This window comes from Telluria sp. PB2R4, assembly GCF_059685695.1.
This window is the reverse complement of the sequence record NZ_JCASIC010000011.1, coordinates 57030-113925: the sequence shown is the minus strand read 5'-3', so window position 1 is coordinate 113925 and position 56896 is coordinate 57030. Positions and strand designations below refer to the sequence as shown.

Sequence of the window (56896 nt, the reverse complement as noted above, 5' to 3'; positions counted from 1 at the left end):
TCTCGATGTCTTCACGCTTGATGAGCTGGACAGGCAGCGCCGTCTCGTTGTCGATGCGCCTGATCGACGACCCTGTGATCTCGACCCGCTGGACCTTCTGCTGGCCCTGCGGCTGGTCCTGCGGCTGGCCCTGCGCGGACTGCGCCAGGGCGCAATTGGGCGCCAGGTTCAGCGCGGCGATCACGGCCAGTGCCATCACCTTCGGCTGTGGCAGCCGGCTTGCTTGCTCATTCATGCGTGTGCTCCTTGATGTTAACTACGATTTTTGTCGGCGCTTGGTGGTACTGCTTGGGGAAACCGAATCGGCGCCGACCAGGTAGGCGGCGATGGCCTCGGTCAGGCGCGCGGCCTTGGCCACATTGGCCTTGTTCGACACCATCAGGGCCATCACCAGCGCCTCGATCACCGCCAGGGCGGCGCTCGAACTCTGGTGGCCCTGCTGAAGGCGCCGATCCGCGGCTTCGTCGAGGCGGCGCAGATCATCGGCTTCGTACTGATCGTGGGCGGCGCCTTTGCCGTGCTGCAGATGACCGAGGCGATCGACAGCATGATCCACGCGATCGCCCGCGCCCATGCGCATTCGCCCTTCGTGCGCGCGGCGATCATCCCGCTGTTCGTGACCCTGTTCTCGTTGGGCGGCGCCACCTTCGGCATGAGCGAAGAGGCGATCCCCTTCGTGCTGATCTTCGTGCCGCTGGCGCTGGCGCTGGGATACGACTCGGTGGTCGGGGTGTCGATTCCCTTCGTGGGTTCGCAGGTGGGCTTCGCGGCCGCCTTTTTGAATCCGTTCAACGTCGGCATCGCCCAGGGCATCGCCGGGGTGCCGGTGTTTTCCGGCGTCGGCTATCGCCTGGTGGTATGGCTTGCCTGTACCGCCGTCACCGTGGCCTTCCTGATGTGGTACGCGGCCCGGGTCAAGCGCAACCCTGCCCTGAGCCCGACCTACCAGATCGACCTGGCCCGGCACGCCGAGCGCGACGCCAAGGTGGAGGCGGCAGCCTTTACGCGCCGCCACGGCGTGATCCTCGGGCTGTTCGCACTGACCCTGGGCACGATGGTGATCGGGGTGGTGCTCTACGGCTGGTTCATCGACGAGATCGCGGCGCTGTTCTTCGCGATGGCGGTGGCGGTCGGCATCGCCGGCCGGCTGTCTCCCGACAGGTTCGTGGCGGCCTTCATCGGGGGCGCGCGCGACATGGTCTCGACCGCGCTGGTGATCGCGATTGCCCGCGCCACGGTGGTCATCGCGCGCGACGGACAGATCATCGACACCATGCTGCATGCCTTGACGCCGCTGGTGCAGTCGGAACACGCGGCCTTCGCGGCCCAGAAGATGTTCCTCATCCAGTCGGTCATCAACTTCTTCATCCATTCGGGCAGCGGCCAGGCCGCGCTGACCATGCCGATCATGGCGCCGCTGGCCGACCTGGTGGGCGTCAGCCGCCAGACCGCCATCCTCGCCTTCCAGCTCGGCGAACTGTCCACGCCGATCATTCCGACCTCGGGCATCACGGTGGGCGTGCTGGCCCTGGCCCGCATCCCGTGGATCGTGTGGGCAAAATGGATGCTGCCGCTGCAGCTGGCCTACCTGGTGCTGGCGCTGCTGCTGCTGGTGCCGCCGACGCTGATGGGGTGGCACTGACGCGCTGGCGAACGCAAAGACAGGAACAGGCCCTCGAACCAGCCGGTTCTGGACGGCTCCGGGAGGCGAGGACGGGAGTCGCACCTGTCCTCGGGCGGTTTTTTTCAGGCCGTCACTCACGATCGCTTCAAGGCGCGAGCCATTCTCCCTCAGCTTGCTGGAGTGGGCCAGGTCAGGCCGGGTAGTGCACATTTCGCTCTCGACTTGGCATATGTGATATGGTGTTGCCGCGAGTTCTGAACGACCTGGTTGCCGGCATCGATTTCGGAGCACGTCAAGAACAACTGAATGCGCTATCGAACGGATGATCGATCCTATGTCGCCTGAAAAACACCATGTGCATGTGGCCGGGTCCGCGCTGACCCATTCCTGTCATGCATGCGCTTTTTTCCACAGCAAGGAAGAGGCATACCGCGTCCTGCTGCCCTTCGTCATGGAAGGTTTCGAGCAGGGAGATCGGGCCTTTCACATCGTCGGCCCGCACCAGCGCGACGCCCACCTGGAGCGCCTGGCGCAGGAAGGCATCGATACCGTCGCGGCCCAGGAAACCGGGCAACTCGAAGTCCGGACCTGGGACGAGACCTACCTGAAGGACGGGCATTTCGACCAATACCGCATGATCGACACCCTGCTGGCAATGCTCGCACCCGGCAAGGCGCCGCCGGGGCGGATTTCGCGCAACATCGCCAACATGGCATGGGCCACCGAAGACCGTCCCGGCGTGCATGACGTCGTCGAGTACGAAGCACGCCTCGGCCAGGCCCTGCCCGAGCGGCACGATCCGGTGATCTGCACCTACGACCTGTCCCGGTTCGACGCCGGCGTCGTCATCGACATCATCCGCACGCACCCGATGGTCATCATCGGCGGTATCCTTCAGGAAAACCCGTTCTACGTCCTGCCTGAACAGATGCTCGAGGAAATCGAGGCGCGCAAGGTCCAGGACGGCGGCCGGCACGCCTGCGCGTAAGCCGGGACCCAAGATGGGAGCGGCAGACAAGCACGGGGCGGACACGCAAGGCCTTCAGCAGACCCTGCGCGACCTGGTCGCCTTTTCGAGTCTGCCCGCAGTCTGGGTTGGCCTGCCGCCCGAGGCGCTCATTGCAGGTTTAGCCAGGGTTCTGTCGACAACACTCGACCTGGAGCTGGTCTACGTCCGCTTTGCCGGACTGGGCGCTACCCCGATCGAAGCCCTGTACGGCACACAGGGAGACGCCGGCGAGCCGCTCCTGGAAGCAGCGCGGGAGGCGCTGAAGGGCGCAAGGGCCGGCGCCACGACCATCGAGACGCCCTCGCACTCGCATCCCCTGCCCGCTTGCGTCATTCCCCTGGGTATCGGTGGCAGCATCGGCAGCATCGTCGTCGCCAGCGCCCGGGCCAGCTTCCCATTGGAGAACGAATTCCTGCTGTTGCGGGTTGGCGCCAACCAGGCAGCCGTCGTACTGCAGCGCCATCTGGGCGACCAGGCGCTTGCACGCGCCAATGCGCGTTTCCTCGACCTGGCCAATGCGGCGCCCGCCATGTTATGGGTGACCGATCCAGATGGCAGCTGCTCGTTTCTCTCGCGCGGATGGTATGACTTCACCGGGCAAGCCAGGGATGCGGGCCTGGGTTTCGGCTGGCTCGAGGCTGTCCATCCGGAGGACCAGCCGGGCGCGGCACAGGCATTCCGGGAGGCGAATGCGAACAGGAACGAATTCAGCCTCGAGCACAGGCTGCGCCATGCCGACGGCAGCTACCGCTGGGTGATCGATGCGGGCCGCCCGCGATTCGGGCTGCAAGGCGAGTTCCTGGGTTTCGTCGGCAATGTCCTCGATATCGACGACCGCAAGCGCGCGGAGGAAGCGCTGCATGAGACGCGCACACTGCTGTCCACGGTCGTCGACGCACTGCCGGTCGGGGTCGCGGTTGTCGACCGTGCGGGCAAGGTTGTCCTGTCGAACATGGAGATGCGGCGCTACCTGCCCACCAACATCCTGCCGTCGATGGACGACGCCCGACGCCAGCGCTGGTCGGCCCTCCAACCCGATGGCCGCCCCCTCGCGCCCGACGACTTCGCAGGCGCGCGCGCCTTGCGCGGCGAGCGGGTCGTGCCCGGCATCGAAGCGCTCTACACGGACGACGATGGCCACGAGATCTGGACCCAGGTCGCTGCAGTTCCCCTGGCCGGCAGCGATGGCGCGCCCAACGGCCAGGTCACGGTGGTGATGAATGTCGATACGTTCAAGCGCACCGAGGAAGCGCTGCGCGTGGCCGAGGAAGAGCATCGCCGCCTGTTCGGCGAACTGACGAAGTCGAACCGGAACCTGAACGAATTCCTGGCGGTGCTCGCCCACGAACTGCGCAACCCGCTCGCGCCGATCATGACCGGCATGGAAGTCCTGCGGATGCGCACGGCGAGTCCGGAAACCATGGCCCAGGTGCGCGGCATTATCGAGCGCCAGGTCAGGCAACTCTCGCACCTGGTGGACGATTTGCTGGACCTTGCCCGCGTCACCAACGGGAAGGTCGAGATCAGGCGCGAAGCGGCCGAGCTGAATACAATTGTGTCGGGCGCAGTGGAGACGAGCCAGCCCCTGATCGAGCAAGGCCACCATCGCTTCAGCATGCGCCTGCACGACGCGGCCTTGCCGGTGCACGTCGATCCGGTACGGATCGCCCAGGTGATCAACAACCTGCTGACGAACGCATCCAAATACACGCCGCGCGGCGGGCACATCGAACTGATCGTCGAGCGAGACCGGAACGAGGCGGTGATCTCGGTCGTCGACGACGGCATCGGAATCCCGCCGGACGCACTCGAATCGGTCTTCGACATGTTCAGCCAGGTCGGCCGCAACATGCACCACGCCCAGGGCGGCCTGGGAATCGGCCTGTCCCTGGTGCGCCAGCTCGTGGACCTGCATGGCGGCACGGTGGCGGCCCGCAGCGAGGGCGTCGACCGCGGCAGCACCTTCGTGGTCAGGCTTCCACTCGTCCTGGCAGCGGCGCCCGCAGGTGTCGACGCCGCCATCCCCGACAACGCAGCCCTCGAACGCAGCAGCTTGCGCATCCTCGTGACCGACGACAATACCGATGCCGCGACGACCCTTGCGGCGCTGCTCGAGATGCATGACCATGAGGTCCACGTCGCCCACGACGGGCCATCGGCGCTGGCCATCGCGCGGCAGGTCCTGCCGCAGTTGGTGTTCCTCGACATTGGCATGCCTGGCATGTCCGGCTACGACGTAGCGCGCCAGATGAGGAGGACTGCCGGCCTGGAAGCCTGCGCGATCGTCGCGGTGACCGGCTGGGGGACCGCGGACGACCGCCAGCGCTCGAAAGAAGCGGGTTTCGACGCGCATTTCACCAAACCGCTCGCGCCGGCCGACCTGGCCAGGTACATCGATTCGCTGCTGCCGCCCGCATGATGTGCAAGCGATGGTCCATTCGGGTTGGGGGCTGGAGCACGACGAAACAGCAGACGGCCTGGTCGCGTTCAGATTGCGCCAACGAGTCCGACTGAGCAAGACTAAGCTTAATCGCCGTACCGGCGCGAACGGCGCGGACTTCATCCCTGATGATTGGAGGCGAGGACAGGAATCGAACCTGTCTTGGCGGCGTTGCAGGCCGCTGCATAACCTCTTTGCTACCTCGCCAAGACCCATCTTAGGCCAAGGGCTGCGTTCGGTTATGCGCTTTCTCAACAATGAATTCGTTACGCCCTGTATTAACTGCCTTCCGCGGCGACACCTGTTTCTTCCCGCTTCCCTTGCCTATGGTGAAGAACCTGGACACCGAGCTCGGCGGTGCACCAGCCATCGGGTACCTCACGGTCACCACATGGTCGACTGGCCGAACTGAGCTCCGTTCACTTTTGAATCAAGTTCACACACGGAGCACATCATGCAGTCGAATCAGACAGTTCTACACACCGGCAAAACCTGCATCAGCGCCCTGCACATCGCCGGCAAGGAAATCGGTGTCACGCTGCCGCAAGGCACGGTGGTCGACGCCGAGGTCGACCTGGCGCGTCGCATCGCAAGCTTTGACATCCGGAAACCGAACGTGGCGATCAAGACCGGTTCGATCAACGGTGAGCGGTACACCGTACGCACGACCGTCATGACGGCCGCATGGGTCTCGGCACCCAGCAGGGCAAGCAGATGATTGCTGAAATGCGTAGCAAGGAAGACCACCGCTAGCACTGCCGCCACGCCGTGTGCGGTGCGCACGTTGACGCCGCGTTGCGGGGCAAGCGGGAGCGCGCCCTGGCGCGATGCGGTGGCGATACGCAGTGTCATGGCGCCCCACAAAGCCAGCATCATGGCCATATCCCAATCCGGGTACCCGAGCAGCAAGCCAAGGATGCCGGCCAGCGTGAATATCGGCGGCACCGCCACCGCCAGCAGGGCCGCAGGGCTGGGCCGTTCTTCCCGGCCGAGCAGGATCGCCAGCGCCAACGCCACGAGCGGAACGGAAATCGCCAGCAACAGACACACGATGGCGAGAAGCCATGCCGAAAGTCCGCGGCCCTCCCCTACCGCACGAGCGCCCAGGTGACAGGCCCACAGCAGATAAGGGTAGATAGCTGCCGCGACCAGTGCAGCGAACCATATCGGCCTGGCCGCCACGTCGAGGGCGAGGTCCGCCCGTACTTGGGACATGGACTTTCTCCTTGCTGCGGTGTCAGGGAACGATCACGTAGTCGGGATTGGCAACCGCGAACACGGCGTCGCGGTCGGGCGCCGGCGGATAGATCCATTGCGTGTTGATCGCGCGCTTGAGCTGCTTGCCTTCATCCCGTGTCAACTTGACCTGTCGGTCCCAACCCTCGGTGTACAGGGCTCCCCACGGCCCCAGATCCAGGCATGTGACGTACTTCGGCTGGCTGTACGGGTGCGGCGCCAACCCCACCAGCTCGGCGGCCGCATTATGACCTGCCACCCGGCCCAGGCTGAGTGCGTGCTGGCAGGACATCGACGCCACGTTGCCCTGGTCGTCGGCGGCGGCATGGGCCACATCGCCGCTGACGAAAATGCCCGGCACGCCACTGGCACGCAGGAAGGGATCAGCCGGAATACGGCCAAAGCGGTCATGTTCGGCGCCGATCTGGTTAGCCAGCGGATTGGCGCGCATTCCGGCGGTCCAGATGACGGTCGAGGCATCGAAGCGGCGCCCGTCGGCGGTCAGTACGCCGTCGGCGTCGATCGCCGCCACGCCAGTCGACGTGATGGTCACGACACCACATTCGGCCAAAGCCTGCTCGATCACCGGGCGCGGCCCCGGGCCCAAATCCGGGCCCACCACCGGCGCCATTTCGAGCAACAGGACGCGTACATTCGCATCCTTGCCCAGAATGGCGCGCAGGCGGTCCGGCATATCGGCCGCTGTCTCGATCCCGGTGAAACCGCCGCCAGCGACAACGACGGTGTTGCGCGCCGGGCTATCTGGCCGCTTGGCCAGGCCCTGCAGATGGCGCTCCAGTCGCTCGGCTTCGTGCAATTGATCGACATTGAAGCCGTAAGTCGATAGTCCCGGCAGCGGCGGCTGGACCACCTGACTCCCGGCGGCCAGCACGAAGCGGTCATAGGCCAGCGTGTGACGGGTGCCGTCGTTGCCTAGTACGTCTACCTGACGCTGGCCTGGATGGACGTGTTCGACTTTGCCAGCCAGGTGGCGCACGCCAACCGCATCGAACAGTGGCCCAAGTTCAGGCGCCATGCCGTCCAGCGCAGGTTCGTACAAGCGCGGACGCATGTGCAGCTGAGCTACCGGCGACACCACGGTGATGTCCACACTGCCGGCCTTGCCCGCCAGGGAAACCGCGCGCGCTGCTGACAGTGCAGCCCATAATCCGGCAAATCCGCTACCGGCAATCACGATATTCTGTTTCATGTCTGAGTCCTCGGGAAGGGGTGGAAGTGAAGACATTGTCCGTGTAGACTGGTCTACTGTATTGATCCGGTTTTCACGGATTTGCTTGGTCCAGTCGAAGGAGAAGAGGATGCAGGATGCACGCGGCACGCGAGGGGCGCGCTGGTCGCTGCCGCTTGGACAGCCAGGACAGGACGAGCGCCTGCAGGGCTGGCTATACCGTTCATTGCGACAGGCGATCCTCGATGGGCGCTTGCCTCCCAATGCCCTGCTGCCTGGCAGCCGCACGTTGGCACTGGAACATGGCATCGCGCGTGGCACCGTCCAGGCGGTCTATGCCCAACTGCTCTCCGAGGGCTACGTCATCACCGGCCAGGGCAGTGCCACCCGCGTGAGCAACACGCTGCCCGACGCAAGCCTGCTGGCTGGTCCGGCGCGGGCATCGAGGTATGCACTGGCGCCTGCAGCGCCGGAAGCGGCTGCGCCATCCGGTTCCTGGGCTGCACGGATCGCAAGCCTCTCGCCTCCGTTTCCTTTACGGCCCAATCCAGGCTTGCCTCCACCCTTTCACCCACACCGCTGTGATGTCAGCGCCTTCCCGGTCGACCTATGGCGCCGACTGCACGCACGCCACTTGAGAACGTCGCGCCTGGCCGCGCTGTCAGAAACCGACGCGGCTGGCTTGCCCGCACTACGTGCGGCAATCTCCCGCTACCTCGACATCGCACGCGGCGTGCCCGTTTCACCCGACCAGATCCTGATACTGAACAGCGTACAGCAGGCGATCGACCTGAGCCTGCGGGTATTGGTCGGTCATGGAGAAACGGTGTGGATGGAAGATCCCGGTTATCCGGGGGCGCGCCAGATCATGCGCGCAGCCGGCGCCCACGTGGTAGATGTACCGGTCGATGCTGAAGGATTACGCGTCGCGGATGGGGTCGCGGCAGCGCCCGCGGCACGATTGGCCTATGTAACGCCGGCACGCCATGCGCCCCTCGGGATGCCGATGTCGCTGGCGCGCCGCACGGCGTTGTTGCGCTGGGCACGCGAGAGCGGCGCTTATATCCTGGAAGATGACTACGACAGCGAATACCGGTTCAGCGCGAAGCCGATTCCTGCGCTACGCAGCCATGCCGGTGGCGACACCCATGTACTACTGGCCGGGACCTTCAGCAAGCTGCTCTATCCTGGCATCCGGCTAGCCTACATGGTACTGCCGGCCCACCTGATCGAGCCATTCGTTCGCACTGCCTCGCTTACCGGCCGCAACGCCAATGGCCTGACCCAGGCGGTACTGGCAGACTTCATGGACGACGGACACTTCGATCACCACGTACGTCGCATGCGGCGCATCTATGCCAGTCGCGCCGACGCCTTTCTGGACTCCGCGCGACGACACTGGGATGGTTTACTGGACGTTGCCCCGCCAAGTGCCGGACTGGATACGCCAGCCCGCCTCCTCGCGCATACCGAGGAGGAGGCGCGCGCGCGTCTTGCCGCGGCAGGAATAACCGCCTTCCCGCTACGCCACTACAGTAGCGGCGCTACAGTGCCGGCAATGGGAGAAGGCTTGGTGATGGGATATGCGGCATTCGATGCCGACACCATCGATGGCACTGCCCGCCTGATGGCCCAGGCCTTGCGTGCCTGACAGCGCTAACCGAAGGCCACTTTCGCCACCGTGCCAGGCGTCAACCACTGCCGTAGCGGCTGAGTTACCTATCGCGAGCGCTCGCTGCCACGCTGTCGGTAAAGGCGTCTCCTGTCTTGCTTGCCTTCTTCCTTCATTATCCGAGCTCACCACGCACGGCACACCGCCTGGTCGGCTACTTCGAAGAGCAGGCGTACATGGCACGTGAAGGACGCTTACTCTCGGAAGAGTTCAAGCCGAAGACCTTGTCCCGTTTTTCACTTCGAGAAGCTACAGTTATTCTGTGGTCTCCGTCATGAGATTTTGCGTCAAGATGGTCCCCTTATTTGCAGTCAACTCGTCGAAATAGTCCCGCACCGCGTCATGAGCTTCCAGCCGTGCCTGCACCGCCCGCTCCGCGCCAAGCGCCGTCCCTTCGACGGAAAACATGTGGACTTCCCGTAATCCGATCATTGACAGGATTGCACGCAGGTAGGGTTCGAAGAAGTCCGGATTGCGCGCCTTCGGGCCGGTACGCCATCCTCCGCTGCTCACTGCCACGAACACTGGTCGATCAGCCAGCATGCCAATCTTCCCTTGTGGCGTAGGGCGTACCGTACGGTGTATCCTGACCACATGGTCGATCCAGGCCTTGAGCGTTGAGGGCACGGTGAGGTTATGTACCGGCGTGCCGATCACGACGACGTCTGCGTTCTCCAGTTCCTCGATCAGCAAAGTAGACCGTGCCAGGGATCCCTCCTCCACGGCCGCTGAGTTCAATACAGGCCCGCTGGATAGTGCAATGGCGTAGCTGCCGTCGACCTGTGGCAGGTTTTCTGCCCACAAAAGGCGCTCGGTCACACTCGATTCCGGATACTGTCTACGCAGTCGCTCCACGACGTATTCTGATAGAAGGTGACTGTCGCCTTCCTGGCCGCGCGGACTTGCGCTGATGTGCAAAATATTCATTCTGTCTTTCCTCTCTGATCAATACGCGCGACGCCTCTTGCTCGATTACGGGATCAACAGCGCTTGGCCGATCGCAGTCTGCGCGATCCTGAAGCCCCCGGTTGTCGATGTAGGGATTCTCCATTCAAAGTACCCGCATGTATTGATCCGCTTTCATGCGATTTGGCTGGTCCACTTTGAAGCCCCGCATGAACTACCGCAGCGCCGCCCACGCATGGGTGGTCGAAGATGACGACGACAGTGAATTGCCGGCTGATCGAACTGACATCAGGGCGCCATTCCTGATCTGGCAGCAGCATGGCGGGCAGGCGTTGTTCCGAACAGCCGCTTGAAGGCGCTGACGAATGCGCTATCCGATTCATAACCAGCCGAGACGGCTGCGGCGCTGATCGATACCCCTTGCTTGCGCAGTGCATGGCCGGCACGGTACAGCCTCCAGCGTGTCAAATACTGCAGCGGCGCCATTCCGACAGTGCTGCGAAAGGCCTCGGCAAATGCCGAGCGCGACATGTGGGCCTCCGCGGCCAGTTGCGCTAGCGTCCAATTGCGGGACGGATCAGCATGCATGGCTGCCAGCACTCGCGCGAGACGCCTGTCAGCCAACGCAGCCATCCATCCAGACTTGCCCCCGAGTTCCAGGATCGAGGCACGCAAGAGTTCGATAAAAACGATCTCGACCATCCTGTCAGCAATTGCAGACCCGGCTGTCGTTGCGTTGCCCAACTCCAGACTGATCCGCTGCAGCAGCCACTGCACGGAGATGGCCGCTGCGGAAGCTGCCCGAAATACGGTCAACTCCGGCAAGGCCGAAGTTAAAAAAGTAGCAAGAACGGGGTCAAGGCTCATCCTGCCGGCAACGATATGCACCTCGTCTAGCGTGCCTATCCGTGCAATGCCCTTGTCGTTATCGGCGAATACCTGACTGGCGGGAACTGGTGGCAGACCCAAGTCGCTCGCGACCGTGAACGCGCGTCCGCCTACCAAGAGGAAGCAGTCCCCTTGGCTGAGTTTCTGCGGCACGCCGCCCTCGACCTGCAAGCACGCTGCTCCGCGAACCAGCACGTTGAATTTCAGGCCTTCGTAGGGCGCCACCCGGACCGACCATGGAGCGCTGGCCACCAGGCCCGCCGAGCGTTCGCACCGAGCGTTCAGCACCGCCAACACGTCGCTTAATGAATCAGGATTTTCGCGATATACATCAGGACGGGTGACCATGGATTGTCGAACTTGTCTGGAGCATAGTGATGACTGTCTTACTTCGGAGTTTATTATATGGCAAGCATGCAAGCCCCCATTACTTCTCGTTTTAACGCATCAAGTACAACAACAGACATCATCGACAGGATCGACCTGTCGAATAAAACTGCAATCGTGACCGGTGGCTATTCCGGACTGGGGCTTGAAACGGTGCGCGCGCTCGCAGGCGCTGGGGCTAGCGTCATCGTTCCGGCACGCGATGTGACGCGTGCCCGAACTGCACTTGAGGGGATTCCGGGTGCGCTGGTAGATCGGGTCGACCTGGCCAGTCCGCAGTCCATCGATGCATTCGCAAATCGCTTCGTCGACAGCGGCCGATCGCTCGCCATCCTCGTCAATTCTGCGGGCATCATGGCAACGCCGCTCATGCGTGACGCACAGGGCCACGAAGCTCAGTTTTCCGTCAATCACCTTGGACACTTCCGGCTGACTGTCCAATTGTGGCCCGCCTTGCGCCAGGCAACGAGCGCACGCGTCGTGTCGGTATCCTCGCGCGGACACCAGATCGCCGGTATAGATTTCGACGATATCGATTTCCGCTCGCGAGAGTACGACAAGTGGATCGCCTACGGCCAATCAAAGACTGCCAATGTCCTGTTTGCCCTCGCACTTGACACACGTGGCGAAGGAGAAAATATCCGGGCCTTTTCGGTTCATCCGGGTACGATTCTTGGGGCGCTGGCTCGTCATCTGACCGCGGAAGAAATCGCTGTCTTCGGGGTGCTAGACGACAAAGGCGAGCCCATCGTTGCGCCTGAGCGCGACCTCAAGAACGCCCAGCAAGGTGCTGCAAGCATCGTCTGGTGTGCCTGTAGCCCGGAGAGTGAAGGCATGGGAGGCGTCTATTGTGAAGATTGCAACATCGCACCGGTTGCGACGACAGGCCTGCAAGGCGTGCGGCCATGGGCAATCGACCAGGCATCCGCAGAGCGGTTGTGGCAGCTGAGCGAGGCGCTCACAGGGGTGGAGCTGCGGCCTTGAGTCCGGCCTGCGTATGGCACGGCGAAACCTGCGGCTGTGCCATATGCAGGTCATCCGCACTATTCCAGAATGGTGGGCAGTGGCGATCCGCGACCGAGATAATCGTTTCGATTTACTTCGCTTTTTGATAGCGCACGAGCTAGCACGCCGTACACCAGCCTTGACGGGTGGCGCGACAGGGATGCTTTACCTCGGTTCAATACGGATCGGCGCCGGATTCATATCGACAGCTGATGGCCTCAATCGTCGATCACCTTTGTGCGCAAAGATCGCTACTGGCAGGGTTGAGCATGGCTGAAATGGATTAGCTCGATCAACTGCTCGGGAGGCTGAGCGTGTCGGTCGGACTGTAACCGTCGAATCGGATATTCCCATACGTTCGGGCAGCAGACTGGCGTCCTGATCTGAACGAGCGTTGCGACGGCCTGCAAGGCCGCTTTGGGGAGCAGATCGGTACAGCCAAATTTGACTTAATACAGACGAGAGATAAAACAAAACAGGCCTCTATCTAGGCCCATTTTGCTTGATATTTGGAGGCGAGGACGGGAGTCGAACCCGTCTAGACGGCTTTGCAGGCCGCTGCATAACCGCTTTGCTACCTCGCCAGAGGTAATCTTAGGAAAGTCGACCCGGCCGGTTATGTGCCGTATCAACCGAGAAGTCATGTCTTCTCTGAATGTGGAGCGGGAGAAGAGTCTCGAACTCTCGACCTCAACCTTGGCAAGGTTGCGCTCTACCAACTGAGCTACTCCCGCATTGGAGTACAACGTGTAAAACCTTTGGAGCGGGAGAAGAGTCTCGAACTCTCGACCTCAACCTTGGCAAGGTTGCGCTCTACCAACTGAGCTACTCCCGCATTGGAGTCTTACTTAAGCCTGTCGCACCAGTTCATTACCAAACAAACTGGAGCGGGAGAAGAGTCTCGAACTCTCGACCTCAACCTTGGCAAGGTTGCGCTCTACCAACTGAGCTACTCCCGCGTACAGAACAACGATTATCGCAGAACTTTGACATTTTTTCAAGATTTCCGAATCGTGCTCTGCTTCGTCAATCTCAAAACTTTGGAGCGGGAGAAGAGTCTCGAACTCTCGACCTCAACCTTGGCAAGGTTGCGCTCTACCAACTGAGCTACTCCCGCTTTGTCTTTCATCCTGCTGCGTTGTTGTCGCAACAGGCAGGCATTATAGAGATTCTATTCCACACGTCAAGGATGACACCGAACATTTATTACAACTCAGCTGCCGACCTCGGCTTTCTCCTTGATCAGCGGCCAGGCCCGGCGCAGGTAGTAGAACATCGACCAGACCGTCAGCACCCCGGCCAGCCACAGGAAGTACTCGCCCCAGTAATGGGTGTCGATACCGAAGAGCACGTCGTGGAACAGCAGCATCGGGATCGCCGTCATCTGGGCGGCGGTCTTGATCTTGCCGAGCGAGCTGACCGCCACCGACTTGGTGGCGCCGAGCTGGGCCATCCACTCGCGCAGGGCCGAGATGGTGATTTCGCGACCGATGATGATGAAGGCGATGATGGCGTTCACCCGGTCCAGCTGCACCAGCACCAGTAGCGCGCCAGCCACCATCAGCTTGTCGGCGACTGGATCGAGGAAGGCGCCGAAGGCCGAGGTCTGGTTCCAGCGCCGCGCCAGGAAGCCGTCGAACCAGTCGGTGATGGCGGCGACGATGAACACCGCCGTTGCGGCGAAGTTGCGGTCGGCCAGCGGAAGCCAGTGGGGCGGAAGATAGAAGACGCCTACAACCAGGGGAATCAGCGCTACGCGTAACCAGGTCAGGAGAATCGGGATGTTGAAAGGCATAGGGAAAACGCTGATTACAGGAATGAAAGTTTGCGGCGTAAGTCTACATGGGTATTGCGAAATGGACTAGGTAACTCGTCTGTATGCGGCGGTCCGAAAAGACAGGCCGGCGCAGGCCCCGGCTCGATCCCGTCGCGCGGTCCGATCGGCTCTCAGTGCAGCTGCCGATAGATCTCTTCCGCCAGCGTGCTGGAAATACCCTCGACCGACATCAGGTCTTCCACGCTGGCATCGATCACCCCGCGCAAGCCGCCGAAGCGGGCCAGCAGGCGCTGGCGGCGCTTGGCGCCGATGCCCTCGATCTCTTCCAGGCGCGAGGCCTGGCGCGCCTTGGCGCGCTTGGCGCGCATGCCGGTAATCGCGAAGCGGTGGGCCTCGTCGCGGATCATGGCGACCAGCATCAGCGCCGCCGATTCCTTGCCCAGCTCCTGCGGCGCGCGGCCGTCGGCGAAGATCAGGGTCTCCAGGCCGACGCGGCGCCCCTCCCCCTTGGCCACGCCGACGATCATCGAGATGGACAGGCCGAGCTCCTCGAACACCTGGCGCGCCATCTCGACTTGCCCCTTGCCGCCGTCGACCAGCACGATGTCGGGCATGATGCCGTCGCCGTTGGCCACCTTTTCGTAACGGCGCTGCAGCACCTGGCGCATGGCGGCGTAATCGTCGCCCGGCGTGATGCCGTTGATGTTGAAGCGGCGGTATTCGCCGTTCTGCATCTGGTGGTGGTGGAACACCACGCACGAGGCCTGGGTCGCCTCGCCCGCCGTGTGGCTGATGTCGAAGCATTCGATGCGCAGCTCGTCGAGCGCATCAAGCTCCAGCGCCAGCGCCTCGGCCAGCGCGCGGGTGCGGGCCTGCTGCGAGCCCTGCTCCGACAGCAGGCGCGCCAGCGCGATCTCGGCGCCCTTGCAAGCCATTTCGAGCCACTGGCGGCGCTGGCCCTGCGGCTGGAAGATCAGGTTGATGCGGTGGCCGCACTGCTCGGCCAGCGCCATGATCAGCTCCGGCTGGTCGAATTCGAGGTTCAGGATCAGCGTGCCCGGGATGAACTGGCCCGAGTAATGCTGGGCCAGGAAGGCGCACAGCACCTCGACTTCGATCGGGCATTCCCCGAGCGACTCGCCGACGTGGGTCGGGAAGTAGGCGCGGTCGCCCAGGTGGCGCCCGCCGCGCACCATCGCCAGGTTGACGCAGGCGCGGCCGCCCTGCACCACCACGGCGATCACGTCGACGTCGGCGTCGCCCACGGTCTCCATGCTCTGCGCGTGCAGCACTTTCGACAAGGCCTGGATCTGGTTGCGGATGCTGGCGGCCTGCTCGAACTTCAGCTCCATCGCGTACGACTGCATCTTCTGTTCCAGGTCCTGCAGCACCTCGTTCTGGCGTCCGCGCAGGAAGCGCGCGGCATTGCCGACGTCGCGCTTGTAGTCTTCGGGCGTGATCAGGTCGACGCAGGGCGCGCTGCAGCGGCCGATCTGGTGCAGCAGGCAGGGACGGGTGCGGTTGGCGTAGACGCTGTCCTCGCAGGTGCGCAGGTTGAAGACCCGCTGCAGCAGCTGGATCGATTCCTTGGCCGCCCAGGCGCTCGGGAAAGGGCCGAAATACTGGTTTTTCTTGTCCAGCGCGCCGCGGTAGTAGCCCATGCGCGGCGCCTCGCCGCTCGAAATCTTGATGTAAGGGTAGCTTTTGTCATCGCGGAACAGGATGTTGTAGCGCGGCTTGAGCGACTTGATCAGGTTGTTTTCCAGGATCAGCGCTTCGGCCTCGCTGCTGGTCACCGTGGTTTCCAGGTTGGCGATCTGGCCCACCATCATCGCGATGCGCGGGCTCGACAGGGTCTTCTGGAAGTAGCTCGACACCCGGTTCTTCAGATTGCGGGCCTTGCCCACGTAGAGCACATTGCCGTTGGCATCCAGGTAGCGGTACACGCCGGGCAAGGCAGGCAGCTTCGCCACCGTTGCCAGCACCTGCTCTCTCGCTGCGCCGCTGGGCTTGACCGGCTCGCGCGCATCGCCCTGGATGGTGGCTTTCAGCTCTTCCTTCATGGCTTGCCAGCCGTCCGGGCGCGGGCGCGGGTCCGCCGCTGCGCCGGCCTTGGGCTTGGCGGTGCGGGTGCGCGCCGGCTTGTCGGCGACCGGCGCCGGGGCCGGCATGGCCGCGCCGCCGGCAGCGGCGTACGCGATGGGTGCTTCCGCCACTTCGGGGACTTGCTTGTCTTCGGGTTTTGCTTGGGACATCACTCTGCCAATGTGTCGCCCAGCGCCTGGGTCACGATGACGAAGGCGACCCCGTAGTCGGCTTCGTCGCTGATCGTCACCTGGGCGCTGAGCCGGTAATCGTGCATGAATTGTTCGAGGGCGCCGCTGCAGACGATGACCGGCTTGCCGCCCGGTCCGTTCAGGACCTGGGCCGAACGCCAAGTCATGGGCATGCGCATGCCCAGCCCGATCGCCTTCGAGAACGCTTCCTTGGCCGAGAACCGGGTGGCCAGGAAGCGCAGGCCACGCACCGCATTCTTGCTGCTCCTCGCATGGTATTTTTCCAGCTCCTGCGGGCCGAGGATCTTCTCGGCGAAGCGCGGGCCGCTCCGTCGAAGCGCAGCCTCGACACGCGAGATCTGGACGATGTCAGTGCCGATGCCGTAGATCATGTCTGCTCCCTGTTTTTCAAGTGCGGTAGGTCGTTCCCAGGCGCGCAGCCACCATGATCGCCTTCATCTCGCGCACCGCGTTCTCCCAGCCCACGAACAGGGCATGGGCGACGATCGCGTGGCCGATGTTCAGCTCGTGGATGTCGGCAATCGCCGCGATCGGCTGCACATTGGTGTAGTGCAGGCCGTGGCCGGCGTTTACGCGCAGGCCGCGCGCGGCGCCCGCACGCACGCCCAGCTTGATGCGCTCGATCTCGGCGTGCAGCTCCTCGCCCTCGGCTTCGGCATAGCGCCCGGTGTGCAGTTCGATCACGGTGGCGCCCACCGCGCTGGCCGCCTCGATCTGGCGCTCGTCCGCGTCGATGAACAGCGAGACGCGGATGCCCTCGCCTTTCAACTGCCGCACCGCCGCTTCCACCTCGTTGTAGTGGCGGATCACGTCGAGGCCGCCCTCGGTGGTGACTTCCTCGCGCCGTTCCGGCACCAGGCACACGTCCTGCGGCTTGACCTGGCAAGCGAAGTCGATCATCTCGCGCGTGACCGCCGCTTCCAGGTTCATGCGCGTTGCCAGGAGCGGGCGCAGCGCCAGCACGTCGGCATCCTTGATATGGCGGCGGTCTTCGCGCAGGTGCAGGGTGATCAGGTCGGCGCCGGCCTGCTCGGCGAGCAGCGCACCGCGGATCGGGTCCGGATAGCTGGTGCCGCGGGCGTTGCGCACGGTGGCGATGTGGTCGATGTTGACGCCCAGGTCGATGACCGAGCCAATGGGTTGCAGAAAGCTCATCTGTATTCTCTTTAAAGCTGCATCAGGTCGATCAAAATCTGGCGCGTATTGAGCGGCGCGCCGCCCAGGTGGTGCGCCAGCAGGAAACGCATCAGCTGCTTGCTCTGCGCCTGCGTGACCGGGTCGCTGTAATCCTCGCGCTCCATGTCGAGCAGGGTCTTGCCGCTGACGACGGGCCAGGCATCGGACGGCAGCGCTTCGCGCGCGCCCTTTTCCGGGTCCACCACGTAATCGCGCTCCGGTTCGACGGGGGCGCGGGTGGTGGTGGAGCGCCCCAGGTCGGCGGCGACACCTGTTTCCTTCAGTAAGGCCCGTTCGAACTTGCGCAAGACGATCGGCGGCGGCTCGCCATGGGCCAGCTGGTTCAGCGTCGAGACGTAATGGTCGAAGAGAAGCGGATGCTTGTCGTCGCGGGCAATGAGTTTCACCAGCAGTTCGTTCAGGTAGAAGCCGCACAGCAGCGCGGTTCGCTCGAGCGGCAGCATGCCACCGACCCATTCGGCATCGATCAGGGTGCGCAGCTCGAGCTTGCCGCTGAACGAGACCGACAGCGGCTGGAAGGTCTGCAGCACGCCGCGCAGCTTCGACAGCGGGCGCTTGGCCCCCTTCGCCACCACGCCCACGCGGCCGAAGTCGCGCGTGAACATGTCCACGATCAGGCTGGTTTCTTTGTACGGGTAGCTGTGCAGGACGAAGCCAGGCTGGCCGTTCACCCGCGTCTCGCGCACCGGGGGACGGCTACGCTTGGCCGCCGCCGGAGTAGCGCCAGTGGGCGCGGTCTCCGGAGTGTCGATGAGGTCGTCTTGTTTTGCGAGATCGGGCATGCGGTGGGACGGCCTCCGCTCGTTTACTCGTAACCGTAGGCGCGCAGGCCCGCTTCGTTGTCGGCCCAGCCGGACTTGACCTTGACCCAGATCTCCAGGTACACGGGGCCGTCGAACAGCTTTTCCATGTCCAGGCGCGACTGGGTCGAGATCTCTTTCAGGCGGGCGCCCTTGTTACCGATGATCATCGACTTGTGCGTGTCGCGCTCGACCAGGATCGCGCAGAAGATGCGGCGCAGATTGCCCTCCTGGAGGAACTGCTCGATGACCACGGTGCTGGTGTAGGGCAGCTCGTCGCCCAGCAGGCGAAACACTTTTTCGCGCACGATCTCGGCGGCCAGGAACTTCTCGCTGCGGTCGGTGATGTCGTCCGGTCCGAAGATCGGCGCGTTCTCGGGCAGGTGGCGCTTGATCTCGTTTTCCAGCGCGTCGACCTGGAAGCGCATCTTGGCCGAGACCGGCACGATGGCGGTGAAGTCGCGCAGCGCCGCGACCTTCTGGGCGAAGGGCATCAGCACCGCCTTGTCCTTGATGCGGTCCGATTTGTTGATGACGAGCACCACCGGTACGTTCTTCGGCAACAGTTCGAGCACCTGCTGGTCGGCCGGACCGAACGTACCGGCCTCGACCAGGAACAGGATCACGTCCGAGGACGTCAGCGTGTTCGACACGGTCTTGTTCAGCGTCTTGTTGAGCGCATTCGCGTGGCGGGTCTGGAAGCCGGGCGTGTCGACGTAGATGAACTGGGCGTCGTCGCGGGTCTGGATGCCGGTGATGCGGTGGCGCGTGGTCTGGGCCTTGCGCGAGGTGATCGACACCTTGGCGCCGATCAGCACGTTCATCAGGGTCGATTTGCCGACGTTCGGACGGCCGACGATGGCAATATAGCCGCAGCGGAAATTGTCGCTGCCGGCGCTGCCGCTGTCGGTGCTGCTGTTATCGGTGCTGCTGTCGGCGTTGTTGCTATTCATACTGATTTGGTTCCTGTTTGTTCTGCCGGGACATCACTCTGGATGGTGGCAATGCCCAGCTTGAGCTGGGCGGCGCGCGGCTTGGACTTGCGGGCGGCGGGTGCTTTCGCCAGCACTCCCTGGGCCGCTTCCAGCGCCAGCCTGGCGGCGGCCTGTTCGCCGGCGCGGCGGCTGCCACCGCGTCCGAATACCTGCACGTTCAGTTTCGGCACCAGGCACTCGACTTCGAATTCCTGGCTGTGGGCGGCGCCATGCGTGGCCACCACGTTATAGGTCGGCAGCGAGATTTTCTTGCTTTGCAGGAACTCTTGCAACAAGGTCTTGGCGTCCTTGCCCAGTGTACGCGGATCGACCGACTCCAGCACGGGAATGATGAAAGCGCGGATCACGTCGCGGGCGGCGTCGAAGCCGCTGTCGAGGTAGACCGCGCCCAGCAGGGCTTCCAGGGTGTCGGCCAGGATCGAAGGACGGCGGAAGCCACCCGACTTCAGCTCGCCCTCGCCCAGGCGCAGGAATTGCGACAGTTCCAGCTTCTGGGCGATCTCGAACAGCGACTGCTGCTTGACCAGGTTGGCGCGCAGGCGCGACAGGTCGCCCTCGTCGAGCTTGCTGAAGCGTTCGTACAGGATCGAGGCCACTACGCAATTCAGGATCGAGTCGCCGAGGAATTCCAGGCGTTCGTTATGCAGCGCGCTATGGCTACGATGGGTCAGGGCTTGCTGGAGCAGGCCGGTGTCCCGGAACGTGTAGGCCAAGCGTGTTTGCAATAACTGTAGATTCATTGTGCTGTCGTGGTTGCAGCCGGCGCCCACGCGCCGGCTGGCGATTCCCTGTTTCTAAGCCGTATTATTGGGCCGCGGTTGCGGCCCCATCCGTCTCTTTGGCCGCCACGACACCGCTCGGGTCGGTGGTGCCGGCATAGTCGATCACCAGGCTGACATTGCCCATCAGCGGCACCCGCTTTTCGTAGGCGAAGCTGACCTGCGTCTCGCCGTCTTCGCGGCTGATGGTCAGGTCGCGGCCGTTGATCGCGGTGACGTTGTTCATGCCGGCATTCTTGTCGAAGGCTACCTGTATTTCGCGCGGCGTGCCGCCGGCTTCCTTGGCGCGCGCGATCGCATCCTTGATCGCGCCGTACTCGAAGTAAGTCGGCAGCAGCTTGAGCGCGAACACGGCGGCGACGCCGAGCACGGCCAGCACGAAGATCAGGCCGGTCAGGGAAATGCCGGACTGATAGGAATTGACTTGTTGTTGACGCATCGTGGATCTCCGGTTTTACTGGATGCCGCCGATCCGTTTCAGATCGCCGAAGTTCATCCAGACGACGATCGCCTTGCCAACAATGTTCTTGTCCGGTACGAAGCCCCAATAGCGGCTGTCGGCACTGTTGTCGCGGTTATCGCCCATCATGAAATAGTTGCCTGGAGGTACGATACAGGTAAATTTGTCGTACGAATAGTCACAGGCTTCACGGTTCGGGAAATTCTCCACGGCGCCCAGGTCGAGCGTGCGCTTGCCCTCGGTATTCAGGATGCGGTGCGGCACGCTCGTTAACTGCTCGGTGAACTGCTTGTGGTAGACCGGGTGCTGGTCATCCAGGTAGTCGTCCAGCGGAGTATATTGGACCGGCTTGCCGTTCACGGTCAGGCGCTTGTTTTCATAGCTGACGGTGTCGCCCGGCACGCCGATGACGCGCTTGATGTAGTCCTGCCCCATGTCCTTCGGGTACTTGAACACCATGACGTCGCCGCGCTGCGGATCACCGATCTCAATCACCTTCTTGTTAATGATCGGCAGGCGAACGCCGTAGGCGTACTTGTTCACCAGGATGAAGTCGCCCACCAGCAGGGTCGGCACCATCGACGAGGACGGGATCTTGAACGGCTCCCACAGGAAGGAGCGCAGGATGAAGACCAGCGCGATCACCGGGAAGAAACTGCCCGAGTACTCGATCCAGGTCGGCTGGCGCAGGTGTGCCTGCTCGATCGCCGCGCGCTGGTTGCCGCTGTCGACCTTGATGCCGTCGGCGGTCAGCTTGCCGGTGCGCTGGTCGTACTCGGCCAGGGCGGCGTCGGCGGCGCGCCGGCGCTGTTTCGCCAGGACGAACACATCCAGGCACCAGATGACGCCGGTCACCACCATCAGCACGAACAGGATCAGAGCAAAATTGCTCAGGATAGGTTGCAGGTCCATTTATTTGTCGTCCACCTGGAGGATGGCCAGGAAGGCTTCCTGCGGAATCTCCACCGAACCGACCTGCTTCATGCGCTTCTTGCCGGCCTTTTGCTTCTCCAGCAGTTTCTTTTTACGGGAAATGTCACCGCCATAGCACTTGGCCAGCACGTTCTTGCGCAGCGCCTTGACGTTTTCGCGCGAGATGATGGTGGCGCCGATCGCGGCCTGGATGGCGACGTCGAACATCTGGCGCGGGATCAGCTCGCGCATCTTGGCCGCCACCTGGCGTCCGCGGTACGGGGCGTTGGCGCGGTGCACGATGATCGCCAGCGCGTCGACCTTTTCGCTGTTGATCAGCATGTCGACCTTGACCACGTCGGCGGCGCGGTTTTCCTTGAACGCGTAATCCATCGAGGCATAGCCGCGCGAGGTGGATTTCAGGCGATCGAAGAAGTCCAGCACGATCTCGGCCATCGGGATTTCGTAATGCAGCTTCACCTGGCGGCCGTGGTAGGCCATGTCCATCTGGACGCCACGCTTGCCGTTACACAGGGTCATCACCGAGCCGACATATTCTTGCGGCATGTACAGGTTGACGTCGACGATCGGCTCGCGCACTTCGTTGATCTTGGACGGCTCGGGCATCTTCGACGGATTGTCGACGCGGATGATCGAGCCGTCGCGCATCTCGACTTCGTAGACGACGGTCGGCGCGGTGGTGATCAGGTCCATGTCGAACTCGCGCTCGAGGCGTTCCTGCACGATCTCCATGTGCAGCAGGCCGAGGAAGCCGCAGCGGAAGCCGAAGCCCAGTGCCTGCGAGACTTCCGGCTCGTACATCAGCGCGGCATCGTTCAGCTTGAGTTTTTCCAGCGAATCGCGCAGCGCGTCGTACTGGTTGGCTTCGACCGGGAACAGGCCGGCGAACACCTGCGGCTGGACTTCCTTGAAGCCCGGCAGCGGTGCCGGCGCCGGCTTGCCGGCCAGGGTGACGGTGTCGCCCACCTTGGCGGCGGTCAGTTCCTTGATGCCGGCGATGATGAAGCCCACCTGCCCTGCCGACAGTTCCGGCAGCGAGACCGAGCGCGGGGTGAACACGCCGATGTTCTCGACCAGGTTCACGGAACCGGTCGCCATGAGCAGGATCTTGTCCTTCGGACGCAGGGTGCCGTTGACCACGCGCACCAGCATCACCACGCCCACGTAGGGGTCGTACCAGGAGTCGACGATCAGGGCCTGCAGCGGTGCATCCTTGTCGCCCTTCGGCGGCGGAACCTTGGCGATCAGGGTTTCCAGCACGTCTTCCACGCCCAGGCCGGTCTTGGCCGAGCAGACGGTCGCGTCGGACGCGTCGATGCCGATCACGTCCTCGATTTCTTTCTTGGCGTTGTCCGGGTCGGCGTGCGGCAGGTCGATCTTGTTCAGGATCGGCACCACCTCCACACCCAGGTCGAGCGCGGTGTAGCAGTTGGCGACCGTTTGCGCTTCCACGCCCTGCGACGCATCGACCACCAGCAGCGCGCCTTCACAGGCCGACAGCGAGCGCGAGACTTCATACGAGAAGTCGACATGGCCCGGGGTGTCGATCAGGTTCAGGTTGTAGACCTGGCCGTCGCGCGCCTTGTACTGCAGGGCGGCGGTCTGGGCCTTGATGGTGATGCCGCGCTCGCGCTCCAGGTCCATCGAGTCGAGCACCTGCGCGTCCATTTCGCGGTCCGACAGGCCGCCGCACAACTGGATGATGCGGTCGGCCAGGGTCGATTTACCGTGGTCGATGTGGGCGATGATGGAGAAGTTACGTATGTTGTTCATTAACAAAGCTCAAAACCAGAAAGGCCGCGGAGAGCGCGGCAGGCTACAGCAATCAAGCAAAACGAAGACGCCATGCAAAAAAGCGCTCCGTGGGGGCTTGCCGGTCCCCGGCCGAAGCGCTTGATGATGCGAAAAAAAAAGCGAAAGCGACAGGGTGAATGGGGCAGACGCTTTTCCGACCCCGGCATTTTACCGGATTCCGGGCGGGAAAGCCCGGTTTTGGGGACGGCGGGGGTAGAAACCCCGCTTTTAGCGCAATTGGGGCGGATATCGGGTTTTCGTAGGGTGGGCGGGTCTCCCGCCCGCGCGTTCAAACTTCGGACGAGCAAACGCGCCGTCTTCCCATACACTCGTTGAACGCGCGGACGGCGAAGCCGCCTTTCGTGGCCCGGGCCACCCTACGCGGCGCTGGTCATGCAAGCATCGGCCCAGCCGCGCGCCGCCGCCGGGTCGAGAAAATAATGGCACAACTCTTCGCCGGCCGGATCACCGAACAGCACCGGCACCAGTTCGTCGAAGCGCGCCACCAGGCTTGGCTCGGCATCGACGTCGACCACAGCCACCTCGAAGCGCTCGCCCGGCTGCTGCAGGCCCAGCAAGGCCTGCAGCATGTCGTCGCACAGGTGGCAGTAACTGCGCGAGTACAGCGTGAAGGGAATTACCCGGGTCATTGGCGCGGCTTCACGACGATGTACTGGGTGACGTTCTCGCGCCGCACCAGCAGGGCCACCGGCTTTTTCGGATCGAGCTTGGCGACCAGGCCATTGAACTGGGCCGCATTGGTGACCTGGGTGTTACCGACTTGCGAGATCACGTCGCCCGGGCGGATGCCGGCCGTGGCGGCGCTGCCGTCGGCATTCTCGACCAGTACGCCGCCGTCGACGCCCAGCTCGGCGCGATCGGCAGCCGGGATGTCGGAGACTACCAGGCCGAGCGCGTTCGGCGCGGCGCCCGGGGTGGGCTTCCTGGGCGTTGAGCGGGCCGTCGGCGAGCGCTCTTCCTGCAATTCGACGATGTTGACCGGCAAGTCGAGCTGGGTGCCGCGGCGCCAGACGGTGACGGTGGCGCGGCTGCCCACCTTGGTGGCGCCGACCAGGCGCGGCAGGTCGCGCGTGGTGTCGATCGGCTGGTTGTTGAACTTCAGGATGATGTCGCCGACCTTGATGCCGCCCTTTTCCGCCGGGCCGCCGGCCTCGACCATCGAGACCTCGGCGCCGCGCGCCTTGCCCAGGCCCAGCGACTCGGCCACGTCGCGCGTGACTTCGCTGATCTGCACGCCCAGGCGGCCGCGCGTCACTTTGCCGGTGCTCTTGAGCTGGTCGGCGACACGCATGACTTCGTCGATCGGCACCGCGAAGGAGATGCCGTTGTAGGCGCCGGAGAGCGTGGCGATCTGCGAGTTGATGCCGATGACCTCGCCGCGCATATTGATCAGGGGGCCTCCCGAGTTGCCCGGGTTGACCGCGACGTCGGACTGGATCAGCGGCAGGTATTCGCCGGTGTCGCGCGACTTGGCCGAGATGATGCCGGCGGTAACGGTGTTATCGAGATTGAAGGGCGAGCCGATCGCCACCACCCATTCGCCGACCCGGATCTTGCTCGAGTCGCCGGTGCGCAGGTAAGGCAAATTGGCGGCCGACAGTTTGAGCAGGGCGACGTCGGAGCGGCGGTCGGCGCCCAGCACCTTGGCCTTGAACTCGCGGCGGTCGGTGAGCGTGACGGTGACCTCGTCGGCGCCCTCGACCACGTGGGCATTGGTCAGCACGAAGCCGTCTGCGGAAATGATGAAGCCGGAGCCGACGCCGCGCGTGACCTGCTCTTCCGGACCGCCCTGTCCGCCGGGCGCACCGGGCCGGCCCGGTGTGCGCCCGCCGCCGCGCGGAATCTGGCCGCCGAAGAAGCGGCGCAGGAATTCCTGCATTTCTTCTTCGCCCGGCGCGCCCTGGCCGCGCGCGACGCGCTCGGTGGTACGGATGTTGACGACGGCCGGGCCGACCTTGTCGATGAGGTCGGAAAAATCGGGTAGCCCGGTGACCACCGGGGTCTGCACGGGCGCCGCGGCGGCGGCTGCGGTGGAAGGGAGGACAAGGGTGCTGCCTGCAAGCAGCAGGGTCGACAGGACCAGGCTTGCAAAACGGCGGGGGGACGTCGGGGCAAATGAGCGGGTCATGGAGTTGGCGTGGGAAGGCTGAGATTGACTTTATGGTAAGCCAAAATACGCGCTTTGTCGCGCGCCGTGCGGATGTGCCGCGCCCCCATGCGGGGTGGAAAAGCGGGCGGGCTAGAGCCGCTTGACGACCGGGGAGCCAGGGTCTGCAGCCGGGGCCTCGTGCGGTGCCACCGCCTGCCCGCCCAGCGTGGCGCCGTTGAGGCTCTCGGCCCCCGCCGCCACGACCGGCGCAATGACCGCCAGCGGGTCGGCCGGCGAGGCTGATCGCGCTGCGGCACGCCGCAAAGGCATCGGTTCGGCGGCCAGCTTCTCGGCCAGACGGCTGGCAAAGCCGGGCGAGAGCTCGGCGTGCCCGGGCGCGCTGCGCAGGCAGTCGCCGGTCCGGTGGTAGACATCCCATGCCTGCCGTCCATCCGTTTCGCGCAAGGCCGCCAGCGCAAGCTCGAGGTCGGCATCCGGCAGTTCGCCGTCCGCAAAGGCCGATATGTATTCGCGTATCTTCTTGTTGGTGTCCATCTGGTAACCTGCCGACGTCGGTATGTTCAATTTGTCCCGCCTATGTACGATCCTGCTACCTACCGACGTTTGTCAACCGGGAAATCGAGCAATGGGCGCAATTTCTCGGCGATGACTTCGCGTGCACGGAAAATCCGGCTGCGTACCGTTCCAATCGGACACGCCATCACCTCGGAGATTTCTTCGTAGCTCAATCCTTCGATTTCTCGCAGGACAATTGCCGTTCGCAATTCCAGCGGCAGTGCTTCCATGGCCGCGTTCACCGTATGGGCAATCTGCTTGCTTGCCAACACTGATTCCGGCGTATTAATGTCGCGCAAGCTATCAGCGTCGTCGAATCCCTCTGCCCGCTCGGCGTCGGCCTCCGTGGAAGTCGGCGCACGGCGGCCCTGTGTGACCAGAAAATTTTTCGCCGTGTTAATTCCGATGCGATAAAGCCAAGTATAAAAGGCTGAATCGCCACGGAAGTGACGCAGGGCGCGGAAAGCCTTGATGAAGGTCTCTTGTACGACGTCTTCGGCTTCAGCCGGGTCGTGCACGAGGCGCGACACCAGGCGCATCAGGCGACGCTGGTATTTGGCCACGAGCAGGTCGAAGGCGCCCCGATCGCCGGCCTGGACGCGTTCTACCAACACCTGATCACCCTCGCGTTCTGTCGTCACGGACCATGCCCCATCGGCTGCAGCGGCCCTCCTGGATAAGAGTTGGCCCGCTGCAATAAGTTCAAAGTATTTTGTGCTCCGTCGATGACGCACCAGGCACCCCGCCAGCTGCGCCGAGCGCCACCGCCAGCGTGCGAAATCCCTCTGGCGGCAGGCTGTCCGGCAGGACGACAATGCTGTCGGCGACCCCATCGGCGCCGGTCTCCAGACGCAGTAACAGCATCCGCGGCCACAGCGTCGAGCCCGGCAACAGCCTCGCTGCCAGCCCTTCGCGTTTGTCCTGCCGCACACCCTGTTGTACCGTCAGGCGTATCCGACCGGGTCCAGAAATATCAATGCGATGCACCGTTGCAGCGCGCAGCGCGGCATGCGCCACACATGCGGCGGCGAACAGCAGCGCAGCCGCGACAACGGGCCTGGCAGTGAAGCGCGCGGGCGCAGCCAGGCCCACGGCGAAGGCGGCCGCGAACAGGGACGCACCGAAGCCGGCGAGCAGGCAACGCAGGCAGCGCGACGGCGCAATGACGACGGTCATCGCGATCGACATGGTTCGAGGTAGGAAAGGAGGGTCGCCGCAGACCGAATGGCCGAGGCTGTCAGGCGCCCATCCAGGTTAGACCGGGATGGGCGTGGGCTGGTTCAGACCAGCACCGGAATTCCAGCGTTATGCGCTTAAACCTTGGCGAAGACGAGGGTACCGTTGGTACCGCCAAAGCCGAAGGAGTTCTTGACCGCGTAATCGATCTTCATGTCCCGCGCGGTATTGGCGCAGAAGTCCAGGTCGCATTCCGGATCCTGGTTGAAGAGGTTGATCGTCGGCGGCGACTTCTGGTGATGGATCGCCAGCACGGTGAACACCGATTCCAGGCCGCCCGCGCCGCCCAGCAGGTGGCCGGTCATCGACTTGGTCGAGTTCACGACGATGTTGCTGGCGTGGTCGCCGAATACGCGCTTGATGCCGCGCACTTCCGCCACGTCGCCCAGCGGCGTCGAGGTGCCGTGTGCGTTGACGTAGTTGACTTCGCTGGCATTCAGGCCGGCATTGTGCAGGGCCGCGACCATGCAACGCGCCGCGCCACTGCCATCCTCGACCGGCGAGGTGATGTGGTTGGCGTCCGCGCTCATGCCGAAGCCGATGACTTCGGCATAGATCCTGGCGCCGCGCTTGACTGCGTGCTCATACTCTTCGAGCACCATCACGCCCGCGCCCTCGCCCAGCACGAAGCCGTCGCGGTCCTTGTCCCATGGACGCGAGGCAGTGGCCGGGTCGTCGTTGCGGGTGGACAGCGCGCGCGCCGAGGCGAAGCCGCCCAGGCCCAGCGGCGAAATGGTCGCTTCCGAACCGCCGGCAACCATCACGTCGGCATCGCCGTACTCGATCAGGCGAGCGGCGGCGCCGATGCAGTGCAGGCCGGTGGTGCAGGCGGTGACGATCGCCAGGTTCGGGCCGCGCAGGCCAAATTTGATCGAGAGATCGCCCGAGATCATGTTGATGATCGATGCCGGCACGAAGAAGGGCGAGATGCGGCGCGGGCCGCGATTCATGTACTCTTCCTTGGTGGCTTCGATCATCGGCAGGCCGCCGATACCCGAACCGATGGTCACACCGATGCGGTCGCGGTTGTCGTCGGTGACTTCCAGGCCGGAATCCTGCAGGGCCTGGATGCCGGCCGCCATGCCGTAATGGATAAAGCTATCCATGTTGCGGCCTTCCTTGCCCGGCAGGTAGTCTTCCACCTTGAAGTTCTTCACCTCGCCGGCGAAATGCGTCGTGAACGGCGTCGCGTCGAACTTGGTAATGTTGGCAATGCCCGACTTTCCGGCCAGCGCCGCGTCCCACGCCTCGGCAATGGTGTTGCCGATTGGTGAAATGCAGCCCAGGCCGGTAACGACGACACGGCGGTTGCGTGAACGGCTCAAGCGATTCTCCCAGAAACTTTTAAAGCGACAGCTACAGCTTAGGCCTTGACGTGCGCGGTGGCGTAGTCGATGGCTTGCTTGACGGTGGTGATCTTCTCAGCCTGCTCGTCAGGGATTTCCATTTCGAACTCGTCTTCCAGTGCCATCACCAGTTCCACGGTGTCCAGCGAGTCAGCGCCGAGGTCGTCAACGAACGAGGATTCGATTTTGATGTCTGCTTCTGCAACACCCAGTTGCTCAGCGACGATTTTTTTAACGCGTTGTTCGATATCCGACATGTTATGGCTCCATTAGGTATGTGTTGCGGAAAGTGCGCGCATTTTATCAGGTTTGCGCGATGAAAAACTACTTTCGGCAGCTCCTGCTATTTCCACCGAAATTACTGCTAAAAGAGGCGAATGCTCCGGATTATGTTCGCACCAAAGCGGGATCCGGCGAATTCGCCTCGATGAATACGCTTCAATTCATGTACATGCCGCCATTCACGTGCAGCTCGGTGCCCGTGATGTAGGCGGCGGTCGGACCGGCCAGGAAGGCCACGGCGTGGGCGATGTCTTCCGGCTGGCCCAGGCGGCCCAGCGGGATCTGGCCCAGCAGCGCGCTGTGCTGGTCGTCGCCAAGCGCCTTGGTCATGTCGGTATCGATGAAGCCCGGCGCGACGCAATTGACGGTGATGTTGCGGCTGCCGATCTCGCGCGCCAGCGCGCGGGTCATGCCGGCCACGCCGGCCTTGGCGGCGGCATAGTTCATCTGGCCCGGATTGCCCGAGGCGCCCACCACCGAGGTGATGTTGATGATGCGGCCGTGCTTGGCCTTCATCATCCCGCGCAGCACCAGGCGCGACAGGCGGCCGACGGCGGTCAGGTTGGTGGAAATGACGCTGTCCCATTCCTCGTCTTTCATGCGCATCGCCAGGTTGTCCTGGGTGATGCCGGCATTGTTGACCAGGATCGACAGGCTGCCGAAGCTTTTCTGCGTGTCGTCGACCACGGCGGCGCAGTTGGCCGCATCGGTGACGTTCAGTACGACGCCCTTGCCGCCGAACTCGGCGAGATAAGCGCCGATCGCTTCCGCGCCGGATGCGCTGGTGGCGGTACCGACGACCTTCGCGCCCTGGCGCGCCAGCTCCAGCGCGATGGCCTTGCCGATGCCGCGCGATGCGCCGGTGACGAGAGCGACTTGGTTCTGCAGATTCATTCTTTTCCTCTTTTTAAAACGACGTTCGGGATGGGACCAGCATTACGCCGACTTGATGGCGACCAGGACGCGCTCCAGCGACGCCTGGTCGACCAGCGCCTCGCCCACCAGCACCGGATCGATACGCTTGGCCATGCCGATCAGGGTCTTGCTCGGGGCACATTCGATGACCTGGGTGACGCCATCGGCCGCCATCTTCTGCATGGTCTCGACCCAGCGCACCGGACCGGCGGCCTGGCGCACCAGGGCGTCCTTGATCGCGGCCGGATCGTTCAGGATAGCAACGTCGACATTGTTGATCAAGTCGATCTGCGGCGCCGAGAACGTGATGTTCTCCATGTAGTCGCGCAGGCGATCCGAGGCCGGCTTGAGCAGCGACGAGTGGAACGGCGCCGACACTGCCAGCTTCATGGCGCGCTTGGCGCCCTTGGCCTTGGCGATCTCGCAGGCGCGGTCGATTGCGGCGGCGTGGCCGGCGATGACGATCTGGGTCGGTTCGTTGAAATTGACGGCTTCCACCACCTCGCCCTGGGCCGCTTCAAGGCACACAGCGCGTACGTCGTCGGCCTGCAGACCGAGCACGACGGCCATGCCGCCCTGCCCGACCGGCACCGCTTCCTGCATCGACTGGGCGCGGAAGCGCACCAGCGGCACTGCATCCTTGAATTGGATCACGCCGGCGGCGACCAGTGCCGAGTACTCGCCCAGGCTGTGACCGGCCACCACGTTCGGCACCGGGCCGCCGGCGGCGATCCAGGCGCGGTAGACGGCGACCGCGGCGGTCAGCATGACGGGCTGGGTGTTGGTGGTGAGGTCGAGGTCTTCTTTCGGGCCTTCGGCGATCAGCTTGCCGATGTCGAAGCCGAGGGCATCGGAGGCCTCGAGCACGGTCTGCTCGACGACCGGGTTGCCGGCGAAGCCGTTCAGCATGCCGACGGCTTGCGCGCCCTGGCCGGTAAACAGGAATGCGAATTTGGTCATTTTATTGTTCTCTCTATTCGAATATTGTGGGCTACCCGTAGGGTGGGCGGGTCTCCCGCCCACGCGTTCAACCAAAGCAAGCAAGACCACAGCGCATCCGTGAGTTGGACGCGTGGGCGGCAGAGCCGCCCACCCTACATTACATACGGGCGAGCACCGCGCCCCAGGTAAAGCCGCCGCCGACGCCCTCCATCAGCACATTGTCGCCCTTCTTGATGCGGCCATCGCGCACGGCAGCATCGAGCGCCAGCGGGATCGAGGCGGCCGAGGTGTTGCCGTGCTGGTCGACGGTGACGACCATCTTTTCCATCGGCAGGCCGAGCTTCTTGGCGGTGCCCTTCATGATGCGCAGGTTGGCCTGGTGCGGGATCAGCCAGTCGACGTCCGAGGGCTGCATCTTGGCGTGCTCGAGCGCTTCCTTGGCCACTTCTTCCAGCACGGTGACGGCCAGCTTGAAGACCGCCGGACCATCCATGTACAGGAAGCCGCTGCCGGCCACGGCGCCGCCGGCCAGGTTGCCCGGGATCGACAGGATGTGCGACTGGCTGCCGTCGGCGTGCAGCTTGGTGGCCAGCACGCCCGGTTCTTCGGAGGCTTCCAGCACCACGGCGCCGGCGCCGTCGCCGAACAGCACGCAGGTGGTGCGGTCGGTAAAGTCGAGGATGCGCGAGAACACTTCGGCGCCGATCACCAGCACGGTTTTATAGACACCGGCGCGGATGAAGGCGTCGGCGGTCGAGACCGCGTACACGAAGCCGCTGCACACGGCCTGCACGTCGAACGCGGCGCTGTTGTTGGCCATGCCGAGCTTCTGCTGCACGATGCAGGCGGTGCTCGGGAAGCTGCCGTGGAAGTCGGGGGTCGAGCTGGCGACGATCACCAGGTCGATGTCGCCCGGCGCCTTGCCGGCCGCCTCCAGCGCCTTGCGGGCGGCGTTGGCGGCCAGGTCGGACGCGTTCTCGCTGGCGTCCGCGTAGTGGCGGCACGAAATACCGCTGCGGGTCACGATCCACTCGTCGGAAGTCTCGACACCCGCTTCGGCCAGCTGGCTTGCCAGCTGTTCGTTGGTGACGCGCTTGGCCGGCAGGTAGCTGCCGGTACCGGTAATCTTGCTATAGACAGTCATTGCTCCACCATCCTGCTGGTTGTGGTTACGCCTGGCGCTGGACGTCAGGCGACGGCGGCATCAGTTCGGCGATCAAGGCCGACAGCTGCTCTTGCACATCGTATTTTGCGGCGTCGAATGCGCGCTTGATCGCCCATTCGAAGGCGAATGCATTGGCGCCGCCATGGCTCTTGAAGACCAGGCCCTTGAGGCCGATCAGGCTGGCGCCGTTGTAGCGTTCCGGGTTCAATTTCTTCAGCGATTTACGCGCCAGCAAGGCGCCGGCCATCGAGAAGATATTTTCCTTGAACACCGACTTGACGAAGCGGGACAGGCCTTCGACGGCCTTGAGCGTGACGTTGCCGACGAAACCGTCGCACACGACCACGTCCACGGTGCCCTTGAAGATGTCGTTGCCTTCGACGTTGCCATGGAAATTCAGTTTGCCGCGCTCGTGGTCGGCCTTGAGCAGCACGCCGGTGGCCTTGACCACGTCGTTGCCCTTGATGTCTTCGGTGCCGACGTTGAGCAGGCCGATGGTCGGACGCGGGATGCCCTCCATCGCCGAGCACAGGACCGAGCCCATGATGGCGAACTGGTGCAGGTGGTGCGGCTCGCAATCGACGTTGGCGCCCAGGTCGAGCATGTAGGTCGGACCGCCCTTCTGGTTCGGCATGATCGAGCAGATCGCCGGACGGTCGACGCCGGCCATGGTCTTGAGCACATAGCGCGAGATGGCCATCAGGGCGCCGGTATTGCCGGCCGAGACGCTGGCGTTGGCGCTGCCGTCCTTGACCAGCTCGACCGCCACGCGCATGGACGAATCCTTCTTCTTGCGCAGGGCGATCTCGAGCGGGTCGTCCATGGTGACGACTTCGGTGGCGTTCTTGACGGTGATGCGGGAATGGGTCTCGGCGCCGTGCTTCCTGAGCTCGGCGCGCACGACGTCTTCCAGACCCACCAGGATCAGATGGACGTCAGCTTGCTTTTTTAGAAACGAGATAGCTGCCGGAATGGTCACCGTGGGGCCGTGGTCGCCGCCCATGCAGTCAATGGAAATTGTGATTGTCATTTGTTCGGGGATGCCGGCTCATGCAGAATGAGAGAGCGTGCGGGCGGCAAGATGGGATCGGGTCTGGCTCGTGGCCAGCCGCTGTCCGCGCAATTCAAAATGACGGAGTGCAAGCTTGTTGCAGCCGCTGAAAACGGAAAAGCGAAAGAAAAAGCGGCGCCACGCAGAAAACATACGTCGCACCGCTTCTATGGTACTAAAGGACAAGACGTCGATTACTCGTCGTTCTTGGTCTTCAGGACTTTACGGCCACGGTAGAAACCGTTCGGGCTGATGTGGTGACGCAGGTGGGTTTCGCCGGTGGTCGGCTCGACTGCCAGGTTCGGTGCGGTCAGGAAATCGTGCGAACGGTGCATGCCGCGCTTCGACGGGGACTTCTTATTCTGCTGAACTGCCATGATGACTCCTAATACATAAGTTCTAAAATTCTAACACATTCGACTTGCAAAAACTTGCAGATCGAGTATCCCAGCGGTAACTTCTGATCTCACAAAACGCGTTTCGATCTTTCCACTACCGACATGTTTTAACGCTGCTACTTCAACTGCCTAATGCCATACTCGATTGCTGCACGCGTTTGACACGTTTTGCTTCGTACGACAGGTACTTCAGTACTGCGGTACTACTTATTCTGACTTGAGATTTTTCAGGGCCGCGAACGGCGAGGCCTTCTCGGCCTTCAGGGCGTCCAGGAGCTTGGTGTCCGGGCATACCTCATGTTTCGGTGCCTGCGGCAGGGCCAGCAGGGCTTCGTCTTCCAGCAACTGGCGGATGTCGCACTCGCGGCTGCCGACGATCACGTCGATGCTCTCATCGTCGAGGACTTCCTCGATGCCGTCGGCATCGGCGTCGTCCTTGCCGAGCACCAGCATGGTGGACGAATCGATCTCGTAGTCCATCGCTGTAAGGCAACGCTGGCAGACCAGCTTCACGGGACCGGCGACCGCCAGGGTCATCGATGGATAACCCTCCCTGGTCTCGCCGCCGTCGATCGACCAGCGGATTTCACCAGATTTGTCGGCGCAGTCGGCTGCCAGACGGGTCATCTCGGCGACGGGCGTGACGCCCTCGCGGTGTCCGCTATTCCGGCAAAACTCGAAGGCGTCAATGACAAAAGCGCTCATTTGGAAAACTTCCCCGGAAAACCTGCGATAATAACAGGCTTCTCCCCGCAGAGTCAAAGACTTACGTCGATTTTGGGCTCCCTGCGTTGTACGCGATAATCAGCTCTCTGGATTTATCACGTTTGCTTGATAGACCTGATGATCTATAAGCTTGTCTTATAGTTTTTCTTTTTGTAGACCGCAATGATACCAAGTTCCGCGCCTTTGCGCCTGCCTTTACGCCTGATCCTCGCTTCGAGTTCCGCCTACCGGCGCGAATTGCTGTCGCGCCTGCAGCTGCCCTTCGAGGCGGTCGCGCCAGGCATCGACGAGTCGGCGCAGCCGGGCGAGGCGCCGCAGGACACCGCCGTGCGCCTGGCGCGCGAGAAGGCGGCCGCGGTGGCGGAGCGCTTCCCGGGCGCACTGGTGATCGGCTCCGACCAGGTGGCGACGCTCGACGGCATGCAGATCGGCAAACCGGGCGACCATGCCCGCGCGCTGGCGCAATTGCAGCTGATGCGCGGGCGGCGCGTGGTCTTTCATACCGCCCTGTGCCTGTGGGACAGCCGCGAGGACGATCCCGCACGCGCGGCCCAGGTCGAGAATGTGCAGGTGTTCGTCGATTTCCGCGACCTGCCGGATGCCGAACTCGACGCCTACCTGCGCATCGAGCAGCCCTACGACTGCGCCGGCAGCGCCAAGAACGAGGGCCTGGGCATCGCCCTGCTCGAGCGCATCGAATCGCTTGATCCGACCGCCCTTACCGGCCTGCCCCTGATCGCGCTCACCGGCATGCTGCGCCGCGCCGGCCTTCCCTTCTTCGGCGTGTAACCACTTTTATCTCCCCAGAACGATGCCCGGCACCCTTTACCTGATCCCGAATACCCTTGGCCCCGTCGAGGCCGCCCCCGGCGCCCTGTCCGCCCTCCTGCCGACGCAGGTGCAGGCGCTGACCGCGAAGCTCGATTACTTTATTGCGGAGAACGCCAAGACGGCGCGTGCCTTCCTGAAACTGGTCGCGATCGACCACCCGCTGGCGAAACCGCTGCAGGAAATCGAGATTGCCGAGCTGAACGTGAACACGCCGCCGGCCGCGCTCGCGCAACTGCTGGCGCCACTGCTGGCCGGACGCGACGCTGGCCTGGTCTCGGAAGCCGGCGTGCCGGCGGTGGCCGATCCCGGGGCCGACCTGGTGCGGCTGGCACACCAGCATGGGATTGCGGTGCGTCCGCTGGTGGGGCCGTCTTCGCTGCTGCTGGCCGTCATGGCGAGCGGACTGAACGGGCAGAGCTTCGCTTTCAACGGCTACCTGCCGACCGATGCCGCGCAGCGCAGCAAACGGATCCAGCAACTGGAAGGGCGTTCGCGCAGCGAGAAGCAGACCCAGCTATTGATCGAGACGCCTTACCGCAACGGACAGATGCTGGAGGCGCTTGTCGCGGCCTGCCAGCCGGGGACCCTGATCTGCGTGGCGACGGATCTGTCGCTGGCCAGCGAGTCGGTCAGGACATTAACTGCAGCGAAGTGGAAAGCGGCGCTGGCGGCCGGCAAGGCGCCGGATTTTCACAAGAAGCCGACCGTGTTTCTCTTCCTGGCGCAGTAGTTCCTTGCATCGCACCTTCGGCACCAGCACGTCGTTCCCGCGCAGGCGGGAACCCAATTGAATTCAGTACACGAAATCAATGAACTTCATGGGTGAGCTCCCTCACCCAGTCAAACGCCTTCAGCTCGATCTCGCGGATCTGCGCCACCGACAGGCCCAGCTTGCGCAGCGCGTTATACAGCTTGCAGCCGCCCTCGGCCGCTTCGAGCAGCTCGGCCACCTTGAGCATGGTGCCGAAATCCCCTTCCCGGTACAGCAGCGCCGCACGCACGTCGTCCGCAATTTCCACATTGTCCATGATGTCCTGCATCGGAATCGAGAACAATGCATCGGCCAGCGACATGATGCCCACCGTGAACGCGCGGTCGGCTTTCCCCGCATCGACCGGGTTGCGGGCCAGCGTCATGAGCTCGAGCAACTTGCCGCGCGTGGTGGCGAGCTGCAATAGCGGCGAGGCCAGTTCGACCCCGCCAGCCGTGGTGTACAGCAGGATTTGCAGCCAGCGCTGTAGCTGGCGCCGCCCGAGCTGGCTCAGGGCCTGCGACAGCGACTCGATCTGCGGCCCAGGCGCCGCGCGGCTGTTCACCAGGCGCAGCAGGTTCAGGCTGATCAGGGCATCGCGCTTGACCGCCGTTTCGATCACCTGGGCGTCGGCATCGGAACTGACCAGCTCCAGCAGGCGCAGGATCGCCATCTCCGATGGCGTGATCTTCTTGCCCGACAAGATCACCGGACGGGCAAAGTAATAGCCCTGGAAGTATTCGAAACCGAGGTCCATGCACAGCCGGAATTCGTCGAGCGTCTCGACCTTTTCGGCCAGCAGTTTCTTGCCGGTGGACTTGAGCGAAGTCACCAGCCCTGCCAGATCGCCGGGCGGCACCAGCTTGACGTCCACCTTGATGACGTCCACCAGGCCAACCAGGCGATCGAGCTCGGGAGAGTGCTCGACCACGTCGTCCACCGCGAACTTGAAACCGAGTTCCTTCAGTTCGACGATACGCGCCAGCAGCTGCTGGGTCGGCTTGACGGTTTCCAGGATTTCGAGGATAACCTTATGCGGGGGCAGGAAACGCACGAAGTCGCTCATCAGGACGACTTCATCGACGTTGACGAAGGCGAGCTGCTCGCCCACCACCTGCTCCATGCCAAGCTGCGAGGCGTGCGAAATCACGGCCGCCGTCGCCGCAGCGTTGTCGGTCAGCTTCGCATCGTCGTCCTCGCCGGCGGCACGGAACAGCAGCTCGAATGCGACGAGATGCTGGTCACGGCCAAGGATAGGCTGACGTGCGAGAAAAAAATCGTTGGACGGCACGGATGCCGCTGCCGTTGCTTCGGCATGCATCAAAAAAAACTCCCGGAAACTGTTACGGCACGGATAGGCGAGCCGGCAGGTGCGCGCACATGCCTGCCTCGAAGACTATACTACAAATACGACACTATTAGCATTTTTATATCGAATCGGATCTTCAGCGCTTGCCGCCGCCCTTGCCCCCAGCGCGTGGGCCAGCGGTCCTGGCGCCTGCACCACCGGCTGCGGCAGCGGACGGACGCTTGCCCGGACCACGCGCGCCGCCCTGCCCGCCCGCCTGCGGCGTGCCCGTCGTCTTCGCCGGTGCGCTTCCGTCCGGACGCCATACACGGCGCGCACCGGTCGGGCGTGCAGATGGGGCCGCCGCCGCCGGCTTGGCGGCGGCGCGTGGATCTTCCTCCCCTTCGCGCACCATGCTCTGGCCCGGCAGGCGCAGGCTACCCTTGCCCGACAAGGGGCTGGCGCGGCGGGCGTTGCCAACCGGCACGCGTGGTCCTTCGCCGGCCAGGCGGGCCGATGCGGCACCGGTCACCTGGGTACCGGTTTCGATCGTGAAGCGCGCACCGGCATCCTTGCCCAGCGCCTGTACCAGCCAGGGCATGGTGTCGCGCAGCATCGGCTCGAGGGTGTAGGGCGGGTTCAGGATGAACATGCCGCTGCTGTGCAGGCCGAGACCGTCCGGGCCCGGGGTGGAGACCGTCAGGGTGACGTTGAGCCATTCCTTGGCCGGCAGGCGCTTGAGCTTGTCCGGGAACTGGCGCGACTCCATGCGCTGCAGCACCGGATACCAGACCGCATACATGCCGCTCGGGAAACGGCCCAGTGCTTCTTCCAGCGCGTCGCGCACCTTCTTGTAGTCGTCCTTAACTTCATAAGGCGGGTCGACCAGCACCAGCGCGCGGCGCGACGGTGGCGGCAGCAATTTCTTGAGGCTCTGGAAGCCGTCGCCGTGTTCGATGATGACGCGCTTGCCGCGCGCCCGCTGGCCCTGCTCGGCCTTGTGCGCCTCGGCCTTGCGGACGTTCTCGTGCAGGATCTTGACGTCGGCCGGGTGCAGTTCGAACAGGCGCAGGCGGTCTTCGGCACGCGCCATCTGGTCGGCCACCCACGGCGAGCCCGGGTAGTAGCGCATCTTGCCGCTCGGGTTCATCGCCTTGACCAGGTCGAGGTAGGGCTTCAGCGCCTCGGGCACGTTCGCGGCATTCCACAAGGGGCCGATACCGGTATCGAACTCCCCGGTCTTGGTCGCCTGGAAGCTGTCGAGTGCATAGACGCCGGCGCCGGAGTGGGTGTCGATGTAGGTGTAGGCCGCGTCCTTCTGGTTCATGTACAGGTGCAACTGAACCTGTACAAAGTGTTTGAGGACATCGGCGTGGTTACCCGCGTGGAAGGCGTGGCGGTAGCTCAACATAAGCTGGAATTCCTGAGAAGATGGTCGGTGCCGTGTTTGACAACGGCGCAATGGCCGCCATTATCCACTACAACTGGACATCCCGGCCCACGAAAAAAAGCCGCAGGCCCTTGTGGGGCGCTGCGGCTCAGCCTCGAGAGCCTGTCAGGCGCGGTTTACGCGACCTTCTTTTCGTCGAAGAACTGCTCGTCTTCGGTCGAACCATGCAGCGCGGTGGTCGAGCTCTGGTTCTGCTGGATGGTCTGGGTCACGGCATCGAAGTAGCCGGTACCGACTTCGCGCTGGTGCTTGACGGCGGTGAAGCCCTTGTCGGCGGCGGCGAACTCGTTTTCCTGCAGCTCGACGAAGGCCGACATGCCGCGGCGCGCGTAGCCATGCGCCAGGTTGAACATGCTGTAGTTCAGTGCGTGGAAGCCGGCCAGGGTGATGAACTGGAATTTATAGCCCATCGCGCCCAGTTCTTTCTGGAACTTGGCGATGGTGGCGTCGTCCAGGTTCTTCTTCCAGTTGAACGAGGGCGAGCAGTTATAGGCCAGCATCTTGCCCGGGAATTTCGCATGGATCGCCTCGGCGAACTGCTTGGCGAAGTTCAGGTCCGGCTTGCCGGTCTCGCACCACACGAGGTCGGCGAACGGGGCGTAGGCCAGGCCGCGCGAGATCGCCTGCTCGATGCCCGGCTTCACGCGGTAGAAGCCCTCCACCGTGCGCTCGCCGGTGCAGAACGGCTGGTCGATCGGGTCGACGTCTGAGGTCAGCAGGTCGGCCGCTTCGGCGTCGGTACGGGCGATGACCAGGGTCGAGGTGCCCATCACGTCGGCGGCCAGGCGCGCGGCGTTGAGCTTTTCGACTGCTTCGCGGCTCGGGACCAGCACCTTGCCGCCCATATGGCCGCATTTCTTGACCGAGGCCAGCTGATCCTCGAAGTGCACGCCTGCGGCGCCGGCATCGATCATGGACTTCATCAGCTCGAAAGCGTTCAGCACGCCGCCGAAGCCGGCTTCGGCATCGGCCACGATCGGGACGAAGTAGTCGATGTCGTCCTTGCCTTCGGACCACTGGATCTGGTCGGCGCGCTGGAAGGTATTGTTAATGCGGCGCACCACCAGCGGCACCGAATTGGCCGGGTACAGCGACTGGTCCGGATACATCTCGCCGGCGACGTTGGCATCGCCCGCCACCTGCCAGCCCGACAGGTAGATGGCTTTCAGGCCCGCCTTCACCTGCTGCATGGCCTGGTTGCCGGTCAGGGCGCCCAGCGCGTTCACATAGGGCTCGTTGTTGACCAGGTCCCACAGCTTTTCAGCCCCGCGCTTGGCGAGCGTGTGCTCGATCTGGATCGAACCGCGCAGGCGGACGACGTCTTCCGCCGTGTAGTTGCGTGTCACGTCTTTCCAGCGCGGGTTGGTTTCCCAGTCTTGCTGGAGTTCACTGATCTGCTGTTCACGAGTTGCCATGCTATTTCTCCTGATTGAAAGTCATTAAGAGCTGCGAATCCGTTGGCTTAATCATAGATCAGTTTGTGCAGAGCACAACAACTCTTATATAAGATATCAAAAGATTTTTTATTCTTTAAAATTCAAAGACTTATTATTGCATTTTCATGATGCGAAATAAAATTTCTCAGAATGAGAATCGGATATTCACCTGAGTTTGCTGCGCGTTTCGCCAGGCGCAATGTGGATTTCACGATGTAAAAAGCGCATCGGTCATCGTGTTGCGTCATCGCATTAAAAAATCGCGCCGCGGAACCGACCGTCCAAGGTGCGCGTCAATGAAAAAACGGCGCGTACCCGTGCGGGACGCGCCGTTCTGCCGATGCTGCAAGGCTGACTTACTTCGCCAGCTCGACCTGCTCCCCGAACACCAGCTGCCCGGCACGCACCCGCACCGGGATGGTGTCCTTGGGCCCGAAGCGGCCGGACAGGATCGCCTTCGACAGCGGGTTCTCGATCTGCTGCTGGATCGCGCGCTTGAGCGGGCGGGCGCCGTACACCGGGTCGTAGCCCGCTTCCGCAATCTTCTGCAGGGCCTCTTCGTCGATGTCCAGCAGCATGTCCATCTTCGCCAGGCGCTCTTCGAGGTTGTGTAGCTGGATCCTGGCAATCGCGCCGATATTTTTCTCGTCGAGCGCGTGGAACACCACGATCTCGTCGATCCGGTTGATGAACTCGGGTCGGAAATGCCCGCGCACCTCGGCCATCACGGCAAGCTTCACCACCCCCGGCTCGTCGGTGTCCATCGACTGGATCTTGTGCGAACCCAGGTTCGAGGTCATGACGATCACGGTGTTCTTGAAGTCCACGGTGCGCCCCTGGCCGTCGGTCATGCGGCCGTCGTCGAGCGCCTGCAGCAACACGTTGAACACGTCCGGATGCGCCTTCTCGATCTCATCGAGCAGGATCACGCTGTAGGGCTTGCGGCGCACGGCTTCGGTCAGGTAGCCGCCCTCTTCGTAGCCCACGTAGCCCGGCGGCGCGCCGATCAGCCTGGCGACCGAGTGCTTCTCCATGAATTCGCTCATGTCGATGCGGATCAGGGCATCCTCGGTATCGAACAGGAAGGCGGCCAGCGCCTTGCACAGCTCGGTCTTGCCGACGCCGGTCGGGCCCAGGAACATGAAGGAGCCGTACGGGCGGTTCGGATCCGACAGGCCGGCGCGCGAGCGGCGGATCGCATCCGAGACCGCCTCGATCGCCTCGTCCTGGCCGACCACGCGCTTGTGCAGCTCGTCCTCGATATGCAGCAGCTTTTCGCGCTCGCCCTGCATCATGCGCGACACCGGAATGCCGGTCGCGCGCGCCACCACTTCGGCGATTTCCTCGGCGCCGACCTGGGTGCGCAGCAGCTTGGGGCGGCCCGCGCCAGGGTTGGTGGCATCGCCGTCCACGCCGGCAGCAACTTCCTCGGCTTTCTTCAGCTGGGCTTCCAGCTCTGGCAGGCGCCCGTAGGACAGCTCGGACATGCGGCTGTAGTCGCTCTGGCGCTTCGCTTCCTCGATCTGGTGGCGGACCCGCTCGATCTCTTCCTTGATGTGCGCGGTGCCCTGCACGGCCGCCTTCTCGGCCTTGAGGATCTCCTCGAAGTCGTTGTACTCGCGTTCCAGGCGCGTGATCTCCTCGCCAAGCAGCTCCAGGCGGCGCAGCGAGGCCTCGTCGGTTTCCTTGCGCACGGCTTCGCGCTCGATCTTCAGCTGGATCAGGCGGCGCTCGAGCTTGTCCATCACTTCCGGCTTGGAGTCGATCTCGATCTTGATCTTGGAGGCCGCTTCGTCGATCAGGTCGATCGCCTTGTCCGGCAGGAAGCGGTCGCTGATGTAGCGGTGCGACAGCTCGGCCGCGGCGATGATGGCCGGGTCGGTGATCTCGACCTTGTGGTGCAGCTCGTACTTTTCCTGCAGGCCGCGCAGGATGGCGATGGTCGCCTCCACGCTCGGCTCGTCGACCATGATCTTCTGGAAGCGTCGCTCCAGCGCGGCATCTTTTTCGACGTACTTGCGGTACTCGTCGAGCGTGGTGGCGCCGACGCAGTGCAGCTCGCCGCGCGCCAGCGCCGGCTTGAGCATGTTGCCGGCATCCATCGCGCCTTCGGCCTTGCCGGCGCCGACCATGGTGTGGATCTCATCGATGAAGACGATGGTCTGGCCCTCGTCCTGGGCCAGTTCCTTCAGCACGGTCTTGAGGCGTTCCTCGAACTCGCCCCGGTACTTGGCGCCCGCCAGCAGCGCCGCCATGTCGAGCGAGAGCACGCGCTTGCCCTTGAGCGAATCGGGCACCTCGCCGTTGACGATGCGCTGCGCCAGGCCTTCGACGATGGCGGTCTTGCCCACGCCCGGTTCGCCGATCAGGACCGGGTTGTTCTTGGTGCGGCGCTGCAGCACCTGGATCGCGCGGCGGATCTCGTCGTCGCGGCCGATCACCGGGTCGAGCTTGCCCATGCGAGCGCGCTCGGTCAGGTCGATGGTGTATTTCTTCAGCGCTTCGCGCTGGCCCTCGGCATCCTGCGAATTCACCGATTCGCCGCCGCGCACCGCCTGGATCGCCGACTCGAGGGCTTTCCTGCTCAAGCCGTGCTCGCGCGCCAGGCGGCCGGCGTCGGCCTTGTCTTCGGTGAGCGCCAGCAGGACCATCTCGGAGGCCAGGAACTGGTCGCCGCGCTTCTGCGACTCGCGGTCGGCCAGGTTCAGCAGCGCCACCAGCTCGCGCGAAACCTGCACGTCGCCGCCGGTGCCCGATACCTTGGGCAGGCGCTCGAGCGCCGACTTCAACGCATTCGACAGCCCGCCGACATTCACGCCGGCGCGCTGCAGCAGCGAACGGGCACCGCCGTCGTCCTGGTTCAGCAGGGCGACCAGCAGGTGGACCGGATCGATGTACTGGTTATCGTTGCCGACCGCCAGGCTCTGGGCATCCGCCAGCGCTTCCTGGAGCTTGGTCGTCAGTTTATCTTGCCTCATGGTAGAGCTCCCTAGTGATGTTCCTTAGTTGACTGCTAACTGAGGAGCAAGATAGGGATGTCTGTCCGCTTTTCAAGATGTGCAATGGGGTTCGCCCAGCTGCTGCGGATTACTCTGTGTCCTCCCTCGCCGCATCGCCCATACCACCGACATCGCGTACGTTCTTCTGGACTGCGACCACGGCGAACAGGCTCAAGGTGAAAGACATGGCGTAGAAACCCTTTTCGCTCGGAGCAAGGGTGGCGTTCCACAGCCCGACGGTCAGCAGCAGGATCGCCGCGATCAGGGACACCCAGCACAGGCCGGCATACAAGTTGGTTACTGGCAACCCCTCGCTGCGGTCACGCACGGTCTTCTGCAACGACACCGCTGCGAACAGACCGAACAAGAGCAGCGTCAGGTAATAGCCTTTTTCGTTCAGCTGCATCTGGGCATTCCACAGACCGATCAGGAAAGCACTGCCGCCGATCAGGAGCGCACCCCAGGAAGCGCCGACGAAGGCGGCAGTTGGGCGTTGAACAGTTTGCATGGCTGGTTCCTTCAATAAATGGCTAAGGCGCAAAATTATCACGCCCTTGGAACCATGCAATTGAGCTATGCCGGGGTATCAGCGCGTGATACCGCTAGCCGCGCAGGGCGCGCCATGTGGCAAAGCCAGCGACGCAGAACAGGATCGAGCCCAGCAAGTGCAACAGCGTGTGCGTCAGCGCCCATCCATACTCGCCGCGCTGGAGCAGCACCACCGATTCGCCCGAGAAACTTGAGAAAGTCGTGAGGCCGCCGAGAAAGCCGGTAATGGCGAACAGACGCCATTCAGGCGTCAGCCCCGGATAGGCCGTGAAAAAGCCCAGCGCCAGCCCCACCAGGTAGCCCCCGAACAGGTTGGCCGCCAGCGTGCCGAGCTGCACGTAGGCGTGCAGGCTGCCCAGCCAGAGCCCCAGGCCCCAGCGCAGCCAGGCGCCGATGGCAGCTCCGGCGCCGACGGCCAGCCAGCTCAAGCGCGCGGCTCCGGGCGCACCCACTTCAGCTTGGCGGAATCGTCGCTGCTCCTGGCGTCGACCCAGCGCGCGCCCTCGGGGGTCTGTTCCTTCTTCCAGAACGGCGCGTCGGTCTTGAGGTAGTCCATGATGAATTCGCAGGCGGCGAAGGCCTCGCCGCGGTGCGCCGCGCTGCAGGCCACCAGCACGATCTGGTCGAGCGGCTGCAAGGGACCGACCCGGTGGATCACCAGCACGCCCGGCAAAGGCCAGCGCGTCCGCGCCTGGGCCACGATGTCTTCGAGCGCCTTTTCCGTCATGCCTGGATAGTGCTCCAGCTCCATTTCAGACACTGCCGAACCGTCGTTCAGGTCGCGCACAGTGCCGACAAAACTGACCACCGCGCCGATCCGGCCATCGCCGGCGCGCAGGGCAGCCAGCTCATGCGACAGGTCGAAATCCGCCTCTTGCACGCGGATATTGGTGCGCTGGGCAGCCGCAGGCGCATTCATCGTCCGTCCTTCGCGCTGCGCGTCAGCAGCTGCTCGATGCGGGCTTCGGTACGCGCATCGGCCAGCGCAGGGAGCGCCAGCAAGGCCAGCAAGCCATTGGCGTTGCCGTCATGGCCGGGCTTCTGTCCTGATTTGTGACCCGCGTTGTGGCCTGATTTGAGCGAGCTTTGCAGCACCTCGACCTGCAGCTTGAGACGCTCGCGCGCGAATTCGGCGCCGCTGTCGATGCCGGCCGCGATCTCGAGCCGCAAGAGTTCGTGCAGCAGGCGCTCGCGGTTCGCTTCCAGCTGGCGAACATGGCCGGCGCGGTCACCCTCGAGCGCGCCGAGCGCTGCATCGAAACGTGCGCGCAGCACCGCCTCGTAGCCGCCCTCGAGGGGCAGCAGCGCATCCCAGCGTGCGCGCCAATCGGCCGGGTTGGTATGGGCGTCCGGATTGACGATGGCGCTTTCCAGGGCCTGGATCAGGCGCAGCTTGTCGCGCACCGCGCCGGCCAGCGCCAGCCCGGCGGCGCGGCGCGCCACGTCGGCATGGTGCTGCACCGCCGCCACCGCGGCGTGGTAGCGCTTCTCGATGCGCGCTTCGTGGGCGCGCGGCACCGGGCCGATCGCCGCCCACTCGGCCGCCGCTTCGCGCAGCAGCTTGCCGGCCGTGGCCGCCGTGGCGCCAGGGGCGGCCTCTTCGAGGCGGGCGGACACGGCTTCCTTGGCGGCTTCGTGGGCGCGGCGCTCGGCATCCGCCGCATGGGCATGTTCCTTGCGCTGGGCGAACAGCGCGTCGCAGGCGCCGCGAAAACGCTGCCACAGCGCCTGCTCGGCCTTGCGCTCGAGCGGCAGCGCGCGCGCATGCTCCTGCCAGCGCGCCTGCAGCTGGCGCAGGGCGTCGACGGCGTGGCGGTCGTGCGGGTCGAGCGCCAGCGCTTCGTCAATCAATTGTTCGCGCACGGACATTTCGCCCTTGCGCTGTTCTTCCAGCGGGCGCTGCAGCGTGTTCAGCGCGTCGGTAAACAACTGGTCGAGGCGCTTCTTGTCCTTGCGGTCGATCGCGCCCAGGTGGCTCCAGGCGGTGCGCAGCCGCTGTACGGTTCCGGACACGTGCTTCCAGTCGGCCTCGCCCGAGGCCAGGCGTGCGATCTCGGCCTGGGCTTCCTCGACCAGGGTCTGGCCGCGCGCGGCGTTGGTGTGGCGCTCGTCGGCCAGGTGGCGGAAGTGGGCGGCGGCCGGCGCATAGGCGGTGGTGCAGGCGGCGTCGAAGCGTTCCCACAGCGAGCGCGGCGCCGCGCCCGACAGGCTGTCGAGCGCCTTCCAGCGTTCGCGCATACTGCCCACCTTCTTGGCCAGCTCGCCCATCGCCAGGTTCTGGGTGGCCAGCGTCTCGACCGCCTTGATGAGTTCTTCGCGCGAGACGTTGCCACCCCAGCGCGCCCAGTCGGACAATCGCTTGAGCTCGGCGCGCACGTGGTTCAGGTGCTCGAGCTGGGCCTGCGTCAGGCGCATGCCCTTGTCCTTGCTTTCCTTGAGCGATTTATCGAGTTCGGCCGCGGTGCCGAGCGAACCCTGCTGCAGCGCCGCTTCCATCGCGTCGAGCTGGTCGAGGAAATGCTGGTCGGCGCCCTTGGTCCGGGCCTTGGGCGGGCTGGCTGCGGCGGACGGGTCGGCGGCAGGATGGGCGGCAGCATGGGCGGCAGCATGGGCGGCAGATTCGGCAACCCCAGCGGCAGCGCGGCGCGGCTCGCCCTTCGGCTTGCGCGGCTCTTGCGGCAGGCTGGCCAGCAGCGCCTCGAAACGGCGCTGCAGCTCGGCGCCGGGACCGTTGGCGGGCAGTGCCGGCAGGCGCTGCCATTCCTTGCGCAGGAGCTCGGCCTTCAGTTCGGCGATCGGCTGGGCCTGCCATTCTGCCAACGCGGTTTCGCGCGCCGCCAGCGCCGCACGGTCCTGTTCGATGGTGGCCAGGCTGGCCCCCAGCCGCGCCTGCTCGGTGGCGACTTCCGCGACCAGCGCGCGCGGCAGCGAGGCATGGCCCGGTGCGAGCAGCGCGGCGGCCTGCTCGCGCGCCAAGGCGTCGAGACGCTCGGCGAAGGCGGCGGCATCGAGTCCGGCGACCTCGAGCTGACGCAGGGCCGCGAGGCGGTCGATCATGGCGCGCTGCAACTGCACCTGGTCTTCCAGGCGCTTGCCGAGTTCGGCACGAACGGCATCGAAGTCCGGCGCCAGCTCGGGCGCGCTGATGATCGCCCATTTGCGATCGAGCTCGGCAACATGGTTCGGGGTCAGCAAGACGTCGTCGCGCAGCGCCCTCGCCTGCGCCAGCGCTTCCTGGCCGCGGCGCAGCTCGGCTTCGTGATGGCGGATCGCGTCGAGGCGCGACTGCATCAGCTTGGCAACGCGGCGATCGAGGTTGCGCATTGCCGTGTGCACACGCTCGAGCCCTGCCCGGCTATGGACCAGCTCGGCGGCCGCAAGGCGTAGTTCGGAGAATTCGGAGGAAAGGATGAAGGCGACGGCGGCGTCCTCGTCGCCGTTCAGATGCTTGAGCTGTTCGGCCTGCTGCTCGCGCGGGCCCGGTGCGCCGGGAGATCCACCGGATGGCTGCCCCCCGGGTGGCCGACTCCCTGCCGTTGACTGGGCGGCACCCGCCGGCGCGCCCTTCGGCTGTTCACCGGAGGCGCCGGCCGGCTTGTCGCCACCCTGCCGCTTGAAAAGGAATTCGAACATGATGAAATCGCACTTCCAAAACCCCCATCATAGCAAAGAACCATGGTAGCGCTCGCCCGTGCTTCGCAGGCGTCGCTCGGGCGTGAATCAGTGCGTGGCGTAATGCGGCGTGGACGACGCGACGCCGTGGCGGAGCGAATTGCGTGCGATCGTGGCGCGCCCCACCTGGCCGGACCCGTAGCCGCGGTTCTCGATCTGCCAGGCGTCGTTGACCAGCATCTGGTTGGCGATCGCGAACCAGGTTTCGCTCGGCACATGGGTGCGCGCCAGAGGGAACAGTTCGCGCTCTTCGCGCTCCAGGCGCTCGAGCAGCAGCTTGCAGCAGCGTTCGAGCGCGGCGCCGAAAGCGGGATCGTGCATGGCCGCCGCCGCGTGGGCGTCGGCGCGCGCCTCGATGGCCGCCATGGTCAGGGCGTCCAGTTCCGCCAGGAGCTCGGTAGCACCTGCGGCAGCTGCGCCGGCCCGGCGCAGCGCCGGCACCACGAACTTGTCTAGTTTGCGCCAGTAACAGTTATCAAACGCAACCCGCAAGGCATCGCAGGCCAGCTCGATCTCGCGTGGCGTGGGTGCGGCATGCCGCCGCGACCCCGGCTGCCAACGATCGAGCAGTGACTGCAAGTCGATGCGTGCGCTGGCCTGCTCAATGGACAGGGCGACCAGCGTATAGGTTGATGTCAGCATCATGTCTCCTCTCAGGATGGCTTCGCCACGGTACGACCTGGCGCGGTCGCGGTCTCATGGCTGGGGAAGCTCTTTTATCGGGGTTGGGCGGCTGCTTTTGTTGTGATGGCCGGCCTCTGGGAACTCGTAGTGTAGAGACATGACCCTGCTCGGGTTTGAGATGGCGCAAACACAACCCGGTGGACATTGGAGACTTTTTAGTTGTCGTGTTGTCCAAGCACGATTACCCTGACGCGGCAGCTCGGGCGGCCGTGTCGGCTTGCGCGAAGGCCGTTTCCAGCAGCACAGCAAAGCTTCGCGGCAACGCATGGGTGACCCGCACGCGGGGACATCCGTGCCAGCGTGCGCAGCGCCGCACGGCCGCCGCCACGTCCTCCACCAGGCGCCCGCTGATACGCACGCCAGTTTCCATGTGAACGCTGCGCAACTCGAATTCGCCGCTTTTGCGGTGGGCCTTGGCGTCGATGCGCCCCACCAGCGCTCCGCGGCGCAGGATCGGCAGGGTGAAGTAGCCGTAGCGCCGCTTCTCAAGCGGCGTGTAGCATTTGAGCCGGTAGTCGAAGCCGAACAGCTCGAGCGCACGGCGCCGGTCCCACACGATCGGATCGAACGGCGACAGCAGCGTCGTCATCGTCAGCCGGGGCGCCAGCGCGCCTTCCATTGCCTGGTGCGCAAGTTGCGCATGGTCCGGGTGGATATACACCGGCTCGTCCCAGCCGCACACCCGCGCCCGCAGCAACAGCCCCTGCTCCGCCATCCGTGCCGGATCCGGGTGCGGACGCCGGGTGCGGTGATAGTCGGGAATCCACGACGCCTTCGCCAGCCCGAGCGCGCGCACCGCGTTCAGCACGAATCTGCGGCGCACCTCCTCGAGCGGCGGCATGCGGCCGTCGTGCCATTCCGGATGCACGCGCTCGGCCAGGTCATAGATGCGCTGGAAGTTGTGGCGGCGCGCAATCATCAGCTCGCCGGCAGTGAACAGCGCTTCCAGGGTGCGCTTCTCGGGCTTCCATTCCCACCAGCCGCCGCCCTTCCCCTCGCTGCGCTCGAAATCCGACGAGCGCACCGGGCCGTTGGCGCGGACATGCGCGAGCAGCGCCTGCGCCTCGGCCGCGCGCTCGCGCATCCAGCCGGCCGAATACTTCCAGCCCATGGCTTCCGGGTCGAGCATCCGGTGCCGGTACAGGCCGTAATCCTCGATCGGCAGGAAGCAGGCCTCGTGCGCCCAGTATTCGAACAGGTGGCCCTCGGCCAGCAATTCGTCGAGCCAGCCGGGCTCGTAATCGCCCAGCCGGCTCCACAGCACCAGGTAGGGATTGCGCGCCACCACGCTGATGGTGTCGATCTGGAGCATGCCCATGCGCCGGATCGCAGCCAGCACGTCCGCCTTCGACGCGCGCCGGCGGCGCGGCGCCAGCATGTCCTGGGCGGCCAGGTGCAGCGCACGGGCGGCGCCGATGCTCAGTTCCAGGTCACCGTCACGATTGATCTCGCTCATGTCATTATTCTAATAGCAAACCAATACTACTGTAAAAATACACAGTCTTTTCTGGGCGGCACGGGCGGTCTGCGCTATAGTGTCCGCCGACCTGACTCGAACCTATTCCAGGAGGGAGGAGGAAGTTGATGACGATGCATGACAAGCGCGGGCAAGGCGCGAGGAGGCAGCATGGCAAGCCATGCAACGACGAGCAACGCAGCACCCGCTTGTCAGGCGCGTCAGCAACGACTCATTCCCTACTGGGATAGGTTCTTACTATTATTACCATGCGGCTGCTCCATACTTCCGACTGGCACCTGGGCCAGACCCTGCACAATTTCGACCGGACCTACGAGCACGCCTGCTTCCTCGAGTGGCTCGTGGAAACGCTCGTGGCGGAAAACATCGACGTGCTGCTGATCGCCGGCGACATCTTCGACAACGCCAACCCGTCGGCGGCCGCCCACCGCCAGCTGTACCGCTTCCTGCAGCAGGCGCGCAGCCGGGTGCCGCACCTGCAGGTGGTGGTCATCGCCGGCAACCACGATTCGCCGGGCCGGCTCGAAGCGCCCACCCCGCTGCTCGAAGCGCACGGTACCATCGTGGTCGGCAACGTGGGGCGCACGCCGGAGGGCGGGGTCGACCTGGAGCGCCTGCTGGTCCCGCTGCGCGGCCGCGACGGCGCCGTGCGCGCATGGTGCCTGGCAGTCCCCTTCCTGCGCCCGGGCGACGTGCCGCGCGTGGTGGCCGAAGACGCCTCACCCGGGCTCGATCCCTACCTGCACGGCACCGCCCTGCTCTACCAGCAAGCCTTCGCGCTGGCGCAGTCGCGCGCCACCTCGGGCGAAGCGATCATCGCCATGGGCCACTGCCACATGGTCGACGGCCAGTCGTCCCAGGATTCCGAGCGCCGCATCGTCATCGGCGGCACCGAGGCCCTGCCGGCCACGATGTTCGACCCGGCGGTGGCCTACGTGGCGCTGGGCCACCTGCACCTGGCCCAGCGCGTCGGCGGCCACGAGCACCGGCGCTACTGCGGCAGTCCGCTGCCGCTGTCCTTTTCCGAAGTCGGCTACCAGCACCAGGTGCTGCGCATCGAGCTCGACGGCCCGAAGACCGCATCGGTCACGCCGCTGCCGGTGCCGCGCGCGGTCCAGCTGCTGCGCGTGCCGGCCCAGCCGGCGCCGCTCGACGAGGTGCTGGCGGCGCTCGAAGCGCTCGAAGTTCCCGATACCTTGCCCGACGCCCCCGCCCACCAGCAGCCCTTCCTCGAGGTGCGCGTGCTGCTCGACGGCCCGGAGCCGGGACTGCGCTCGCGCATCGAAGCCGCCATCGGCGACAAGCCGGTGCGCCTGGCCAAGATCGAGCCGACCCGCCGCCATGCCGCGTTGGAAGCCGCCGGCGCAGCCCTGAGCCTCGACCAGCTGGCCCAGCTGCAGCCCGACGACATCTTCCGCCGCCTGTGGGCACAGCGCTACGGCATTGAGGCCCCACCCGAGCAGCTGGCCGCCTTCGCCGAACTGGCCACGGCCCTGGGCGGAGACGCGGCATGAAGATCCTGCGTATCAGCGGCAAGAACCTGGCCTCGCTGGCCGGCGAGTTCCTGGTCGACTTCGAAGCCGAACCGCTCGCATCGAGCGGCCTGTTCGCCATCAGCGGCCCTACCGGCGCGGGAAAAAGCACCCTGCTCGACGCCCTGTGCCTGGCACTGTACGACGCCACGCCGCGCCTGCTCAAGCGGGCCGGCAGCCAGCTGCCCGACGTCGGCGGCGACACCATCTCGGCGCTCGACCCGCGCACCCTGCTGCGGCGCGGGGCCGCCGAAGCCTGGGCCGAAGTCGACTTCGCCGGCAACGACGACATCCGCTATCGCGCGCGCTGGAGCGTGCGGCGCGCGTATAACAAGCCGAGCGGCGCCCTGCAGCCATCCAAGATGAGCCTGCACCGCCTGCCCGAGCTCGATCCGCTGGGCGGCACCAAGACCGAAGTCGCGCTCGAGATCGTGGGGCGCATCGGCCTCTCGTTCGAGCAGTTCACGCGTGCCGTGCTGCTGGCGCAGAATGAGTTCTCCGCCTTCCTCAAGACCGACGAGAACGAGCGCGGCGAGCTGCTCGAAACCCTCACCGGCACCACCATCTACAGCGACATCTCGCGCCGCGCCTTCGAGCGCTACCGCGCCGAGCAGGAGCGCACCCGGACGCTGGCCGCGAAGCTGGCCAACCAGGCGCCATTGCCGCCTGAAGAACGCGAAAAACTTGCGGCCGAGCGCGTGAATGCCGAGCTGGCACTCGAAGCCGTCGACGCGCGCCGCGCGGCCCTCGAAGGCGAACTGCGCTGGCACCACGAAGCCGCCAAGCTCGAACGCAGCGAAGTCCAGGCCGTCGAGGCGCAAGGGGCGGCGCAGGCCGCCCAGCTGGAAGCGGCCGGACGCCGCCAGCGCCTGGCCACGCTCGACGCGGTACAGCCGGCCCGGCCGCTGGTGCTGGAGGTCGTGCGCCTGCAAGAAGAACGCAAGGCCGCCTTCGAATCGACCGGCAAGCTCGAAAGCGCGCTCGCCACCGCGGTCGAGGCGCGCCGCCAGGCCGTGCTCGACGCCGATGCCGCATTGCTTGCGCTCGAAGCCGGAGAGAGCAGCTTGCGCACGGCCGGGCCGCAGCTCGACACGGCCAAGGCGCTCGACGCCGCCATCGCCGCGCTCGCGCCTTCGCACCAGCAGGCGGCAAGCGCGCTGGAAGCGGCGCGCAACGAAGCCCGCCAGGCGCGCGCCGTGCACGGCGCCAAGTCGACCGAACACGAGGCCGCCAAAGGCCAGCGCGAACGGGCCGCCGCGTGGCTGGCCGCGCACGCGCGCCTGGAGCCGATGGCGGCCCAATGGCCACTCTGGGACAAGTTGCTGGGCGGGGCGGCCCAGGCGATCGCGCTCGAGGCGTCCGCGGCCGCGGCGCTGGCGGCGGCAAGCCGGCAGGCACACGACGCCGCCGCCGGGGAAGGGGCCGCCATGGCGGCCCTGCACGATGCCACCGGGCGCCTCGAGCTGCTGGACACGGCGCGGCGCGAGGCGATGTCCACCCTCGAGGCCAGCGACCCGCAGGCGCTGGACAACGAACGCCAGGCCCTGGACGCACATCGCGAACGCCTGGGCGCCCTCGAGAAGGCCTGGACGGCGCTGCTCACCACGCGCCAGGAAACCACCGGCATTGCGGCCGAACTCGACCGCGTGGACACGGCCCGCGCCGGCGCCAGCGGCCTGCTGGACGCGGCGCGAGCCGCCGCACCCGCGCTGGCGGCCGCCATGCAGCAGGCCGAGAAATCGCTGGCAGTGGCCGAACTGGCCTGCGCCGCCAACGTCGAACAACTGCGTGCCACGCTGGATGCAGACGCGCCCTGCCCGGTGTGCGGCTCGCACCAGCATCCCTACCGCGACGATGGCCGCGAAGACGTACTGCGCGGCATGCTCGCAAACCTGCGACGCGAAGTCACCGACTGCCGGGCCCGACTGCGCGAGAACGAAGCGGTCCAGGCGGCGCAGGCTGCCACACTTGCCGCTTCCACCGAGCGCCTTGCCGGATTGCAGCGCGAACACGGCAGCCTGCGCAAGCTGCTCGACGAGCTCGAAGCCGAGTGGACGGCGCAGCCGCTGGCCGCCGAGGCGCCGCAAGAGGACGCGCGCACGGCCTGGTTCGCCGAAGCGCGCGCCGCCCTGCGTGACGCTGCGGCAAGCCTGGACAGCCGCGCCGCCGCATTGCGCCGCGCGGCAGGGGCGCGTGACGCCGCCCAGGCCGCCTACGACAAGGCCCAGCAGGAACATGCGCGCCTGCGCCAGTCGGCCGACAGCGTCCGCGAGCGCGGTGCGCGTGCGCAGGTCGAATTGCGCACCCTGACGGTTCAACACGAAACCGCGGCCGCTCAGTTGGCGGCGCTTCTTGCCGAACTCGACCCGGTGCTTGCCGATGCCTGTGGCGATGGCTGGCAGGACGCCTGGCGCGGGCAGCCGGCCGGCTGGCGCGAAGCGCGTGCCCAGGAAGCTGCGCAATGGCAGGAACAAACGGCGCAGCAAGCCCGCAGCGCCGCCGCGGCCGCCACGTTCGAGGCCGAAGTGGCCGCCGCACTCGAGCGCATTGCTCGTGCGGACGGGCACGGGGCCGGAATCGCCGCCGAATTCAAGCGCATCGACGATGCCCTGAAAGAGCAGCGCGCCCAGCGGCTTGCGTTGTGGAACGGTCGCCCCGTTCTCGCAGTGGAGCAGGAACTGCAGGCCGCCGTGGACGCCGCACGCAAGCAGCTTGCGGCGCGCCAGGCGGTGGTCGCCGAGACCGCGCAGCGCGAGGCCAGTGCCCGCAGCGCGCTGGTCCAACTGACCGAACAGATCGCCAGGCTCGAAGCCGCCGGCGCCAAGGCCGCGTCCGCGATTGCGGACTGGCTCGAAGACTACCGCAAGTCGGCCTTCGTCAATGGCCTCGACCCAGTCGAAGACGCGGCGGAACTTGGTCGCCTGCTGGCGGTCGGCGCCAACTGGCTGGCCCAGGAACGCTCCGCCCTGGGCACACTCGACGCCCAGGTCGCCAGCGCCGGCGCCGTGCTGGCGGAACGCCGCGCCCAGCGCGTGCTGCACGACGAGGGCCGGCCCGGGAGCGGCCTGAGTGCCGAGACAGTGGCGGCCGCGGTCGACGCGCTCACGGCAGAACAACGCGCGGCGCACGACCTGGCCACCGAACTGCGCATGCGCCTGGCCCAGGACGATACCCGGCGCGTGCAGGCGCAAGCGGTACTGGCCGAAGTCGAGCGCCAGCAGCTGGAAGAACAGCGCTGGGGCAAGCTGTCCGAACTAATCGGTTCCAGCGACGGCAAGAAGTTCCGCAACTACGCCCAGCAGTTCACGCTCGACGTGCTGCTCGGCTACGCCAATGCCCACCTCGGGCAACTGGCGCGGCGCTACCGCCTGGAACGCGTCAGCCACAACGGCGCGCCTTCGCTGGCGCTGATGGTGCGCGACCAGGACATGGGCGGCGAGGTCCGTTCCGTCAACTCGCTATCCGGCGGCGAATCCTTCCTGGTGTCGCTGGCGCTGGCGCTCGGCCTGGCCTCGCTGTCTTCGAACCGGGTGCGGGTGGAATCCCTGTTCATCGACGAGGGCTTCGGCAGCCTCGACACCAATACCCTGGGCGTAGCGATGGATGCGCTGGACGCGCTCCAGTCCTTAGGGCGCAAGGTCGGCGTGATCTCGCACGTACAGGAAATGACCGAGCGCATCGCGACCAAGGTGCTGGTGCGTCCGGGCGGTGGCGGCAGCAGCGCCGTCGTGGTCGAGTAGGCAGTCCGGTGTAGAATGCCGCTCTTCGCGAAACCCAACATCACACGCCCATGAAACCCGCCCGCTTCCTCACTTTCAAATGCGCCAAGTGCGCCAACCCGGTCAAGGTCACGCTGCAGAAGGTGTCGGCCTGCTCGCACATCCAGCCCTACCTGGGCGTCTGCGAGTGTGGCGAGCCCAAGCGCCACGCCACCGGCAGTCCGGACGCGGTGAAGTCCTACCTCGAATCGGCCGACGGCAACTGGCACCACCATCACTGATGCATCACGCGATGGAGCAGATCACGTGGCTGGAAGGCGGCGCCGAGCGCAGCGCGCAATGGCGTTCCGAGAGCGGCTGGCCGGCGCCGAAGAAGGTGGTCGTGGCCGACGACACCATGAATGCCGACACCGCCTACCGGCTGGCGCTGGACGGCACCGCCCTGCTCTGGCGCGGCGATTTCCAGAATGCACGCCAGCTCTTGACGGCGCTGGTGCGGCGGGTCGACGGCAAGCCTGACCGGGCCAAGCGCGCCAAGGCGCATAAAGTTCCGCCTACGCCGACCGAACTGTTCCACCGCCACCGCCTGCAGCAGCTGCAGCGCGCCCGTACCCTGGCAATGCTCCTGATTCCCTTCGACGCAGGCCACACGATTCCGTTGCGCCGCGCGCCCGACGTGCACGAAGCATGCGGGGAAGCCTACGGGCCGGCCGACAGCGGCTACGTCGCTTCGTTGCGCGAACTGCTGGGCGTGATCGGGGCCCACGAATGGCGCCGCAAGGGCGTGCGCATTCCGGCGCTCGACGCCAACATCCACCCGTGGTACGGCGTGTTCTCGCCGGTACGCGGCGAATACGTCGAGCTGGTGGCCCAGGCGCCGCTGCCCAAGGGAACGAAACTCGCCTTCGACATCGGCGCCGGCACCGGCGTGCTGTCGGCGGTGCTGGCGCAGCGCGGCATCGAGCGCGTGCTCGCCACCGACATGGATCCCAGGGCCCTCGGCTGCGCCCGCGAGAACATCGCGCGCCTGGGCCTCTCCGCCCAGGTCGAGCTGATCCAGGCCGACCTGTTCCCCGATGGTCGCGCGCCCTTGGTGGTCTGCAATCCGCCCTGGCTGCCGGGCAAGCCGAGCTCGGCTATCGAATACGCGATCTACGATCCCGACAGCCGCATGCTCAAGGGTTTCCTGGGCGGCCTGGCGGCCCACCTGGAAGCGGGCGGCGAAGGCTGGCTGATCCTGTCGGACCTGGCCGAGCATCTCGGCCTGCGCCCGCGCGAGCAATTGCTCGGCTGGATAGCCGATGCGAAGCTGGAAGTCGTGGCGCGCCACGATGTGCGGCCGACCCACGGCAAGGCGAGCGACGCGGACGATCCACTGCACGCGGCACGCTCGCGTGAAGTGACGTCGCTGTGGCGCCTGCGCGCGGTCTCGTAGGGTGGGCGGCTATACCCGACGCGCAGAGTAGCCCGCTGCATCACTGCCGCCCACGCGTTCAACAAGCGGCCGATCAGCCGCAGCGCCTGCACGACGGCGATGTGACCCCGGACTTTCCGTCCGAAAAAATCACCATTGCGCCGCTTGCCGACCCGCGCTATAATTCTGGTGCGGGGTGGAGCAGTCTGGCAGCTCGTCGGGCTCATAACCCGAAGGTCACAGGTTCAAATCCTGTCCCCGCAACCAAATACCGACAAAAGCCCGACTCTTGCAGCCGGGCTTTTGTTTTCTGCGGTAGCCGGAGCAGAGCAGTACACGCTGATGAGAGACAAGAAAGACAACGCGACGATCGACTTGCCTGGCTTCGAGCCTGCCGCACCGCTCGACCCGGTTGTCGAACCGAAGCGCGCCGCTCCGCGCGCGCGTCGCGCCTTGCTGAAGCAAGAGCAACTGCTGCTGCTCGAAGAAACCGACACCACCGGCCTGCCCGTCTGGCGCCACGACGAGAACCTCGACCTGACCGGCCTGCCGGTCTGGGCCCCGGCTTCCCGCTAGTTTGCCCCATCGAGTTCGCCACATTGGCTACACTGTTGGCCATTTCCTTGGCTGGACTATCATGAACACGCAAGCATTCACTTCGCTGCCACTGGCGCCGCGCTTTCTCGCCAACCTCGCCACCCTGGGCTACCACGGGATGACGCCGATCCAGGCCGCTTCGCTGCCGGCCGTGCTCGAAGGGCGCGACCTGATCGCCCAGGCCAAGACCGGCAGCGGCAAGACCGCCGCCTTCGGCATCGGCGTGCTGAACAAGCTCAATCCCGCCTGGTTCGCTGTGCAGGGCCTGGTGCTGTGCCCGACGCGCGAACTGGCCGACCAGGTCGCGGGCGAACTGCGGCGCCTGGCGCGCGGCGTGGGCAACGTCAAGATCCTGACCCTGA

The 56896-nt window shown here is 64.8% G+C and carries 53 protein-coding genes and 7 tRNA genes (2 of these 60 only partly in view); 15 read left to right on the top strand and 45 right to left on the bottom strand.

What is annotated here, in order from left to right; genetic code table 11:
- Positions 1-235, bottom strand: partial view of a TonB-dependent receptor gene (locus AC56LU_RS17990; RefSeq protein WP_497176980.1) — the 5' end (the start) only. Its footprint begins 2540 nt before the window's first position; only the first 235 of its 2775 coding nucleotides appear in the window; it begins with the start codon at positions 233-235; the stop codon falls past the left edge of the window.
- A gap of 21 nt (positions 236-256) precedes the next feature.
- Positions 257-406: a hypothetical protein gene (locus tag AC56LU_RS17985; RefSeq protein ID WP_497176979.1), complete on the bottom strand. Its 150-nt coding sequence runs from the start codon at positions 404-406 to the stop codon at positions 257-259.
- A 24-nt stretch (positions 407-430) separates the two neighbouring features.
- On the opposite strand from AC56LU_RS17985, the gene AC56LU_RS17980 reads away from it, so the two are divergent.
- From AC56LU_RS17980 to AC56LU_RS17970, 3 genes are all read left to right on the top strand, one after another.
- Positions 431-1642: a YfcC family protein gene (locus AC56LU_RS17980; RefSeq protein WP_497176978.1), complete on the top strand. Its 1212-nt coding sequence runs from the start codon at positions 431-433 to the stop codon at positions 1640-1642.
- Positions 1643-1958: 316 nt separating this feature from the next.
- On the top strand, positions 1959-2612 hold the full coding sequence (locus AC56LU_RS17975; protein ID WP_497176977.1) for an MEDS domain-containing protein: 654 nt from the start codon (positions 1959-1961) through the stop codon (positions 2610-2612).
- 13 nt (positions 2613-2625) lie between these two features.
- Positions 2626-5052: a hybrid sensor histidine kinase/response regulator gene (locus tag AC56LU_RS17970; protein WP_497176976.1), complete on the top strand. Its 2427-nt coding sequence runs from the start codon at positions 2626-2628 to the stop codon at positions 5050-5052.
- 154 nt (positions 5053-5206) lie between these two features.
- Here the strand turns inward: AC56LU_RS17970 and AC56LU_RS17965 are convergent.
- From AC56LU_RS17965 to AC56LU_RS17955, 3 genes are all read right to left on the bottom strand, one after another.
- Positions 5207-5280, bottom strand: a tRNA-Cys gene (locus tag AC56LU_RS17965).
- A 258-nt stretch (positions 5281-5538) separates the two neighbouring features.
- Positions 5539-6288, bottom strand: coding sequence for a hypothetical protein (locus tag AC56LU_RS17960; RefSeq protein ID WP_497176975.1), 750 nt, complete (start codon positions 6286-6288; stop codon positions 5539-5541).
- Positions 6289-6310: 22 nt separating this feature from the next.
- The gene (locus tag AC56LU_RS17955; RefSeq protein ID WP_497176974.1) at positions 6311-7519 is read right to left on the bottom strand and encodes an NAD(P)/FAD-dependent oxidoreductase; all 1209 of its coding nucleotides are present in this window, start codon (positions 7517-7519) and stop codon (positions 6311-6313) included.
- Between the two features lie 109 nt (positions 7520-7628).
- On the opposite strand from AC56LU_RS17955, the gene pdxR reads away from it, so the two are divergent.
- Complete coding sequence (gene pdxR, locus AC56LU_RS17950; RefSeq protein WP_497176973.1) at positions 7629-9149, top strand: MocR-like pyridoxine biosynthesis transcription factor PdxR; 1521 nt, start codon at positions 7629-7631, stop codon at positions 9147-9149.
- Positions 9150-9265: 116 nt separating this feature from the next.
- A complete protein-coding gene (locus AC56LU_RS17945) occupies positions 9266-9448 on the top strand; it encodes an alternative oxidase (RefSeq protein ID WP_497176972.1) in 183 nt (60 codons plus the stop codon).
- Here the strand turns inward: AC56LU_RS17945 and AC56LU_RS17940 are convergent.
- Together AC56LU_RS17940 and AC56LU_RS17935 are read right to left on the bottom strand one after the other, a co-directional pair.
- The gene (locus AC56LU_RS17940; RefSeq protein ID WP_497176971.1) at positions 9426-10097 is read right to left on the bottom strand and encodes an FMN-dependent NADH-azoreductase; all 672 of its coding nucleotides are present in this window, start codon (positions 10095-10097) and stop codon (positions 9426-9428) included. The two genes, AC56LU_RS17945 and AC56LU_RS17940, sit on opposite strands and share 23 nt — an antisense overlap.
- Positions 10098-10364: 267 nt before the next feature.
- A complete protein-coding gene (locus AC56LU_RS17935; protein ID WP_497176970.1) occupies positions 10365-11312 on the bottom strand; it encodes an AraC family transcriptional regulator in 948 nt (315 codons plus the stop codon).
- A 57-nt stretch (positions 11313-11369) separates the two neighbouring features.
- Between AC56LU_RS17935 and AC56LU_RS17930 the strand changes: the two genes are divergently transcribed.
- Entirely contained in the window at positions 11370-12335 is a 966-nt protein-coding gene (locus AC56LU_RS17930; protein ID WP_497176969.1) for an oxidoreductase, read from the top strand.
- A 531-nt stretch (positions 12336-12866) separates the two neighbouring features.
- Here the strand turns inward: AC56LU_RS17930 and AC56LU_RS17925 are convergent.
- The 28 genes from AC56LU_RS17925 to AC56LU_RS17790 form a co-directional block, all read right to left on the bottom strand.
- Positions 12867-12940: transfer RNA gene (locus AC56LU_RS17925), tRNA-Cys, on the bottom strand.
- Positions 12941-13014: 74 nt separating this feature from the next.
- Positions 13015-13090: transfer RNA gene (locus AC56LU_RS17920), tRNA-Gly, on the bottom strand.
- Positions 13091-13115: 25 nt separating this feature from the next.
- A tRNA-Gly gene (locus AC56LU_RS17915) sits at positions 13116-13191 on the bottom strand.
- A 48-nt stretch (positions 13192-13239) separates the two neighbouring features.
- Positions 13240-13315 (bottom strand) — tRNA-Gly (locus AC56LU_RS17910).
- An 82-nt stretch (positions 13316-13397) separates the two neighbouring features.
- Positions 13398-13473, bottom strand: a tRNA-Gly gene (locus AC56LU_RS17905).
- A 96-nt stretch (positions 13474-13569) separates the two neighbouring features.
- Positions 13570-14151 (bottom strand): CDP-diacylglycerol--glycerol-3-phosphate 3-phosphatidyltransferase, encoded by a 582-nt coding sequence (gene pgsA, locus AC56LU_RS17900; RefSeq protein ID WP_497176968.1) that lies wholly within the window; start codon positions 14149-14151, stop codon positions 13570-13572.
- Positions 14152-14303: 152 nt separating this feature from the next.
- Positions 14304-16196: an excinuclease ABC subunit UvrC gene (gene uvrC / locus AC56LU_RS17895; protein WP_497177050.1), complete on the bottom strand. Its 1893-nt coding sequence runs from the start codon at positions 16194-16196 to the stop codon at positions 14304-14306.
- 191 nt (positions 16197-16387) lie between these two features.
- Positions 16388-16801, bottom strand: coding sequence for a holo-ACP synthase (gene acpS, locus AC56LU_RS17890; protein WP_497176967.1), 414 nt, complete (start codon positions 16799-16801; stop codon positions 16388-16390).
- 16 nt (positions 16802-16817) lie between these two features.
- Complete coding sequence (pdxJ, locus tag AC56LU_RS17885) at positions 16818-17585, bottom strand: pyridoxine 5'-phosphate synthase (RefSeq protein ID WP_497176966.1); 768 nt, start codon at positions 17583-17585, stop codon at positions 16818-16820.
- Between the two features lie 11 nt (positions 17586-17596).
- On the bottom strand, positions 17597-18409 hold the full coding sequence (gene recO, locus AC56LU_RS17880) for a DNA repair protein RecO (protein ID WP_497176965.1): 813 nt from the start codon (positions 18407-18409) through the stop codon (positions 17597-17599).
- 23 nt (positions 18410-18432) lie between these two features.
- The gene (gene era / locus AC56LU_RS17875; RefSeq protein WP_497176964.1) at positions 18433-19380 is read right to left on the bottom strand and encodes a GTPase Era; all 948 of its coding nucleotides are present in this window, start codon (positions 19378-19380) and stop codon (positions 18433-18435) included.
- The gene (rnc, locus tag AC56LU_RS17870; protein ID WP_497176963.1) at positions 19377-20135 is read right to left on the bottom strand and encodes a ribonuclease III; all 759 of its coding nucleotides are present in this window, start codon (positions 20133-20135) and stop codon (positions 19377-19379) included. The genes era and rnc overlap by 4 nt, the downstream gene beginning before the upstream one ends.
- A 91-nt stretch (positions 20136-20226) precedes the next feature.
- A complete protein-coding gene (locus AC56LU_RS17865) occupies positions 20227-20640 on the bottom strand; it encodes a DUF4845 domain-containing protein (RefSeq protein WP_497176962.1) in 414 nt (137 codons plus the stop codon).
- A gap of 15 nt (positions 20641-20655) precedes the next feature.
- Positions 20656-21573 carry a signal peptidase I gene (gene lepB, locus AC56LU_RS17860; RefSeq protein ID WP_497176961.1) on the bottom strand — a complete coding sequence of 306 codons (918 nt, stop codon included), beginning with the start codon at positions 21571-21573 and terminating at the stop codon, positions 20656-20658.
- The gene (lepA, locus tag AC56LU_RS17855) at positions 21574-23367 is read right to left on the bottom strand and encodes a translation elongation factor 4 (protein WP_497176960.1); all 1794 of its coding nucleotides are present in this window, start codon (positions 23365-23367) and stop codon (positions 21574-21576) included. It lies immediately after the preceding gene.
- A gap of 398 nt (positions 23368-23765) precedes the next feature.
- Positions 23766-24038 carry a glutaredoxin family protein gene (locus tag AC56LU_RS17850; protein ID WP_497176959.1) on the bottom strand — a complete coding sequence of 91 codons (273 nt, stop codon included), beginning with the start codon at positions 24036-24038 and terminating at the stop codon, positions 23766-23768.
- Positions 24035-25537, bottom strand: coding sequence for a DegQ family serine endoprotease (locus tag AC56LU_RS17845; protein ID WP_497176958.1), 1503 nt, complete (start codon positions 25535-25537; stop codon positions 24035-24037). Before AC56LU_RS17845 ends, AC56LU_RS17850 begins: the two co-directional genes overlap by 4 nt.
- A gap of 111 nt (positions 25538-25648) precedes the next feature.
- A complete protein-coding gene (locus tag AC56LU_RS17840) occupies positions 25649-26083 on the bottom strand; it encodes a sigma-E factor negative regulatory protein (RefSeq protein ID WP_497176957.1) in 435 nt (144 codons plus the stop codon).
- Between the two features lie 29 nt (positions 26084-26112).
- Positions 26113-26715 carry an RNA polymerase sigma factor RpoE gene (gene rpoE / locus AC56LU_RS17835; RefSeq protein WP_227802184.1) on the bottom strand — a complete coding sequence of 201 codons (603 nt, stop codon included), beginning with the start codon at positions 26713-26715 and terminating at the stop codon, positions 26113-26115.
- Positions 26716-26776: 61 nt separating this feature from the next.
- Positions 26777-27262 carry a flagellar hook-length control protein gene (locus tag AC56LU_RS17830; RefSeq protein ID WP_497176956.1) on the bottom strand — a complete coding sequence of 162 codons (486 nt, stop codon included), beginning with the start codon at positions 27260-27262 and terminating at the stop codon, positions 26777-26779.
- 125 nt (positions 27263-27387) lie between these two features.
- A complete protein-coding gene (fabF, locus tag AC56LU_RS17825; RefSeq protein ID WP_497176955.1) occupies positions 27388-28635 on the bottom strand; it encodes a beta-ketoacyl-ACP synthase II in 1248 nt (415 codons plus the stop codon).
- Positions 28636-28673: 38 nt separating this feature from the next.
- Positions 28674-28913 (bottom strand): acyl carrier protein, encoded by a 240-nt coding sequence (acpP, locus tag AC56LU_RS17820; protein ID WP_020653257.1) that lies wholly within the window; start codon positions 28911-28913, stop codon positions 28674-28676.
- Between the two features lie 181 nt (positions 28914-29094).
- Positions 29095-29832: a 3-oxoacyl-ACP reductase FabG gene (gene fabG, locus AC56LU_RS17815; RefSeq protein WP_497176954.1), complete on the bottom strand. Its 738-nt coding sequence runs from the start codon at positions 29830-29832 to the stop codon at positions 29095-29097.
- A gap of 42 nt (positions 29833-29874) precedes the next feature.
- Positions 29875-30813, bottom strand: a complete 939-nt coding sequence (fabD, locus tag AC56LU_RS17810; protein ID WP_497176953.1) for an ACP S-malonyltransferase — start codon at positions 30811-30813, stop codon at positions 29875-29877.
- A 139-nt stretch (positions 30814-30952) separates the two neighbouring features.
- Positions 30953-31939, bottom strand: a complete 987-nt coding sequence (locus tag AC56LU_RS17805; RefSeq protein WP_497176952.1) for a beta-ketoacyl-ACP synthase III — start codon at positions 31937-31939, stop codon at positions 30953-30955.
- 25 nt (positions 31940-31964) lie between these two features.
- The gene (gene plsX / locus AC56LU_RS17800; RefSeq protein WP_497176951.1) at positions 31965-32990 is read right to left on the bottom strand and encodes a phosphate acyltransferase PlsX; all 1026 of its coding nucleotides are present in this window, start codon (positions 32988-32990) and stop codon (positions 31965-31967) included.
- A 215-nt stretch (positions 32991-33205) separates the two neighbouring features.
- The gene (rpmF, locus tag AC56LU_RS17795) at positions 33206-33388 is read right to left on the bottom strand and encodes a 50S ribosomal protein L32 (protein ID WP_005666806.1); all 183 of its coding nucleotides are present in this window, start codon (positions 33386-33388) and stop codon (positions 33206-33208) included.
- A gap of 228 nt (positions 33389-33616) precedes the next feature.
- Positions 33617-34114 carry a YceD family protein gene (locus AC56LU_RS17790; RefSeq protein WP_497176950.1) on the bottom strand — a complete coding sequence of 166 codons (498 nt, stop codon included), beginning with the start codon at positions 34112-34114 and terminating at the stop codon, positions 33617-33619.
- Between the two features lie 183 nt (positions 34115-34297).
- On the opposite strand from AC56LU_RS17790, the gene AC56LU_RS17785 reads away from it, so the two are divergent.
- On the top strand, positions 34298-34924 hold the full coding sequence (locus tag AC56LU_RS17785; RefSeq protein ID WP_497176949.1) for a Maf family nucleotide pyrophosphatase: 627 nt from the start codon (positions 34298-34300) through the stop codon (positions 34922-34924).
- A 22-nt stretch (positions 34925-34946) separates the two neighbouring features.
- Entirely contained in the window at positions 34947-35696 is a 750-nt protein-coding gene (locus AC56LU_RS17780; protein ID WP_497176948.1) for an SAM-dependent methyltransferase, read from the top strand.
- A gap of 76 nt (positions 35697-35772) precedes the next feature.
- Here the strand turns inward: AC56LU_RS17780 and AC56LU_RS17775 are convergent, their stop codons facing one another.
- The 10 genes from AC56LU_RS17775 to AC56LU_RS17730 all read right to left on the bottom strand — a co-directional run bounded on the left by AC56LU_RS17775 (position 35773) and on the right by AC56LU_RS17730 (position 49251).
- On the bottom strand, positions 35773-37038 hold the full coding sequence (locus tag AC56LU_RS17775) for an EAL and HDOD domain-containing protein (RefSeq protein ID WP_497176947.1): 1266 nt from the start codon (positions 37036-37038) through the stop codon (positions 35773-35775).
- Positions 37039-37162: 124 nt separating this feature from the next.
- Positions 37163-38332: a 23S rRNA (adenine(2030)-N(6))-methyltransferase RlmJ gene (locus tag AC56LU_RS17770; RefSeq protein WP_497176946.1), complete on the bottom strand. Its 1170-nt coding sequence runs from the start codon at positions 38330-38332 to the stop codon at positions 37163-37165.
- A gap of 239 nt (positions 38333-38571) precedes the next feature.
- Positions 38572-39870, bottom strand: a complete 1299-nt coding sequence (aceA, locus tag AC56LU_RS17765; protein WP_497176945.1) for an isocitrate lyase — start codon at positions 39868-39870, stop codon at positions 38572-38574.
- 377 nt (positions 39871-40247) lie between these two features.
- On the bottom strand, positions 40248-42869 hold the full coding sequence (clpB, locus tag AC56LU_RS17760) for an ATP-dependent chaperone ClpB (protein WP_497176944.1): 2622 nt from the start codon (positions 42867-42869) through the stop codon (positions 40248-40250).
- 109 nt (positions 42870-42978) lie between these two features.
- Complete coding sequence (gene yiaA / locus AC56LU_RS17755; protein ID WP_497176943.1) at positions 42979-43398, bottom strand: inner membrane protein YiaA; 420 nt, start codon at positions 43396-43398, stop codon at positions 42979-42981.
- Positions 43399-43492: 94 nt separating this feature from the next.
- A complete protein-coding gene (crcB, locus tag AC56LU_RS17750; RefSeq protein ID WP_497176942.1) occupies positions 43493-43867 on the bottom strand; it encodes a fluoride efflux transporter CrcB in 375 nt (124 codons plus the stop codon).
- Positions 43864-44358: a molybdopterin synthase catalytic subunit MoaE gene (gene moaE / locus AC56LU_RS17745; protein WP_497176941.1), complete on the bottom strand. Its 495-nt coding sequence runs from the start codon at positions 44356-44358 to the stop codon at positions 43864-43866. Before moaE ends, crcB begins: the two co-directional genes overlap by 4 nt.
- Entirely contained in the window at positions 44355-47072 is a 2718-nt protein-coding gene (locus AC56LU_RS17740; RefSeq protein ID WP_497176940.1) for a DUF349 domain-containing protein, read from the bottom strand. Before AC56LU_RS17740 ends, moaE begins: the two co-directional genes overlap by 4 nt.
- Positions 47073-47159: 87 nt before the next feature.
- Positions 47160-47756, bottom strand: a complete 597-nt coding sequence (locus AC56LU_RS17735) for a hypothetical protein (protein ID WP_497176939.1) — start codon at positions 47754-47756, stop codon at positions 47160-47162.
- Positions 47757-47976: 220 nt separating this feature from the next.
- On the bottom strand, positions 47977-49251 hold the full coding sequence (locus AC56LU_RS17730; RefSeq protein ID WP_497176938.1) for a winged helix-turn-helix domain-containing protein: 1275 nt from the start codon (positions 49249-49251) through the stop codon (positions 47977-47979).
- 269 nt (positions 49252-49520) lie between these two features.
- Here AC56LU_RS17730 and AC56LU_RS17725 point away from each other — a divergent pair, with 269 nt between their 5' ends.
- From AC56LU_RS17725 to dbpA, 7 genes are all read left to right on the top strand, one after another.
- Positions 49521-50786 (top strand): exonuclease SbcCD subunit D C-terminal domain-containing protein, encoded by a 1266-nt coding sequence (locus AC56LU_RS17725; RefSeq protein ID WP_497176937.1) that lies wholly within the window; start codon positions 49521-49523, stop codon positions 50784-50786.
- Positions 50783-54544 carry an AAA family ATPase gene (locus tag AC56LU_RS17720; RefSeq protein WP_497176936.1) on the top strand — a complete coding sequence of 1254 codons (3762 nt, stop codon included), beginning with the start codon at positions 50783-50785 and terminating at the stop codon, positions 54542-54544. The genes AC56LU_RS17725 and AC56LU_RS17720 overlap by 4 nt, the downstream gene beginning before the upstream one ends.
- 50 nt (positions 54545-54594) lie before the next feature.
- Positions 54595-54804 (top strand): hypothetical protein, encoded by a 210-nt coding sequence (locus AC56LU_RS17715; RefSeq protein WP_497176935.1) that lies wholly within the window; start codon positions 54595-54597, stop codon positions 54802-54804.
- Complete coding sequence (locus tag AC56LU_RS17710; RefSeq protein ID WP_497176934.1) at positions 54804-55958, top strand: methyltransferase; 1155 nt, start codon at positions 54804-54806, stop codon at positions 55956-55958. The genes AC56LU_RS17715 and AC56LU_RS17710 overlap by 1 nt, the downstream gene beginning before the upstream one ends.
- Positions 55959-56127: 169 nt before the next feature.
- Positions 56128-56204: transfer RNA gene (locus AC56LU_RS17705), tRNA-Met, on the top strand.
- Between the two features lie 75 nt (positions 56205-56279).
- On the top strand, positions 56280-56513 hold the full coding sequence (locus AC56LU_RS17700; RefSeq protein ID WP_497176933.1) for a hypothetical protein: 234 nt from the start codon (positions 56280-56282) through the stop codon (positions 56511-56513).
- A gap of 61 nt (positions 56514-56574) precedes the next feature.
- Positions 56575-56896, top strand: the 5' portion of a protein-coding gene (gene dbpA / locus AC56LU_RS17695; RefSeq protein ID WP_497176932.1) for an ATP-dependent RNA helicase DbpA. 1088 nt of this gene lie beyond the right edge of the window; the window shows 322 of its 1410 coding nt (coding positions 1-322); its start codon is at positions 56575-56577; its stop codon lies off the right edge, out of view.

Bases quoted from the DNA above. Each gene is read 5' to 3' on its own strand.
- AC56LU_RS17775 (WP_497176947.1), bottom strand. From the start codon at position 37,038: ATGCATGCCGAAGCAACGGCAGCGGCATCCGTGCCGTCCAACGATTTT.
- era (WP_497176964.1), bottom strand. From the start codon at position 19,380: ATGAATAGCAACAACGCCGACAGCAGCACCGATAACAGCAGCACCGAC.
- pdxR (WP_497176973.1), top strand. From the start codon at position 7,629: ATGCAGGATGCACGCGGCACGCGAGGGGCGCGCTGGTCGCTGCCGCTT.
- plsX (WP_497176951.1), bottom strand. From the start codon at position 32,990: ATGACAATCACAATTTCCATTGACTGCATGGGCGGCGACCACGGCCCC.
- AC56LU_RS17740 (WP_497176940.1), bottom strand. From the start codon at position 47,072: ATGTTCGAATTCCTTTTCAAGCGGCAGGGTGGCGACAAGCCGGCCGGC.
- rpmF (WP_005666806.1), bottom strand. From the start codon at position 33,388: ATGGCAGTTCAGCAGAATAAGAAGTCCCCGTCGAAGCGCGGCATGCAC.
- AC56LU_RS17715 (WP_497176935.1), top strand. From the start codon at position 54,595: ATGAAACCCGCCCGCTTCCTCACTTTCAAATGCGCCAAGTGCGCCAAC.
- AC56LU_RS17830 (WP_497176956.1), bottom strand. From the start codon at position 27,262: ATGTCGATCGCGATGACCGTCGTCATTGCGCCGTCGCGCTGCCTGCGT.
- AC56LU_RS17955 (WP_497176974.1), bottom strand. From the start codon at position 7,519: ATGAAACAGAATATCGTGATTGCCGGTAGCGGATTTGCCGGATTATGG.
- AC56LU_RS17780 (WP_497176948.1), top strand. From the start codon at position 34,947: ATGCCCGGCACCCTTTACCTGATCCCGAATACCCTTGGCCCCGTCGAG.
- AC56LU_RS17845 (WP_497176958.1), bottom strand. From the start codon at position 25,537: ATGACCCGCTCATTTGCCCCGACGTCCCCCCGCCGTTTTGCAAGCCTG.
- fabG (WP_497176954.1), bottom strand. From the start codon at position 29,832: ATGAATCTGCAGAACCAAGTCGCTCTCGTCACCGGCGCATCGCGCGGC.
- lepA (WP_497176960.1), bottom strand. From the start codon at position 23,367: ATGAACAACATACGTAACTTCTCCATCATCGCCCACATCGACCACGGT.
- AC56LU_RS17700 (WP_497176933.1), top strand. From the start codon at position 56,280: ATGAGAGACAAGAAAGACAACGCGACGATCGACTTGCCTGGCTTCGAG.
- AC56LU_RS17785 (WP_497176949.1), top strand. From the start codon at position 34,298: ATGATACCAAGTTCCGCGCCTTTGCGCCTGCCTTTACGCCTGATCCTC.
- fabD (WP_497176953.1), bottom strand. From the start codon at position 30,813: ATGACCAAATTCGCATTCCTGTTTACCGGCCAGGGCGCGCAAGCCGTC.
- AC56LU_RS17975 (WP_497176977.1), top strand. From the start codon at position 1,959: ATGTCGCCTGAAAAACACCATGTGCATGTGGCCGGGTCCGCGCTGACC.
- AC56LU_RS17930 (WP_497176969.1), top strand. From the start codon at position 11,370: ATGGCAAGCATGCAAGCCCCCATTACTTCTCGTTTTAACGCATCAAGT.
- yiaA (WP_497176943.1), bottom strand. From the start codon at position 43,398: ATGCAAACTGTTCAACGCCCAACTGCCGCCTTCGTCGGCGCTTCCTGG.
- AC56LU_RS17735 (WP_497176939.1), bottom strand. From the start codon at position 47,756: ATGATGCTGACATCAACCTATACGCTGGTCGCCCTGTCCATTGAGCAG.
- AC56LU_RS17730 (WP_497176938.1), bottom strand. From the start codon at position 49,251: ATGAGCGAGATCAATCGTGACGGTGACCTGGAACTGAGCATCGGCGCC.
- uvrC (WP_497177050.1), bottom strand. From the start codon at position 16,196: ATGAAGGAAGAGCTGAAAGCCACCATCCAGGGCGATGCGCGCGAGCCG.
- AC56LU_RS17720 (WP_497176936.1), top strand. From the start codon at position 50,783: ATGAAGATCCTGCGTATCAGCGGCAAGAACCTGGCCTCGCTGGCCGGC.
- pdxJ (WP_497176966.1), bottom strand. From the start codon at position 17,585: ATGAGCTTTCTGCAACCCATTGGCTCGGTCATCGACCTGGGCGTCAAC.
- moaE (WP_497176941.1), bottom strand. From the start codon at position 44,358: ATGAATGCGCCTGCGGCTGCCCAGCGCACCAATATCCGCGTGCAAGAG.
- clpB (WP_497176944.1), bottom strand. From the start codon at position 42,869: ATGAGGCAAGATAAACTGACGACCAAGCTCCAGGAAGCGCTGGCGGAT.
- acpP (WP_020653257.1), bottom strand. From the start codon at position 28,913: ATGTCGGATATCGAACAACGCGTTAAAAAAATCGTCGCTGAGCAACTG.
- AC56LU_RS17940 (WP_497176971.1), bottom strand. From the start codon at position 10,097: ATGAATATTTTGCACATCAGCGCAAGTCCGCGCGGCCAGGAAGGCGAC.
- AC56LU_RS17805 (WP_497176952.1), bottom strand. From the start codon at position 31,939: ATGACTGTCTATAGCAAGATTACCGGTACCGGCAGCTACCTGCCGGCC.
- AC56LU_RS17710 (WP_497176934.1), top strand. From the start codon at position 54,804: ATGCATCACGCGATGGAGCAGATCACGTGGCTGGAAGGCGGCGCCGAG.
- AC56LU_RS17865 (WP_497176962.1), bottom strand. From the start codon at position 20,640: ATGCGTCAACAACAAGTCAATTCCTATCAGTCCGGCATTTCCCTGACC.
- AC56LU_RS17725 (WP_497176937.1), top strand. From the start codon at position 49,521: ATGCGGCTGCTCCATACTTCCGACTGGCACCTGGGCCAGACCCTGCAC.
- AC56LU_RS17935 (WP_497176970.1), bottom strand. From the start codon at position 11,312: ATGGTCACCCGTCCTGATGTATATCGCGAAAATCCTGATTCATTAAGC.
- AC56LU_RS17770 (WP_497176946.1), bottom strand. From the start codon at position 38,332: ATGAACCAGAAGGACGCGGCCTACACCTACATCGACACCCACTCCGGC.
- acpS (WP_497176967.1), bottom strand. From the start codon at position 16,801: ATGATCTACGGCATCGGCACTGACATCGTCCAGATCTCGCGTGTCGAG.
- pgsA (WP_497176968.1), bottom strand. From the start codon at position 14,151: ATGCCTTTCAACATCCCGATTCTCCTGACCTGGTTACGCGTAGCGCTG.
- AC56LU_RS17970 (WP_497176976.1), top strand. From the start codon at position 2,626: ATGGGAGCGGCAGACAAGCACGGGGCGGACACGCAAGGCCTTCAGCAG.
- aceA (WP_497176945.1), bottom strand. From the start codon at position 39,870: ATGGCAACTCGTGAACAGCAGATCAGTGAACTCCAGCAAGACTGGGAA.
- AC56LU_RS17960 (WP_497176975.1), bottom strand. From the start codon at position 6,288: ATGTCCCAAGTACGGGCGGACCTCGCCCTCGACGTGGCGGCCAGGCCG.
- recO (WP_497176965.1), bottom strand. From the start codon at position 18,409: ATGCCCGATCTCGCAAAACAAGACGACCTCATCGACACTCCGGAGACC.
- AC56LU_RS17790 (WP_497176950.1), bottom strand. From the start codon at position 34,114: ATGAGCGCTTTTGTCATTGACGCCTTCGAGTTTTGCCGGAATAGCGGA.
- AC56LU_RS17850 (WP_497176959.1), bottom strand. From the start codon at position 24,038: ATGACCCGGGTAATTCCCTTCACGCTGTACTCGCGCAGTTACTGCCAC.
- lepB (WP_497176961.1), bottom strand. From the start codon at position 21,573: ATGGACCTGCAACCTATCCTGAGCAATTTTGCTCTGATCCTGTTCGTG.